At 73.7% G+C, this 57394-nt stretch carries 48 protein-coding genes, 1 pseudogene and 1 riboswitch (1 of these 50 cut by a window edge); of the genes and pseudogenes, 22 read left to right on the plus strand and 27 right to left on the minus strand.

The window, feature by feature from the left end; all coding sequences use genetic code 11:
* Positions 1 to 232: 232 nt before the first annotated feature.
* Positions 233 to 1726 (plus strand): annotated as a pseudogene (gene guaB / locus NFS20_RS17310) (IMP dehydrogenase); the annotation flags it as partial.
* Between the two features lie 71 nt (positions 1727 to 1797).
* Here the strand turns inward: guaB and NFS20_RS17315 are convergent.
* The gene (locus NFS20_RS17315) at positions 1798 to 3411 is read right to left on the minus strand and encodes a flavin monoamine oxidase family protein (protein ID WP_251153059.1); all 1614 of its coding nucleotides are present in this window, start codon (positions 3409 to 3411) and stop codon (positions 1798 to 1800) included.
* Between the two features lie 372 nt (positions 3412 to 3783).
* Between NFS20_RS17315 and NFS20_RS17320 the strand changes: the two genes are divergently transcribed.
* A complete protein-coding gene (locus tag NFS20_RS17320) occupies positions 3784 to 4422 on the plus strand; it encodes a Rid family hydrolase (RefSeq protein WP_251153060.1) in 639 nt (212 codons plus the stop codon).
* A gap of 62 nt (positions 4423 to 4484) precedes the next feature.
* On the opposite strand, the gene NFS20_RS17325 is transcribed toward NFS20_RS17320, so the two are convergent.
* Positions 4485 to 6020 carry a helix-turn-helix domain-containing protein gene (locus NFS20_RS17325; RefSeq protein ID WP_251153061.1) on the minus strand — a complete coding sequence of 512 codons (1536 nt, stop codon included), beginning with the start codon at positions 6018 to 6020 and terminating at the stop codon, positions 4485 to 4487.
* Positions 6021 to 6162: 142 nt separating this feature from the next.
* The gene (locus NFS20_RS17330) at positions 6163 to 6858 is read right to left on the minus strand and encodes an exonuclease domain-containing protein (RefSeq protein WP_251153062.1); all 696 of its coding nucleotides are present in this window, start codon (positions 6856 to 6858) and stop codon (positions 6163 to 6165) included.
* 222 nt (positions 6859 to 7080) lie between these two features.
* Here NFS20_RS17330 and NFS20_RS17335 point away from each other — a divergent pair, with 222 nt between their 5' ends.
* The 4 genes from NFS20_RS17335 to NFS20_RS17350 are packed head-to-tail and all read left to right on the plus strand — an operon-like array spanning position 7081 to position 11496.
* Positions 7081 to 8205 carry a GuaB3 family IMP dehydrogenase-related protein gene (locus tag NFS20_RS17335; RefSeq protein WP_251153063.1) on the plus strand — a complete coding sequence of 375 codons (1125 nt, stop codon included), beginning with the start codon at positions 7081 to 7083 and terminating at the stop codon, positions 8203 to 8205.
* Between the two features lie 8 nt (positions 8206 to 8213).
* Positions 8214 to 8753 carry a GNAT family acetyltransferase gene (locus tag NFS20_RS17340; protein ID WP_251153064.1) on the plus strand — a complete coding sequence of 180 codons (540 nt, stop codon included), beginning with the start codon at positions 8214 to 8216 and terminating at the stop codon, positions 8751 to 8753.
* Between the two features lie 4 nt (positions 8754 to 8757).
* Positions 8758 to 9831 (plus strand): GNAT family N-acetyltransferase, encoded by a 1074-nt coding sequence (locus NFS20_RS17345; protein WP_251153065.1) that lies wholly within the window; start codon positions 8758 to 8760, stop codon positions 9829 to 9831.
* Between the two features lie 9 nt (positions 9832 to 9840).
* Positions 9841 to 11496 (plus strand): succinic semialdehyde dehydrogenase, encoded by a 1656-nt coding sequence (locus NFS20_RS17350; RefSeq protein ID WP_251153066.1) that lies wholly within the window; start codon positions 9841 to 9843, stop codon positions 11494 to 11496.
* Between the two features lie 30 nt (positions 11497 to 11526).
* On the opposite strand, the gene NFS20_RS17355 is transcribed toward NFS20_RS17350, so the two are convergent.
* From NFS20_RS17355 to NFS20_RS17375, 5 genes are all read right to left on the minus strand, one after another.
* Positions 11527 to 12159: a SanA/YdcF family protein gene (locus NFS20_RS17355; RefSeq protein WP_251153067.1), complete on the minus strand. Its 633-nt coding sequence runs from the start codon at positions 12157 to 12159 to the stop codon at positions 11527 to 11529.
* Positions 12160 to 12302: 143 nt separating this feature from the next.
* Positions 12303 to 13277, minus strand: coding sequence for a DUF4031 domain-containing protein (locus NFS20_RS17360; RefSeq protein ID WP_251153068.1), 975 nt, complete (start codon positions 13275 to 13277; stop codon positions 12303 to 12305).
* 67 nt (positions 13278 to 13344) lie between these two features.
* Positions 13345 to 14604, minus strand: a complete 1260-nt coding sequence (locus NFS20_RS17365; protein ID WP_251153069.1) for an acetate/propionate family kinase — start codon at positions 14602 to 14604, stop codon at positions 13345 to 13347.
* On the minus strand, positions 14601 to 16742 hold the full coding sequence (gene pta / locus NFS20_RS17370) for a phosphate acetyltransferase (RefSeq protein ID WP_251153070.1): 2142 nt from the start codon (positions 16740 to 16742) through the stop codon (positions 14601 to 14603). Before pta ends, NFS20_RS17365 begins: the two co-directional genes overlap by 4 nt.
* Positions 16739 to 19231: a phosphoketolase family protein gene (locus tag NFS20_RS17375; RefSeq protein ID WP_251153071.1), complete on the minus strand. Its 2493-nt coding sequence runs from the start codon at positions 19229 to 19231 to the stop codon at positions 16739 to 16741. Before NFS20_RS17375 ends, pta begins: the two co-directional genes overlap by 4 nt.
* A gap of 245 nt (positions 19232 to 19476) precedes the next feature.
* On the opposite strand from NFS20_RS17375, the gene NFS20_RS17380 reads away from it, so the two are divergent.
* Positions 19477 to 20370: an SURF1 family protein gene (locus tag NFS20_RS17380; protein ID WP_251153072.1), complete on the plus strand. Its 894-nt coding sequence runs from the start codon at positions 19477 to 19479 to the stop codon at positions 20368 to 20370.
* 34 nt (positions 20371 to 20404) lie between these two features.
* On the opposite strand, the gene NFS20_RS17385 is transcribed toward NFS20_RS17380, so the two are convergent.
* From NFS20_RS17385 to NFS20_RS17395, 3 genes are all read right to left on the minus strand, one after another.
* Positions 20405 to 21139: a hypothetical protein gene (locus NFS20_RS17385; RefSeq protein WP_251153073.1), complete on the minus strand. Its 735-nt coding sequence runs from the start codon at positions 21137 to 21139 to the stop codon at positions 20405 to 20407.
* A 406-nt stretch (positions 21140 to 21545) separates the two neighbouring features.
* Positions 21546 to 23288 carry an ABC transporter ATP-binding protein gene (locus tag NFS20_RS17390; protein ID WP_251153074.1) on the minus strand — a complete coding sequence of 581 codons (1743 nt, stop codon included), beginning with the start codon at positions 23286 to 23288 and terminating at the stop codon, positions 21546 to 21548.
* A complete protein-coding gene (locus tag NFS20_RS17395) occupies positions 23285 to 25033 on the minus strand; it encodes an ABC transporter transmembrane domain-containing protein (protein ID WP_353050480.1) in 1749 nt (582 codons plus the stop codon). The genes NFS20_RS17390 and NFS20_RS17395 overlap by 4 nt, the downstream gene beginning before the upstream one ends.
* Positions 25034 to 25185: 152 nt before the next feature.
* Between NFS20_RS17395 and NFS20_RS17400 the strand changes: the two genes are divergently transcribed.
* Together NFS20_RS17400 and NFS20_RS17405 are read left to right on the plus strand one after the other, a co-directional pair.
* Complete coding sequence (locus NFS20_RS17400; protein WP_251153075.1) at positions 25186 to 25593, plus strand: DUF3817 domain-containing protein; 408 nt, start codon at positions 25186 to 25188, stop codon at positions 25591 to 25593.
* Positions 25590 to 26996: a ThiF family adenylyltransferase gene (locus NFS20_RS17405; protein WP_251153076.1), complete on the plus strand. Its 1407-nt coding sequence runs from the start codon at positions 25590 to 25592 to the stop codon at positions 26994 to 26996. Before NFS20_RS17400 ends, NFS20_RS17405 begins: the two co-directional genes overlap by 4 nt.
* Positions 26997 to 27069: 73 nt before the next feature.
* Here the strand turns inward: NFS20_RS17405 and NFS20_RS17410 are convergent, their stop codons facing one another.
* The 3 genes from NFS20_RS17410 to thiO all read right to left on the minus strand — a co-directional run bounded on the left by NFS20_RS17410 (position 27070) and on the right by thiO (position 29529).
* The gene (locus tag NFS20_RS17410; protein ID WP_285821148.1) at positions 27070 to 27954 is read right to left on the minus strand and encodes a thiazole synthase; all 885 of its coding nucleotides are present in this window, start codon (positions 27952 to 27954) and stop codon (positions 27070 to 27072) included.
* An 11-nt stretch (positions 27955 to 27965) separates the two neighbouring features.
* Positions 27966 to 28202: a sulfur carrier protein ThiS gene (gene thiS, locus NFS20_RS17415; protein WP_251153077.1), complete on the minus strand. Its 237-nt coding sequence runs from the start codon at positions 28200 to 28202 to the stop codon at positions 27966 to 27968.
* Between the two features lie 4 nt (positions 28203 to 28206).
* Positions 28207 to 29529 carry a glycine oxidase ThiO gene (gene thiO, locus NFS20_RS17420; protein WP_251153078.1) on the minus strand — a complete coding sequence of 441 codons (1323 nt, stop codon included), beginning with the start codon at positions 29527 to 29529 and terminating at the stop codon, positions 28207 to 28209.
* A riboswitch (TPP riboswitch) is annotated at positions 29519 to 29621 on the minus strand. It overlaps the preceding gene by 11 nt.
* Before the next feature lie 44 nt (positions 29622 to 29665).
* Between thiO and thiE the strand changes: the two genes are divergently transcribed.
* Complete coding sequence (thiE, locus tag NFS20_RS17425) at positions 29666 to 30346, plus strand: thiamine phosphate synthase (protein WP_251153079.1); 681 nt, start codon at positions 29666 to 29668, stop codon at positions 30344 to 30346.
* A 42-nt stretch (positions 30347 to 30388) separates the two neighbouring features.
* Entirely contained in the window at positions 30389 to 32002 is a 1614-nt protein-coding gene (gene guaA / locus NFS20_RS17430; protein WP_502800831.1) for a glutamine-hydrolyzing GMP synthase, read from the plus strand.
* 25 nt (positions 32003 to 32027) lie between these two features.
* Here guaA and NFS20_RS17435 read toward each other — a convergent pair whose 3' ends face one another.
* Positions 32028 to 33170, minus strand: coding sequence for a glycosyltransferase family 4 protein (locus NFS20_RS17435; protein ID WP_251153080.1), 1143 nt, complete (start codon positions 33168 to 33170; stop codon positions 32028 to 32030).
* Positions 33171 to 33373: 203 nt separating this feature from the next.
* On the opposite strand from NFS20_RS17435, the gene NFS20_RS22315 reads away from it, so the two are divergent.
* Entirely contained in the window at positions 33374 to 34189 is an 816-nt protein-coding gene (locus NFS20_RS22315) for a superantigen-like protein SSL4 (protein WP_353050481.1), read from the plus strand.
* A gap of 180 nt (positions 34190 to 34369) precedes the next feature.
* Here the strand turns inward: NFS20_RS22315 and NFS20_RS17445 are convergent, their stop codons facing one another.
* From NFS20_RS17445 to NFS20_RS17455, 3 genes are read right to left on the minus strand one after another with little or no spacing between them, the layout of a single operon-like run.
* Positions 34370 to 34930, minus strand: a complete 561-nt coding sequence (locus NFS20_RS17445) for a hypothetical protein (RefSeq protein ID WP_251153081.1) — start codon at positions 34928 to 34930, stop codon at positions 34370 to 34372.
* The gene (locus tag NFS20_RS17450) at positions 34930 to 35577 is read right to left on the minus strand and encodes a LiaF domain-containing protein (protein WP_251153082.1); all 648 of its coding nucleotides are present in this window, start codon (positions 35575 to 35577) and stop codon (positions 34930 to 34932) included. The genes NFS20_RS17445 and NFS20_RS17450 overlap by 1 nt, the downstream gene beginning before the upstream one ends.
* Positions 35556 to 36548: a PspC domain-containing protein gene (locus NFS20_RS17455; RefSeq protein ID WP_251153083.1), complete on the minus strand. Its 993-nt coding sequence runs from the start codon at positions 36546 to 36548 to the stop codon at positions 35556 to 35558. The genes NFS20_RS17450 and NFS20_RS17455 overlap by 22 nt, the downstream gene beginning before the upstream one ends.
* A gap of 136 nt (positions 36549 to 36684) precedes the next feature.
* Here NFS20_RS17455 and NFS20_RS17460 point away from each other — a divergent pair, with 136 nt between their 5' ends.
* A complete protein-coding gene (locus tag NFS20_RS17460) occupies positions 36685 to 38049 on the plus strand; it encodes an ATP-binding protein (protein WP_251153084.1) in 1365 nt (454 codons plus the stop codon).
* A gap of 74 nt (positions 38050 to 38123) precedes the next feature.
* Entirely contained in the window at positions 38124 to 38741 is a 618-nt protein-coding gene (locus NFS20_RS17465; protein WP_251153346.1) for a LuxR C-terminal-related transcriptional regulator, read from the plus strand.
* A 37-nt stretch (positions 38742 to 38778) separates the two neighbouring features.
* On the opposite strand, the gene NFS20_RS17470 is transcribed toward NFS20_RS17465, so the two are convergent.
* The 6 genes from NFS20_RS17470 to NFS20_RS17495 all read right to left on the minus strand — a co-directional run bounded on the left by NFS20_RS17470 (position 38779) and on the right by NFS20_RS17495 (position 46449).
* Positions 38779 to 39294 (minus strand): hypothetical protein, encoded by a 516-nt coding sequence (locus NFS20_RS17470; protein ID WP_251153085.1) that lies wholly within the window; start codon positions 39292 to 39294, stop codon positions 38779 to 38781.
* A 707-nt stretch (positions 39295 to 40001) separates the two neighbouring features.
* Positions 40002 to 41438: a uroporphyrinogen-III C-methyltransferase gene (gene cobA / locus NFS20_RS17475; protein WP_251153086.1), complete on the minus strand. Its 1437-nt coding sequence runs from the start codon at positions 41436 to 41438 to the stop codon at positions 40002 to 40004.
* 7 nt (positions 41439 to 41445) lie between these two features.
* The gene (locus NFS20_RS17480; protein ID WP_251153087.1) at positions 41446 to 42858 is read right to left on the minus strand and encodes a sulfate adenylyltransferase subunit 1; all 1413 of its coding nucleotides are present in this window, start codon (positions 42856 to 42858) and stop codon (positions 41446 to 41448) included.
* Positions 42858 to 43844 carry a sulfate adenylyltransferase subunit CysD gene (gene cysD, locus NFS20_RS17485; protein WP_251153088.1) on the minus strand — a complete coding sequence of 329 codons (987 nt, stop codon included), beginning with the start codon at positions 43842 to 43844 and terminating at the stop codon, positions 42858 to 42860. Before cysD ends, NFS20_RS17480 begins: the two co-directional genes overlap by 1 nt.
* 8 nt (positions 43845 to 43852) lie before the next feature.
* Positions 43853 to 44551: a phosphoadenylyl-sulfate reductase gene (locus NFS20_RS17490; RefSeq protein ID WP_502800838.1), complete on the minus strand. Its 699-nt coding sequence runs from the start codon at positions 44549 to 44551 to the stop codon at positions 43853 to 43855.
* 137 nt (positions 44552 to 44688) lie between these two features.
* Entirely contained in the window at positions 44689 to 46449 is a 1761-nt protein-coding gene (locus tag NFS20_RS17495) for a nitrite/sulfite reductase (protein WP_251153089.1), read from the minus strand.
* Positions 46450 to 46865: 416 nt separating this feature from the next.
* Here NFS20_RS17495 and NFS20_RS17500 point away from each other — a divergent pair, with 416 nt between their 5' ends.
* The 4 genes from NFS20_RS17500 (at position 46866) to NFS20_RS17515 (ending at position 49273) form a co-directional block, all read left to right on the plus strand.
* Complete coding sequence (locus tag NFS20_RS17500) at positions 46866 to 47234, plus strand: hypothetical protein (protein ID WP_251153090.1); 369 nt, start codon at positions 46866 to 46868, stop codon at positions 47232 to 47234.
* Positions 47235 to 47334: 100 nt separating this feature from the next.
* Positions 47335 to 47895 carry a PadR family transcriptional regulator gene (locus NFS20_RS17505; protein WP_251153091.1) on the plus strand — a complete coding sequence of 187 codons (561 nt, stop codon included), beginning with the start codon at positions 47335 to 47337 and terminating at the stop codon, positions 47893 to 47895.
* A complete protein-coding gene (locus NFS20_RS17510; protein WP_251153092.1) occupies positions 47892 to 48698 on the plus strand; it encodes an alpha/beta fold hydrolase in 807 nt (268 codons plus the stop codon). The genes NFS20_RS17505 and NFS20_RS17510 overlap by 4 nt, the downstream gene beginning before the upstream one ends.
* Before the next feature lie 92 nt (positions 48699 to 48790).
* Positions 48791 to 49273, plus strand: coding sequence for a DUF456 domain-containing protein (locus NFS20_RS17515; protein WP_251153093.1), 483 nt, complete (start codon positions 48791 to 48793; stop codon positions 49271 to 49273).
* A gap of 21 nt (positions 49274 to 49294) precedes the next feature.
* Here NFS20_RS17515 and NFS20_RS17520 read toward each other — a convergent pair whose 3' ends face one another.
* Positions 49295 to 49669 carry a VOC family protein gene (locus tag NFS20_RS17520; RefSeq protein ID WP_251153094.1) on the minus strand — a complete coding sequence of 125 codons (375 nt, stop codon included), beginning with the start codon at positions 49667 to 49669 and terminating at the stop codon, positions 49295 to 49297.
* A 172-nt stretch (positions 49670 to 49841) separates the two neighbouring features.
* On the opposite strand from NFS20_RS17520, the gene pcrA reads away from it, so the two are divergent.
* Positions 49842 to 52541 carry a DNA helicase PcrA gene (gene pcrA / locus NFS20_RS17525; protein ID WP_251153095.1) on the plus strand — a complete coding sequence of 900 codons (2700 nt, stop codon included), beginning with the start codon at positions 49842 to 49844 and terminating at the stop codon, positions 52539 to 52541.
* 90 nt (positions 52542 to 52631) lie between these two features.
* Here the strand turns inward: pcrA and NFS20_RS17530 are convergent, their stop codons facing one another.
* The gene (locus NFS20_RS17530; RefSeq protein WP_251153096.1) at positions 52632 to 53207 is read right to left on the minus strand and encodes a Clp protease N-terminal domain-containing protein; all 576 of its coding nucleotides are present in this window, start codon (positions 53205 to 53207) and stop codon (positions 52632 to 52634) included.
* Entirely contained in the window at positions 53204 to 53422 is a 219-nt protein-coding gene (locus tag NFS20_RS17535; protein WP_251153097.1) for a helix-turn-helix domain-containing protein, read from the minus strand. The genes NFS20_RS17530 and NFS20_RS17535 overlap by 4 nt, the downstream gene beginning before the upstream one ends.
* 188 nt (positions 53423 to 53610) lie before the next feature.
* Here NFS20_RS17535 and NFS20_RS17540 point away from each other — a divergent pair, with 188 nt between their 5' ends.
* The 3 genes from NFS20_RS17540 to sucD form a co-directional block, all read left to right on the plus strand.
* On the plus strand, positions 53611 to 55242 hold the full coding sequence (locus NFS20_RS17540) for an OmpA family protein (RefSeq protein ID WP_251153098.1): 1632 nt from the start codon (positions 53611 to 53613) through the stop codon (positions 55240 to 55242).
* A gap of 192 nt (positions 55243 to 55434) precedes the next feature.
* The gene (sucC, locus tag NFS20_RS17545; RefSeq protein ID WP_251153099.1) at positions 55435 to 56613 is read left to right on the plus strand and encodes an ADP-forming succinate--CoA ligase subunit beta; all 1179 of its coding nucleotides are present in this window, start codon (positions 55435 to 55437) and stop codon (positions 56611 to 56613) included.
* 38 nt (positions 56614 to 56651) lie between these two features.
* Positions 56652 to 57394: the 5' portion of a succinate--CoA ligase subunit alpha gene (sucD, locus tag NFS20_RS17550; RefSeq protein ID WP_251153100.1), read on the plus strand. 136 nt of this gene lie beyond the right edge of the window; only the first 743 of its 879 coding nucleotides appear in the window; it begins with the start codon at positions 56652 to 56654; its stop codon lies beyond the right edge, outside the window.

Below are 57394 nucleotides of genomic sequence, written 5' to 3' on the forward strand. Positions count from 1 at the left end.
GCCCTTGTCCCCCGCGCGACGCTCGCGTGCCCGCTGGCGTTCGCCCGTCAGAACGGCTTCTTCGCCTTGGCCGCGGCAGCCGGAGCCTTGGCCGCGGCGGGGGCCGCCGACTCGGTCGACAGCGCCGGGGCGGCCGGGACGGCCGCGCCCGCGTCGGCGGGGGCGGCGGCGCGCGGCCCCCCCCCGCGCGTTTTCCTTTGCTTCTTCTTCCGCCCCCTCGCCCGCGCCCGGGCACGACCCGTTCGGCTTCCTCGGGCTCACCTACGACGACGTGCTGCTGCAGCCCGGCTACTCGGACCTCGCGCCGTCGGACATCGACACGACGACCCGCCTCACGCGCGAGATCTCGATCCGCGTCCCGCTGGTCTCGGCGGCCATGGACACCGTCACGGAGTCCCGCATGGCGATCGCGATGGCACGTCAGGGCGGCATCGGCGTGCTGCACCGCAACCTCTCCATCGAGGACCAGGCCTACCAGGTCGACCTGGTGAAGCGGACGCAGACCGGCATCATCTCCAACCCCGTGACGATCGGGCCGGACGCGACGCTCGAGGAGCTCGACCGGACGGCGGGGGAGTACCGCATCTCCGGCTTCCCGGTCCTCGACGCGCAGCAGCGCCTCGTCGGCATGGTCACCAACCGGGACCTGCGCTTCACGCCCGTCGCCGAGTGGGCGACGACGAAGGTCGACGAGGTCATGACGCGTCAGCCGCTCATCACGGGCCCGTCCGGCATCTCGCGCGAGGACGCGACCGCCCTGCTGCGCAAGCACAAGATCGAGCGGCTCCCCCTCGTCGACGCGGACGGGCACCTCACCGGCCTCATCACGGTGAAGGACTTCGTGAAGTCCGAGCAGTTCCCGAACGCCTCGAAGGACGGTCAGGGACGCCTCCTCGTGGGTGCGGCGATCGGGTACTTCGGCGACGCGTGGCAGCGTGCGACGACCCTCATCGAGGCCGGGGTCGACGTGCTCGTCGCCGACACGGCGCACGGCAACGTCCGCATGCTCATCGACATGGTCCGCCGCCTCAAGACGGACCCCGCGACGCGCGACGTCCAGGTCATCGGCGGCAACGTCGCGACGCGCGAGGGCGCCCAGGCGTTCGTCGACGCCGGTGCGGACGCCGTCAAGGTGGGCGTCGGGCCCGGCTCGATCTGCACCACGCGCATCGTCACGGGCGTCGGCGTCCCGCAGGTCACGGCGGTCTACGAGGCGTCGCTCGCCGCCCGTCCGGCAGGGGTCCCGGTCATCGCCGACGGCGGCATGCGCCACTCGGGCGAGATCGGCAAGGCGATCGTCGCCGGCGCCGAGGCGGTCATGCTCGGCTCGATGCTCGCGGGGACCGAGGAGTCGCCCGGCGAGACGATCCTCGTCCACGGCAAGCAGTACAAGGCCTACCGCGGCATGGGCTCGATGGGCGCGATGTCGTCGCGCGGCAAGAAGTCGTACTCGAAGGACCGGTACTTCCAGGCCGAGATCACGAGCGACGACATGATCGTCCCGGAGGGCATCGAGGGTCAGGTCCCCTACAAGGGCACGCTCCAGGCCGTGTCGCACCAGCTCGTGGGTGGGCTGCACCAGACGATGTTCTACGTCGGCGCGCGCACGGTCCCCGAGCTGCAGGAGAAGGGGCGCTTCATCCGCATCACGTCCGCGTCGCTCAAGGAGAGCCACCCGCACGACGTGCAGATCACCGCCGAGGCGCCGAACTACTCGGGCTTCTGAGGCTCGGGGCGGGACCAGCCCGCCGTCCGCCCCGACGTCGTGAGGGAGCGGACGGCGAGCGGACGGCGACCTCAGGACGTCATGACCCGCGTGTGGAGCGCCTGGACGGCGTACCGGGCGGCCCAGAACGCGCCGTGCTGCCACGCCGAGATCTCGGACATCCAGTCGCCCGCGAAGTAGACGTTCCCGGCTCCCTGCTGGAGCTGCTTGAAGCGCGACGACTGCGTGTTCGGGTACGCCCACGCGCCCTCGATGTAGGGCACCTTGTGCCAGGCGATGGAGAACGAGCTCTCCAGCTCGGTGCGGTACTTCTCGCCGTGGATCTTCACGCCCTGCTCGACGGCCCGGAGCTCGCGCTGCTTCGGAGCCATGTCGCCGTACGTGCGGGCGTTCGTGCCCGTGTTGTAGTAGCCGACCATGAGGCCCTTGCGCTCGCCGTAGCCGTAGGACGGGTACCAGACGTGGGCGAGGTCCATGTCGGTCTCGGTGATGCCGCCGAAGATGCGGTGGTCGTCCTCCCAGAACCGGGACCGGTACTGCAGGCCGATCTTGCCCGCCGGCGCCCCGACGGCGAACTCGCCGAGCGCCGCATCGATGTCCGGGCCCCAGTTGGTGGACCAGCGCCGCATGAGCCCTGCGGGTGCCGAGACGACCGCGAAGTCCGCCTCGACCTGGCGCGCCTTCCCGTTGTGCGCCGTGTACGTCACCTTCACGCCGCCGGGGGTGTTCTCGACGCCCGTGACGGGCGAGTTGAACTGCACGTTCTGCTTGCCGATCGCCCGGACGAAGTAGTCGTAGGTCACGTCCATACCGCCCTTGGGCTGGAACATGAGCATCGACTGCTCCCAGTTGATCTCGAACGGGAAGTACATCCCCATCCGCGAGCCGAGCACCTCGGAGACGCTCCCCGGGCCGGGCAGCGGCGTGCCGTGCTCGTTCCACGCCGACGGGTAGACGGAGTACCCGCGGTTGTCCCCGCCCTGGTACGTGCCGTCGGCCTTCAGGGAGCCCCAGCTGCGCAGGAACGCGCGCAGGTTCTCCTTGTCGGCGGCAGTCAGCTTCTGGTCCAGCGCACCCTGGTCGGTCGCGTAGGTGAGGAGCTCCGACGTGTAGCCGAAGACGTCGGCCTTCGCGGTCCGGTACCGGACGGGGTTCCCGGGGGTCGCGCCGGTGCGCTCGTTGTAGAGGTACGCGTCGGCGTTCGCGTTGGTGAAGACCTCGTAGGGCACGCCCAGCTCGCGGAGGTAGTCCATCGTCACCATCCACTGCGCGATGCGGCCGGCCCCGGCGTTCATGTAGATGTTCTTGTCGAAGCGGGCCGTCTGCTTCACGCCGTTGACGTCGGTCTCCGAGTCCCCGCCGCGGATGGTCAGCGTGCGCCCGCCCGGACGGTGGCGCGCCTCGAGGACCGTGACCTTGTAGCCGGCCTTCTGCAGCTCGTAGGCCGACGCCAGGCCTGCGGGCCCCGCACCGACGACGACGACCTTCTTGGCGGAACGCCCCGTCAGGGTGAAGTCGCTCTTCGTCGGGGCGATCCAGGACTCGGTCCTCGGCTGCGCCGCCGCCGTCGGGGCGAGCCCGACGGCACCCATCGTGGCGAACATGACGCCCGCGCCGGACGTGGCGCCGACCGCCTGGAGGAAGTTGCGGCGGGAGACGCCGGTCGTGCTCTCGTCTGTGACCATGTGGCTCGGACCTCTCGTCGTGAAGCCTGACGGACGGCCCTCCCGGCCCTCGATGCCGGGTGCCGCCGTCAGCACCGTCGCTGACGTTAAGGACGTCACGTCGCCGGCACGGGTCCGGCGCGTTTCGCGTCGGTCAACGACGCACGGACCTCGTAAACGTCTCGTTTCGCACCGTCGGATCAGGCCGTCGTCCCGTCGGTTCCTCGCGCGGGTGCCGGTGTCCTCCGCGGGCCGCCGTGAACCCGCCACGACACGTGGGCGACACGAGGGCGAAACGACCGGTCGTTACGTTCGCGGCTTCCGGCCGAGGCTCTCGGCCCGGACGCGGCGGGCGCCAGGGCGGCGCCCGTCTCTCCCCTCCTGGAGGCACGCATGAAGAACCGTACGAAGGTCGTCCTCGCCGTCGCCCTCACCGCGGCCGTCGCGGTACCCGGCACCGCCGTCGCCGCCGGCAGGCTCTTCGAGCCGAAGCCCACCGAGTCCGTCTCCTTCATCACCGGCGACACCGCGTCCATCGCGGACGGTGTCGCGTTCGGGAAGAACGTCGCCTGGTACAAGTCGTCCGGTCTCGGTCCGTCGGCGTTGAACCGCGCGCCCGGCGCCACCGCGGAGCAGCGGTACATCCCGACCGACGTCTTTCCCGGCGGGACGCTCCCGGCCGGCGTGACGATCACCGAGGCGCAGGGCATCAACGTGCTCATGCGCATCGGCGAGAACCTGGAGAAGGCCGGTCTCTCCTACGACGACGTCGTCTCGATGCGCGTGTTCCTGCAGAACCCGGCCGGTGCGGAGAAGATGGACTTCGCCGGCTGGAACCGCGCGTACCGGCAGTTCTTCGCCAACACGAACCTCGCCACCGGCGCGACGATGGACGTCCAGCTCGGCTCGGCCACGACGAAGCCGATGGTCGTCAACGAGGCGCGGCCGTCGCGCTTCGCGCTCGAGATCGAGAACCTGCCGGTCGACGGCTGGCTCGTGGAGGTCGAGGTCGACGCGGTCTACCCGAAGTGACGACCGCGGCCGGCCTCCCGGGACCCCGGTGAGGCCGGCCGTGGCGGGCGTCAGGTGCGTGCTCAGTCCCGGAAGACCTCGATCTGCGCGCCGAGCTCGCGCAGACGCTCCGTGAGCTGCTCGTAGCCGCGGGCGATGATGTCGACGCCGCGCAGCACCGAGGTGCCCTTGGCCGCGAGCATGGCGAGCAGGATCACGACGGCGGGCCGCAGCGCGGGCGGGCAGCTCACCTCGGCACCGGACCAGCGCGTCGGCCCGGTCACCTGGAGCCGGTGCGCGTCGAGCAGACGGACGTCGGCACCGAGGCGCGTGAGGTCCGTGAGGTGGATCGCCCGGCCCTCGTACACCCAGTCGTGGATGAGGGTCGTGCCGTGCGCTCCCGCCGCGATGACCGCGAAGAACGGCAGGTTGTCGATGTTGAGGCCGGGGAACGGCATGGGGTGGATCTTGTCGATCGGGGCGCGCAGCTCGCTCGGGTGCACCGTGACGTCGACGAGCCGCGTGCGGCCGTTGCGCGACAGGTACTCCGCGGACAGCGTGTACCGCTGACCCATCTCCGCGAGCGTCGCGAGCTCGATCTCCATGAACTCCACGGGGACGCGGGAGACGGTGATCTCCGACCCGGTGACGACCCCGGCGGTGAGCAGGCTCATCGCCTCGACGGGGTCCTCGGAGACCGCGTACTCGACGTCGACGTCGATGCCCGTGCGCCCGTGGACGCGCAGCGTCGTCGTACCGATGCCGTCGATCCGGACCCCCAACAGCTCGAGGTAGAAGCACAGGTCCTGGACCATGTAGTTGGGGCTCGCGTTGCGGATGGTCGTCACGCCGTCGCGGCTCGCGGCGGCCATGAGCGCGTTCTCGGTGACGGTGTCGCCGCGCTCGGTGAGCACGACGGCCAGGTCGCGGCCGTCGGCCGAGGCGACCGTCGCGTGGTAGTTGCCGCCGGTCGCGGTGACCGAGAGGCCGAACGGTCGCAGGGCGATCATGTGCGGCTCGACCGTGCGGGTGCCGAGGTCGCAGCCGCCGGCGTACGGGAGCTCGAAGGTGTCGCGCAGGCCGAGGAGCGGCCCGAGGAACATGATGATCGAGCGCGTGCGCCGCGCGGCCTCGACGTCGATGGACGACAGGTCCAGCGCGGCCGGGGCGACGATCTCGAGGTCGCGCCCGTTCGGCGCCCAGGTCGCCACGACCCCGATGGAGCGCAGCACGTCGACGATCCGGTCGACCTCCACGATCCGTGCGACCCCGCGCAGGGTCGTGCGACCGCGGTTGAGCAGCGAGGCGCACAGGAGCGCCACGGCGCCGTTCTTGGACGAGTTGACCTCGATCGTCCCCGAGAGGGTGTGACCTCCCTGGACGCGCAGGTGCGAGCGCTTCGGGCCCCCGAGGCTGATGATCTCGGAGTCGAGGGCGAGGCCGATGCGGTTGAGCATCTCGAGGCTGACGTTCTGGGCGCCCTGCTCGATGCGGTGCACGGCGCTCTGGCTCGTCCCGAGGCGCTCGGCGAGCTGTGTCTGGGTCAGTCCACGGTTCTGGCGGGCGCCACGGATGAGGGCGCCGACCTGCGTGAGGGGTGCATCGTCGATCATCGTCATGGCGCGACGATAACTCATGGATGAGATATGTGAGAGGTGCGCAGTGATCGCAGCGCGCGAAGTGCGGGAGTTCTCGGTCGACGAGCGCCGCGCGCATTCGTCTCGTGAGATATGCGAAGAGCGTGAAGTCCCAGGTCGGGGCTCAGACGGGCCAGCGACCGTCGGCCCCGGCGCCCACGTAGGGGCGCTCGCGCCGCTCCTCGTCGAGCTCGTCCACCCAGCGGCGGTGCGCGTCCACCTGGTGGTCGTGCAGCGCGTCGAGGGTCGTCGCGGCCAGGTGCGGGTGCGCCACGACGAGCGCGTCGAGCACGGAGAGCGTCGCGAGCGCGTCGACGTCCGCGGTGTGCAGCGTGCCGGTCTCCTGCACCCCGTAGTGCTCGCACAGGTCGGTCAGCCGCCGCTTGCCCTCGCGGCCCGGGTCCGCCGCACGGTCGAGGACGAGGGGATCGAGCACGGGCCGCACGGGACGGCCGAGCCGCTCCGGGAGCGTGCGCAGCCCGTGCCGGGCCAGCTCGACGTCGAGCAGGGTCAGGTCGAAGGCCGCGTTGTAGGCGACGACGGGTACCCCGGCGTGCTGGTGGTGGACGAGCAGCGAGGCGATCTCGTCGAGAGCGACGTTCGGTGCGGCACCGTGCGCGACGACCTGGGCCGTCCCGATGCCGTGGATCGCGGTCGCGTCGGCGGGGATCGCGACGCCGGGATCGATGAGCCACGTGCGGACTCTGGTGCCAGTCGGGCCGCGCAGCACGAGGGCCGCCGTGACGATGCGCTCGACGTCGACGTCGAGCCCGGTGGTCTCCGTGTCGAAGGCCACCAGGGGCCCCGCCGTCCAGCTCATCCGTACCGCCTCCGTGCTCGTGCCTGCGCCTGCCGTCGCCTGCGGTCGTCCGCCGCCGGTCCTGCACCTGGTCGTGCACCCGGCCCTGCACGGCCGGTGGACCGCCGTCGGGCACGACCGGCCGACGGTGGCGCCACCCTCCCAGGTCCCACCCACAGCCCCTCCGCCGACCAGGGCGCGGACCGGCCCTCGTGCCGCCCTGGCCGCCGGTAGGCTGGCCCGGTGAGCAACGAGATCGAGATCGGACGTGGCAAGCGCGGTCGGCGCGCGTTCTCCTTCGACGACGTCGCGGTCGTGCCCTCCCGGCGCACGCGCGACCCGGAGGAGGTCTCGGTGGGGTGGCAGATCGACGCCTACCACTTCGAGCTGCCGATCATCGCCGCCCCCATGGACTCCGTGATGAGCCCCGCGACCGCGGTCGCGCTGGGCAACCACGGCGGCCTCGGCGTCCTGGACCTCGAGGGCCTGTGGACGCGCTACGAGGACCCGGAGTCCCTGCTCGCGGAGATCGCGGAGCTCGAGCCCGTGGCGGCGACCCGGCGCATGCAGGAGATCTACGCCGAGCCGATCAAGGCCGACCTCATCACGCAGCGGCTGAAGGAGATCCGCGCGGCCGGGGTCACGGTCGCGGGCGCGCTGTCGCCGCAGCGCACCCAGGAGCACTACCAGACGGTCGTCGACGCGGGCGTCGACCTCTTCGTCATCCGCGGTACCACGGTCTCCGCGGAGCACGTGTCCGGCGTCGCGGAGCCCCTGAACCTCAAGCGGTTCATCTACGAGCTCGACGTCCCGGTCGTCGTCGGCGGCGCGTCGACGTACACCGCGGCGCTGCACCTCATGCGCACCGGCGCGGCGGGCGTCCTCGTCGGCTTCGGCGGCGGCGCGGCGCACACCACGCGCGTGTCGCTGGGCATCCACGCGCCCATGGCGACGGCCGTGGCCGACGTCGCGGCCGCTCGCCGGGACTACCTCGACGAGTCGGGCGGCCGGTACGTCCACGTCATCGCCGACGGTGGCGTCGGCCGCTCGGGCGACCTCGTGAAGGCCGTCGCGTGCGGTGCCGACGCGGTGATGATCGGCGCGGCGCTCGCGCGCGCCGAGGAGGCTCCCGGCCGCGGCTGGCACTGGGGCCCCGAGGCGCACCACCCGCAGCTCCCGCGCGGCGAGCGGGTGCGCGTCGGCACGGCCGGCACGCTCGAGGAGATCCTGTTCGGGCCGGGTCGCCAGGCCGACGGCACGCTCAACCTCGTGGGCGCGCTGCGCCGGGCGATGGCCACCACCGGGTACTCCGACCTCAAGGAGTTCCAGCGCGTCGAGGTCGTCGTCTCGCCCTACCAGCCCCGCTGAGCCGGGCGATGACGGGACGTGGCGTCGACGCGCCGGCGTCCGTCGGCGGCACGATCGGCCGCGCGGCGTCGTCGAGCATGCTCGAGGTGACCGAGGTCGCCGACCGCGACGTGGACGCCGTCGTCGCGCTGTGGCGCGCGTGCGACCTCACGCGGCCGTGGAACGACCCGTACCGGGACATCGCCGACGCGCGCCTGGGCGAGACGTCGACCGTGCTCGTCGGGCGCGCGGCGTCGGGCACCGTGCCCGACGACGCGGCTGCGGCGGGCGACGCGCCGCGCCCCGGTGACCTGCTCGCCACGGCGATGGTCGGCGTCGACGGTCACCGCGGCTGGATGTACTACCTCGCCGTCGACCCGCGGGTCCAGGGCACGGGCCTCGGCCGGGAGATGGTCGTGGCCGCCGAGGCCTGGCTCGCGGCGGCGGGGGCACGTGCCGTCCGGCTCATGGTCCGGTCCACCAACGACGCGGTGCTGGGGTTCTACGCGCGCCTCGGCTACGTAGACCAGGAGTGCACGGTCCTCGGCCGACGGCTCGGCGACGCGTGACGTCATGAGCGGCGCCGCCTCCGCGTGGGCCCCGTGGAAGCCCACCCGCGACGAGCTCGCGGACCTCGAGGCGGAGCACCGGGCGCGGGTCGGTGCTCTCGACGGTCTCGTCGCCGTGCCCGACCTCCTCCTCGCACCGGGCGCCGGCACCGAGGGGATGCTCGGTGTGCGGCTCGCGGACGGTTCGCGCGCGGCGGGCGTCGTGACCCGGTCTGACGTCGACGCGCGCTCGCCCGCCGCGACGTTCCGCGCGCTGCGAGAGCGCCGCCTGCGGGCGCGCGCCGCGGGACCCGACGTCCCGGGTGCCGTCGCCGCTCTCGTCACCGCGTGGTTCTCCGAGGTGCGCACCGACCACGGCTCCGGCGACGCGGCGCCGACCTGCGGCGCCGTGGACGTCGTGCCCGGCGAGGTCGTGCCAGGCGCGGTGCCCGCCGACGACGGGCTTGCCGTCGTCTGGCCGAGCCGCGACGTCGAGGCCGTCGCGGCGCTCGCGGCGTCCGGGCTGCGCCCCGTCGCGCACCTCGCGGCGCGCAGGGACGCCCGTCCCGGCGGCGCCGCGGTCAGCCTGCCGCCCGGTGTCGTGCTGCGCGACGCGGTCGCCGCCGACGTCGAGGCCGTCGTGGAGCACCAGCTGGCCGAGCTCGCGCTCGACGCGCTCGTCGGCTCGGCCCGCGTGCGCGAGGACGCGCGCGCGACGCTCGGCCCCCAGGTCGCGGCCGCCGTCGCGCGCCCGGACACGACCGTGCTCGTCGCCGAGCCGGTGCGGCCCGCCGGGGGCGCGCACGGGGTGGTCGCGGTCGAGCCGCCGCGCCTCTCGGGGCTCGTCGCGGGCGCGGTGACGCGTGCCCCTGCCGCCTACGTCGTGCTCCTGCACGTCGACGACGCACTGCGGGGGCGGGGGCTCGGGTCGGCGCTCGTCGAGGCCGCCCTCGCACGGGTGCGGCAGGGGAGCGGTGCGGAGACGACCGTGCTGCTGCACCACGGCGTGCTCAACCCGCTGTCCGCCCCGTTCTGGGCCCGGCACGGCTTCCGGCCGGTGCTCACGACGTGGGAGCTTCCTGTCGGCGCGACGACGTAGCCTGTCTCCATGACCAGCTCCTCGGGCCCCTCGAACCCTTCGTCCGGTCCCGTCCCCGGCGACGACGCCGCGCTCGACGGTCTGCTCGACCCGGAGAACCCTGCGGCGACGTACTTCCTCGAGCCGGACGTCGTCGCCCCGCTCGTCGCCCGGATCGTGTCGAGCAGCGCAGCGGGAGCGCACCGCTCCGTCCTGCCGTTCACCGGCGCGCCCCTCGCGTCGTTCCCCACCTCGTCGCCCGACGACGTCGAGCTCGCCGTCGAGCGCGCACGGACCGCGCAGCGCGCCTGGGCCCGGGTCCCCGTGGGAGAGCGCGCCCGTGTCCTGCGGCGGTTCGGCGAGCTCGTGCTCGCCGAGCAGTCCGACGGCCTCGACCTCGTCCAGATGGAGTCGGGGAAGTCACGACGCAGCGCGTACGAGGAGATCGGCGACGTCGCGATCGTCACGCGCCACTACGCCGTGCGCGGCCCGCGCTACCTCGCAGACCGGCGCGCGCCGGGGATGCTGCCCGTGCTCACGGGCACGCGCGTGCACCGGCGGCCGGTGGGGGTCGTCGGCGTCATCGCGCCCTGGAACTACCCGCTCACGCTCGCCTTCGCCGAGGCGGTGCCCGCGCTGCTCGCGGGCAACGGCGTCGTCCTGAAGCCCGACCCGCAGACGACGCTCACGGCGCTGTGGGGCGCGGAGCTCCTCGAGCGCGCCGGGCTGCCGGCCGACCTGTTCCTCGTCGTCGCCGGCGGCGGGGACGTCGGGGCGGCCCTGACGGACCACGTGGACCACATCGCGTTCACGGGCTCGACGGCGACCGGTCGGAAGGTCGCCGCGCGCGCGGGCGAGCGGCTCATCGGCGCGACGCTCGAGCTCGGCGGCAAGAACCCGCTCTACGTCGCCGCGGACGCCCACGTCCCGACGGCGGCGCGCGCGGCCGTGCGTGCCTGCTTCGGCAGCTCCGGCCAGCTGTGCGTCTCGATCGAGCGCCTCGTCCTGCACGAGGCCGTCGCGGACGCCTTCCTCGACGAGTTCGTGCCCCTCGTGCGCGCCATGCGGCTCGGCGCCGGTCTCGACTACTCCGCGGACATGGGGTCGCTCACCTCCCAGGCACAGCTCGACCGGGTGGTGGAGCACGTCGACGACGCCCTGGCGCGCGGCGCCCGCGTGCTCGCGGGCGGCGTTCACCGCGCGGACATCGGGCCGTTCTTCTACGCCCCCACCGTTCTCGACCGCGTGCCCGACGACGCCCGCTGCGCCCGCGAGGAGACGTTCGGGCCGGTGGTTTCGGTCGTCCGCGTGGCGAGCGACGAGGAAGCGGTGCGCGTCATGAACGACTCCGAGTACGGCCTGAACGCGAGCGTGTGGACCCGTGACGTGGTCCGTGGTCGGCGGATCGCCGCGCAGGTCGAGGCGGGCACGGTGAACGTCAACGACGGGTACTCGGCGACGTTCGGCTCGGTGGGTGCGCCGATGGGCGGGTTCAAGGCCTCCGGGCTGGGGCGACGGCACGGGCGGGAGGGGATCGAGGCGCTCACGGAGGCGCAGACGATCTCCGTCCAGCGCGGCGCGAACCAGGGTCTGAGCCTCGACACGCTCTACGAGCTCGGCGGCGAGCTGCCGAGCCGGGTGCTCACGACGGCGCTCGACGTCATGCGGCGGCTGCGCCTGCCCTGACCCGACCGGTCGCGACCCGTCGAGGGGGGCTCAGCGCACGACCGCGTCGAGCAGGGCCTTGACCGCAGCCGGGACCTCGCGCACGCGGTAGAGCACGGCCTTCCAGGGCTCGACGCTCGCAGCGCTCACCCCGACGCCGACCGCGTCGAGCCCCGCGACCCGGCACGAGAAGAGCGCACGGGGCAGGTGGTAGCCCTGGGTGACGACCACGGCGTCCGCGAAGCCGAACTCGTCGACGGCGCGCGTGCACGTCGCGTGCGTGTCGTACCCACCGCGGTCCAGCAGGATCGCGTCGTCGGGCACACCACGGTCGAGGAGCCAGGCGCGCATCGAGGCCGGTTCGTCGTAGTCGTCGTGCGCGTCCCCGCTCACGAGGATCACGGGCGCGACGCCGCGGGCGTGCAGGTCGGCCGCGGCGTCGAGCCGACGCCGCAGGTACGTCGACGGCGAGCCGTCGGGCCGCAGCCCGGCGCCCAGCACGACGACGGCGTCGCTCGCCGGGACGTCGTCCGGAGCAGCCACGTGGGAACGGCCGACACCCTGGACGACGAGGAACGGCAGGACCGCGACGACGGCGAGCCCGGCCGCGCCCAGCACCAGGGTCCGGCGGCGCGGGCGACGGGCTCGGGGACGGCGGGGCGCTCTCGCGGACGTCTCGGTCACGCGCCGACCCTAGCCGCAGGGAGCGGACCGGCGTCCGGAGAGTCCGGCGACGACACGCTGCCCCCGAGCTGCGACTCAGACCGGAGCCGTGGGCCGTGGGCCGTGAGGTGTGAGGGGCTCGCGCCGGGCCGTGCGGAGGCCGGTCAGCGTCCGAGGTCGATGAGTTCTGCGACGAGGTTCGCCCGCGCCCGTTCCTCCCAGCGCTCGGTGGCGAACGTCGTCCGGTAGAGCGGTCCAGCATCCAGCAGCGAGCGCAGGACCGCGGCGCGCCCCGACCGGAACACGTCGTCGGGTACATGGGCGTACTCGGCGCGTACCTGGCGCGCGTAGCGCGCGTAGCGGTCGGGTGCGGCGGCGAGGATCGCGAGGTCGGCGTCGGAGACGAGGGCTCCGGTGGCGTCGCCCGCCGCCGGGTCGTGGTGCGTGGTGAGCAGCACGAGCCGCGCGACCTCGGCGGCCGCCGCCGTGCCGACGTGCGGCGCGAGCGCGGTCGTCGCGAGCCCGGCCGAGCGCTCCTCGTCCCGACCCGCCTCGCCGTCGTGCACGGCGTCGTGGAACCAGATCGCGAGCTGCGTGACCGAGGCGGCCGGTTCCACGGCGGGAGCGGTCGGCCCGGACCCGGCCACGCGGGGTGAGCGTGCGACGTCGGACTCCCGGGCTGCGCGCGCGACGTCGGGCACGCCCGCCGGACGGCCCTCCAGCAGCGCGAGCGAGTCGAGCGCGTGCACGAGGTGCTCGGGCCCGTGATAGACCCGGTGCGGCTCGTGCCAGCGCTCGACGAGGTCGACCCCGACGGCGCGCGCTCCCGGCAGCAGCGCGTCCCACCGCGCGAGGAGTGCGTCGGCCTTGGCCGCGCGGCGCGCCCGCCCGGGGACGCGCAGCCCCGAGGAGCCCAGCCGACGCGCGAGCTCCCGCCCGTCGACGGGCACGGCACCGGCCGCCACAGCCTCCTCGTAGCGCTCCGCCGCGACGTCGTAGTGGTCGAGGTCGAACGCCCGCCGGCTGAGCCCGATCGCCTCGGCGAGCGCGTGCAGCTCGTCCAGCGAACGGTCGGACACGAGGTGGCTGAACAGCGTCCCGTGCGCGGGCCACGCAGGCGGGTCGACGTAGACGGTCACCCACCGAGCATGCCATCCGCCCGTCCCGCCGCGCCCTGGAGTCTCGACCCGGCGCGGACCAGCAGCGTCAGGAACCGGGACGTGCGCCCTCGACCACCTCGACGCACTGACGCGCGATGGCGAGCTCCTCCATGGTCGGGATCACCATGACGAGCGTCGACGTCCAGTCGGGCGAGATGACGCGCGGCTCGCCGGAGTCGACGGCGTTGCGGTCCGCGTCGACCGACAGACCGAGCGGCTCGAGGCCGTCCACGACGGCGGCGCGCACAGCGGCGTCGTGCTCGCCCACGCCCGCGGTGAACGCCACGACGTCCACGCGGCCGAGGACCGCGTGGTACGCCCCGACGTACTTGCGCAGCCGGTGGATGTAGACGTCGAACGCCTTCTGCGCGTCCTCGTCGCCCGCGTCGATGAGGCGCCGCAGCTCGCGGAAGTCGTTCACGCCGGACAGGCCCTTGACGCCGGAGCGCTTGTTGAACAGGTCGTCGATCTCGTCGATGCTCATGCCGGCGTTGCGCGCGAGGTGGAACACGACGGCCGCGTCGATGTCGCCCGTGCGCGTGCCCATGACCAGACCCTCGAGCGGCGTCATGCCCATCGAGGTGTCGACCGCGACGCCGCCGCGCACCGCCGACGCCGACGCCCCGTTGCCGAGGTGCAGCACGATGGTGTTGAGCGACTCCATGCGGCGGCCGAGGACGCGCGCGACCTTGCCGGCGACGTACTGGTGGCTCGTGCCGTGGAACCCGTAGCGCCGCACACCGTGCTCCGCGGCGACCTCGCGGTCGAGCGCGTAGGTGGACGCGGCGTCGGGCAGCGACGTGAAGAACGCGGTGTCGAACACGGCGACGTGCGGGACGTCGGGCAGCAGGTCGCGCGCGACACGGATGCCCGTGACGTTCGGCGGGTTGTGCAGCGGCGCGAGGGGCGAGAGCTCGTCGATCTGGCGCACCACCTCGTCGTCGACGAGGACGGGCTGCGAGAAGATCGCCCCGCCGTGCACGACGCGGTGGCCGACGGCGTACACGTCGGCGTCCGCGAGGTTCGGCCCGACCTCGTCGAACAGCCCGAGGGCGATGCGCAGGGCCTCGCCGTGGTCGGGGACCTCCTGCTCGCGCGTCGTCGTGTTCCCGGCGAACCGGTGCTTGACGATGCCCTTCTCCTCGCCGATGCGCTCGATCGTGCCGGCGGCGATCGCCTCGCCGCCGACCGGGTTGACGAGCTGGTACTTGAGCGACGACGAGCCGGAGTTCATGACGAGCACCGACCCGTGCGCCCCGTACGCGCTGTAGGGGTTGGGGCGCTCGCCCTCGGGCAGGATCGTCATGAGGTGGCTCCGGCGGTGGTCGTGTCGGGGGAGATGGCGGGGGCGTCCGGCTGCGAGGACGTCTGCGCCTGGATCGCGGTGATGGCGACCGTGTTGACGATGTCCTGCACGAGGGCGCCGCGCGACAGGTCGTTCACGGGCTTGTTGAGGCCCTGGAGCACCGGCCCGACGGCGACCGCGCCGGCCGAGCGCTGCACGGCCTTATAGGTGTTGTTGCCCGTGTTGAGGTCCGGGAAGATGAACACCGTCGCGCGGCCGGCGACGTCGGAGCCGGGCATCTTCGACGCCGCGACGGACGCGTCGACCGCGGCGTCGTACTGGATCGGTCCCTCGACGAAGAGGTCGGGGCGGCGCTCGCGCACGAGCGACGTCCCGCGACGCACCTTGTCGACGTCGGCGCCCGAGCCGGACTCGCCCGTCGAGTACGAGAGCATCGCGACGCGCTGCTCCACGCCGAACTGGGCCGCGGTCGCCGCGGACGAGATCGCGATGTCCGCGAGCTGCTCGGCCGTGGGGTCGGGGATGACGGCGCAGTCGCCGTAGACGAGCACGCGGTCCTCGAGGCACATGAGGAACACCGACGACACGACGGACACGCCCGGCTGCGTCTTGATGATCTCGAACGACGGCTTGATGGTGTGCGCCGTCGTGTGCTTCGCACCCGACACCATGCCGTCGGCGAGGCCGAGGTGGACCATCATCGTGCCGAAGTAGGAGACGTCCTGGACGCGCTCGCGCGCCTCGTCGAGCGACACGCCCCGGTGCGCGCGCAGGCGCGCGTACTCGGTCGCGAACAGCTCGACGTGCTCCGGGTCGTGGGGGCTGAGGACCGTCGCGGCGTCGATGTCGAGGCCGAGCTCGGCCGCTCGTGCGCGCACCTTCTGCTCGTCGCCGAGGATCGTGAGGTCGGCGACCTGGCGACCCAGGAGGGTCGACGCGGCGCGCAGGATGCGGTCGTCGTCGCCCTCGGGCAGCACGACGTGCTTGCGGTCGGCGCGCGCCCGCGAGAGCAGCTCGTACTCGAACATGAGCGGCGTGACGACCTCGGGTCGCGGGACGTCGAGGCCCGCGAGGAGGGCCGCGCCGTCGACGTTCTGCTCGAACAGCGCGAGCGCCGTGTCGACCTTGCGCTGCGACTCCTTGGTGACGCGCCCGCGGGCCTGCGCGGCGGCGCTCGCGGAGCGGAACGTGCCGAGGTCGGTGCGGATGATCGGCAGGCTGGGGTCGAGGTCCGCGACGAGTCGCGCGGTCGACTCCGGCGGGAAGAACCCGCCGTTGAGGATGACGCCCGCGAGCGAGGGGAAGCCTGACGCCGCGTGCGCGGCGAGCAGCCCGATGAGGATGTCGACGCGGTCGCCGGGCGTGATGACGACGGCGCCCTCGGTGAGCCGGTCGAGCAGGTGCTCGAACGACATCGCGCCGACGAGCAGGTCCGTCGCCTCGCGCGCGAGCAGCGCCTCCTCGCCGAACGCGAGCCGTCCGCCGACGGCCTCCATGAGGGTGCGGACGGTCGGGGCGTCGAGGAAGGGGTCCTCGGGCACCGCCCACCCGGGCACGCCGTCGGTCCCCGGCGCCGCGAGGAGTGCCCGCACGGCGTCGAGGTCCTCGGGTGCCACACGGTTCGCGACGACGCCGATCGGCTGCGCGTGCTGGGAGCGCAGCTCGGCGACGCTCACCTCGATGAGGTTCCCCACGGCGTCGGGCTGCCGGGCCTTGCCCGAGACCACGAGGAGCACGGGCGCGCCGAGGTTCGCCGCGACGCGCGCGTTGAAGGACAGCTCGGTGGGTCCGGCGACGTCCGTGTAGTCCGTCCCGACGACGACCACGAAGTCGCAGACGCTCGCCACCTCGTGGTAGCGCGTCACGATCCGGGAGAGCGCTGCCTCCGGGTCGGCGTGCACGTCCTCGTACGTCACGCCGATCGCCTGCTCGGCGGTCAGGTCGACGCCGTCGTGCGCGAGCAGGAGCTCGAGCACGTAGTCCTGCACGTCGGGCCCCGCGGCCCGGGTGACCGGCCGGAAGACCCCGACCCGCTGGACCTTGCGGGCCAGCAGGTCGAGGACCCCGAGCGCGATCGTGGACTTGCCGGTCTCGCCCTCGGGCGAGGTGATGTAGATGCTGCGAGCGGGAACGCTCACTCGTTGTCTCCTCCTGTGTCCTGCACGGCGCCGCTGTACTGCGGGCCGCCCTCCTCGGTGCCGGTCTCGCCGACGTCGGGCCAGACCCAGTCGCGCACCTCGGGGATGTCCTCGCCGTGCTCGCGCGTCCACTGCCGGGCGGCGAGGCGCGCGTCGACCATCTCCTGGCGCAGGCCCGCGTAGCGCGAGCGCAGCTCGGGGACCCGGTCGATGACGTCGACGACGAGGTGGTACCGGTCGATGTCGTTGAGCATCGCCATGTCGAAGGGCGTGGTCGTGGTGCCCTCCTCCTTGTACCCGCGCACGTGGATGTTGCCGTGGTTCGTGCGGCGGTAGGTGAGGCGGTGGATGAGCCACGGGTAGCCGTGGTAGTTGAAGATGACCGGCTTGTCGGCGGTGAACAGCGTGTCGAAGTCCTTGTCCGACAGGCCGTGCGGGTGCTCGTTCTCGTCCTGGAGGCGCATGAGGTCGACGACGTTCACGACGCGGACCTTCAGGTGCGGCAGCCGCTCGCGGAGGATGTGCGCGGCGGCGAGCACCTCGAGGGTGGGGACGTCGCCCGCGCACCCGAGCACGACGTCCGGGTCCTCGCCCTCGACCTCGGTCCCGGCCCACTCCCAGATGCCGAGGCCGCGTGTGCAGTGCGCGATCGCGTCGGGCATCGAGAGGAACTGCGGCGCCGGCTGCTTGCCCGCGACCACGACGTTCACGTACTGGCGCGAGCGCAGGCAGTGGTCGTAGGTCGACAGCAGCGTGTTGGCGTCCGGCGGCAGGTACACCCGGACGATCTCGGCCTTCTTGTTGACCACGTGGTCGATGAAGCCCGGGTCCTGGTGCGAGAAGCCGTTGTGGTCCTGGCGCCACACGTGGCTCGACAGCAGGTAGTTGAGGCTCGCGATCGGCCGACGCCACGGGATGTGGTTGGTGACCTTGAGCCACTTCGCGTGCTGGTTGAACATCGAGTCGACGATGTGGATGAACGCCTCGTAGCTGGTGAACAGGCCGTGCCGCCCGGTGAGCAGGTAGCCCTCGAGCCACCCCTGGCACTGGTGCTCCGACAGCATCTCCATGACCCGGCCGGCGCGCGCCATGTGCTCGTCGACGTCGGGGCCGTAGAAGTCGGCGTTCCACTGCTTGTCCGTCACCTCGTACACGGGCTGCAGACGGTTCGACGCCGTCTCGTCAGGCCCGAAGATGCGGAAGTTGTCGGGGTTGAGCCGCACGACGTCGGTGAGCCACTGCCCGAGCACGCGCGTCGCCTCGGCGACGGACGAACCGGGGCCCGACACGTCGACGGCGTAGTCGCGGAAGTCGGGCAGGCGGAGGTCCTTGAGGAGGAGGCCGCCGTTGGTGTGCGGGTTGTCGCTCATGCGGAGGGTGCCCTCCGGGGCGAGGGCGGCGATCTCGTCGCGCAGGCGGCCGTCGTCGTCGAACAGCTCGTCGGCCCGGTACGACTCGAGCCAGCCCTTGAGGACCTGGAGGTGCTCGGGCGTGTCCCGGGCGCTCGCGAGCGGCACCTGGTGCGCGCGCCACGAGTCCTCGGTCTTCTTGCCGTCGATCTCCGGCGGGCACGTCCAGCCCTTGGGGGTGCGGAAGACGATCATCGGCCACGCGGGGCGCTCGTCGTTCCCGGCCTCCGCGTCGGCCTTGATCTGCGCGATGTGGTTGAGCACCTCGTCGAGGAGCTTCGCGAAGCGCTGGTGCACCTCGAAGTGGTCCTCGCCGTCGAAGCCGCCGACGAAGAAGTACGGCGTGTGGCCGTAGCCGATCATGAGGTCGCGCAGCTCGTCGTCGCTGATCCGCGCGAGCACCGTCGGGTTGGCGATCTTGTACCCGTTGAGGTGCAGGATCGGCAGGACGACGCCGTCGTTGCGCGCGTTGACGAACTTGTTGGAGTGCCAGCTCGTCGCGAGCGGTCCCGTCTCCGCCTCGCCGTCGCCGACGACGGCCGCGACGAGCAGGTCGGGGTTGTCGAACGCCGCGCCGTAGGCGTGCGAGAGGGCGTAGCCCAGCTCCCCGCCCTCGTGGATCGAGCCGGGGGTCTCCGGGGCCACGTGGCTCGGGATGCCGCCCGGGAACGAGAACTGCCGGAAGAGGCGGCGCAGGCCCTCGGTGTCCTGCGTGACGTCCGAGTAGGTCTCGGAGTACGTGCCCTCGAGGTAGGCGTTCGCGACGAGGCCCGGCCCGCCGTGCCCCGGCCCCGCGACGTAGATCGTCGACTGCCTGCGCTCCGCGATCGCGCGGTTGAGGTGCGCGTAGAGGAAGTTGAGGCCGGGCGTGGTCCCCCAGTGCCCGAGGAGGCGCGGCTTCACGTCGTCGCGTGACAACGGGGTGCGCAGCAGAGGGTTGGCCAGGAGGTAGATCTGGCCGACGGACAGGTAGTTCGCGGCGCGCCACCACGAGTCGACACGACGCAGCGTCTCCTCGTCGAGCGGGGCGACCTCGGCGGGACGCCAGGCGGTGGACTCGGTGGCGGTGGTCGTGCTCATCTCACGCTCCAGCAGGGGGAAGGGTTCGCGAACGACTACGGCTTCATACAACCCCATCCACCCTGGCCCTGCACGAGGTTCGCCGCACGGTCGAGGTGTGACGTTCGCCCGAAAGGGTAGAAAGGGTCGAAGGTCCCGGTGGTACCGGTACGCAGGGTCGGACCGGGCGCCTCGCCCGGTGTGACGTCCGTCGGACGGGCGCCACCGATTCCGGCCGGTGACCTGTGCGCGGATACGGTGGTGCCGTGCCCGAGACCGCTCCCCGCCGTTCGCTCTGGGCGGTCGCCCGTCAGCCGCGGATGATCGGCCTGCTCGTCGTGTTCCTCGTCGCGGCGGCGGTGTGCGCACGCCTCGGCGTGTGGCAGCTCGACCGCGCGCAGCAGCGCGCCGAGCTCGCCGCCCAGCAGGAGGCGGCCGAGGTGGCCGCCGAGGGTCCGGAAGGGCTCGGGGTGCTGCTCCCGCCGCAGTCCACCTTCCCGGGCGAGCTCGTCGGGCGCCAGGCGTGGGTCGAGGGCGAGTACGACGCCTCGGAGCAGCTGCTCGTCGCCGGTCGCGCGCTCGACGGCGAGGTGGGCTACCTCGTGCTGACGCCGCTGCACGTCACGGACGACGGCACGGGCGGCGACTCGTGGGCGGACCTCTCCGGAGAGCCGGTGCTGCCGGTGGTGCGCGGGTGGGTCGCGACGCCCGACGACGCGGCCGCGCTCGAGGTGCCCGACGGCGAGGTGCGTCTCACGGGCTACCTGCAGGCGTCGGAGGCCGCGGGCGAGGAGGTGCTGCCGGACGGGCAGACCGACTCGATCTCCACGGGATCCCTCGTCAACGCGTGGGGCGGGCCGATGTACTCCGGCTACCTCGTGCTCATCTCGTCCGACCCGCCCCAGGCGTCGCCCGACGACGGCGGACCCGCCCTCCTGCCGCGCCCGACGATCGAGGGCGGCACGGGCCTCAACCTGCAGAACCTCTTCTACGCGCTGCAGTGGTGGGTGTTCGGCGGGTTCGCCGTCCTGCTGTGGCTGCGGCTCGTGCGCGACGAGGCCACCGGTGTGCGCCGCGGGTCGCGGGGCGACGACGACGGGATCGCCGGGCTGCCGGGTGACCGCCAGATCGACCCGAGCGCTCCGACGTCGACCCTCTGAAGGTCGATCTCGCGACGTCCGGGTCGATCTCGCGTCACAGACGCCGTCGCATCGCCTCTCGGACGCGTCGGACGAGCACCTCCGGGACGGCGAGATCCGCCCACACCACCCGGAGCACGACCCAGCCGGCCTCGACGAGGGCGTCGTGCCTCCGCTTCTCGCGCCACAGCCGCTCGCCGGCGTCGCCGAACTCTCCGCCGGTGTACTTCACGGCGCCGTCGAACTCGATCGCGACCTTCAGCTCCGGCCAGGCGAGGTCGAGCCAGCGGCGCCCGAGGCGGGTGTCGACCGCGAATCCTGGCGTCGGCGCCGGAAGGTCGGCTTCGTGGACGATCCAGCGGACGATCGACTCACCAGGCGACTCGGCGCGGGCGTCGGCCAGAGCGACGACCGATCGCGCGCGGCGTACGCCTCTCGCGCCGGCCGCCTCCTCGAGGATCGCCTGGATGACGCCGATGTCGGCGCCGGCCCGCAGCCCCGAGTCGGCCACCACCAGCGCCTGCGCTCCCGCGATGCTGCGCGCGCAGTCGACGACGGTGCGTTCCAGCGTCGTGACGGGCAGGCCGAGCACCTCCGTACGGTCGCGCTGAGGAAGCGTGGTCCAGTGTCGGCGCAGGCGGCGCTCGCGGACCTGTGCCCCCTTCGGGGCGCGCAGCTGTGTCACGTGCACGACGTCGGCGAGCTGCCAGGTCCAGCAACCGTGCAGCAGCGCGGCGCTGGTATGGCTGAACCAGTAGGTCGTCGTGAGTCGCTCGGCAACCGCCGCCACCTGCCGCAGCACTTGTTCGCGGCGAGATTCCGCGGGACCACGATCTGCGGCTGCGGGCAGCGGCAGGTAGACCCCGCGGCGGACGCGTTCGAGCGAACCGCTGTCCGTCCTGCGAGCGAGCTCGGCGCGTCGCTCCTCGGTGAAGCGGACGGTGAGCGGGAGGACGGGACCAGTTGCCGCGCACTCGTCACCGGGACGCCGGGCGGACGGGACACGTGGGTGGGCGGGCGTCGTCGGTGTCTCCACGGGACAGAGCCTGCTGCGTGCCCACCAGCCGGAGACACCCCCACGAAGAGATCTGTGGACGGCCAGACGCGAGATCGACCCGAGTGCTCCGAGGTCGACCCTCTGACGGTCGACTTCGGGACGCTCGGGTCGATCTCGCGAGCGGAGGGTGTCGTGAGCGCTACTCCTGCTGCCAGGAGTGCCACAGCCGGGCGTAGTCGCCCCCGGCCGCCACCAGCTCGTCGTGCGGGCCGATCTCGCTGATCCGTCCGCCGTCGACGACGGCGACGCGGTCGGCGTCGTGCGCGGTGTGCAGCCGGTGCGCGATCGCGACGACGGTCCGGCCCTCGAGCACCGCGTTGAGCGACCGCTCGAGGTGACGAGCGGCGCGCGGGTCGAGCAGCGACGTCGCCTCGTCGAGGACGAGCGTGTGCGGGTCCAGGAGCACGAGGCGCGCGAGCGCGACCTGCTGCGCCTGCGCCGGGGACAGCGCGTGCCCGCCCGAGCCGACCTCCGTGGCGAGACCGTCCGGCAGCGACTCGACCCACCCGCGGGCGTCGACCGCGTCGAGCGCGGCGACCAGCGCGTCGTCGGTCGCGTCCACGTCCGCGAGGCGAAGGTTCTCCGCGAGCGTGCCGACGAACACGTGGTGCTCCTGCGTGACGAGCGCGACGTGCCGGCGCAGGTCTTCCAGCGGGAGCTCGACGAGCGGCACGCCGCCCACGGTCACCGAGCCGCCGGTGGGCGGGTGGATGCCCGCGAGCATGCGCCCGAGCGTGGACTTGCCCGCGCCCGACGGCCCGACGACGGCGAGGCGCTCGCCGACCCGGAGGTCGAGGTCGATCCCGTGCAGCACGTCGTGGCCCTCGCGGTACGCGTACCGCACGCCCCGCCCGACCACGTGCTCGTCGGCCGGGACCGCGGTGCCGGCCTCGCGGTCCGGGGAGACGAGCCCGACGCCGATGACGCGTGCGAGCGACACCGCCGCGACCTGCAGCTCGTCGAGCCAGAACACGAGGTCGAACACCGGGCCGCCCATCTGGAACCCGAAGGCCGCGACGGTCGTCACCGTGCCGACCGTGGCATGCCCCTGCGACACGAGCCAGCCGCCCCACAGCAGCACGACGATCGGCGCGAGCGCGACCGCGGCGTCGATCGACGGGATGAGGCGCATGCGCAGACGCAGCGTGTAGTCCTCGGCGGCGAACGCCTCGCGCAGGTCGGAGTCGATGCGGCGGCGCAGCCGGCCGCCGAGGTGCAGGGCGTCGACCGTGCGCGCCCCCTCGACCGTCTCGGTGATCGTGCCGTTGAGCGTCGCGTACGCCGCCGACTCGCGCAGGTAGCCCGGGGTGGCACGGGCGAGGTACCAGCGGGTCGCGACGACGACGATCGGCACGCCGACCAGCAGGCCGAGCGCGACGAGCGGCGCGGCGAGGAAGGCCGCGACGAGGGTGAGGGTGATCGTCACGACGCACACCAGGACGCGCGGGATGCCGAACCGGATCGCGTGCTGGAGCTTGTTCACGTCGTTGGTCGTCCGCGCCACGAGGTCGCCGGTCCCCGCGCTCTCGACCGTCGAGAGCGGCAGGCGCGTGACGGTGTCCATGAACTCCTCGCGGAGGTCCGCGAAGACCTCCTCGCCGAAGATCATCGACACGCGCTGCGCGAACCGCACGACGACGGCCTGCACGAGCACTGCCGCGAGGCCGACGAGCACGAGCTGGTCGACCTGCGCGACCGTCGTGCCGGCCACGACCTCGTCGACGATCCGGCCGAGCAGGAACGGTCCGGCGAGGCCCGCGACGGCGGCGAGCGTGTGCAGCACGGCGACGCGCGTGAGGGCGCCGCGGTGCCGGCGGAACAGCGCGGCCGTGGTGCGGCGGACCTGCGCGCCGTCGGCGATCGGCAGCTTCCGGTCGCTCATCGGGCACTCCCAGCGGTCTCGTGGTCGTCGGTGCGGCTCGTCGCCAGGTCGGTCGGGCCCGGCTCGTCGTCGGTCATGCTGCGGCCCACGACGGCGCGGTACGCGGCTCCCGCCGCGTCGTGCCGGGCGAGCAGCTCGGCGTGGGTGCCCTGCGCGACGACGCGACCGGCGTCGTCGAGCAGGTGCACCGCGTCGAGGTGGTCGAGCACGAGCGGGCTCGCGGTGACCACGAGCGTGGTGCGCCCACGCCGGGCCTCGGCGACGCGCTCGGCGATCCGCGCCTCGGTGTGCGCGTCGACCGCGCTGGTCGGCTCCACGAGGACGAGGATCTCCGGTTCGGTGAGCAGCGCCCGGGCGAGCGCGACGCGCTGACGCTGCCCGCCGGACAACGACCGGCCCTTCTCCGGCAGGTCGCCGGCGAGGCCGCCGGGCACCGAGTCGAGGACGTCCTGGGCGTCGGCCGTGAGGACTGCCTGCAGCAGCACGGCCTCGACCGACCGCCCGCGCGCGTCGAGCTCCTCGCCGAGGACGCCGGAGAACAGGTGGCTCGTCGCCTCGGCGACGACGACCCGGTGCCGCAGGTGCTCGGTGTCGAGGTCGGCGAGCAGGACCCCGCCGAGGCGCACGGGCGTGGTGGCCTCGGCGTCGTCGTCGAACCGGCCGAGGCGCGTCGCGACGCGCGCCGACGTGTCCGGGTCCGCCGAGACGAGACCCACGACCCGACCCGGCTCGAGGACGAGACCGCTCGCCTCGTCGGTGAGAGGGGCGCCCGGCGCTGGCGCCGGCACCGGCGTGGCGGAGGGGCGCGTCGCCGCCTCGATGCGCAGGACGTCCTGGATCTTGCCCGCGGAGATCAGCCCGCGGATCGTCATCTGCAGCATCTGCGTGGCCATCTGCACGGGCCAGGCGAGGAAGGCCGCGTAGGAGTAGTAGGTGACGAGCTGGCCGGGCGTGATCTCGCCAGCGACCGCGGCGCGCGCTCCCAGCCACACCACCGCGACGGCGAGCAGGCCCGGCAGCAGCACCTGGAGCCCGTCGAGGAACGACTGCACCACGGCCACGCGGACGCCTTCGCGCCGCACGACCTGCGACTGCGCGGCGTAGCGCCCGGCGAAGACCTCCTCGCCGCCGATGCCGCGCAGGATGCGCAGGCCCGAGACCGTGTCGGCCCCGAGCGACGTGAGACGGCCCGTCGCCTCGCGCTGCGCGGCCTGCCGGGACTGCAACGGCTTGACCAGGAGCGCGAGGATCGCCGCGACCACGGGGATGCCGAGCGCGATGACGAGCCCGATCGTGAGGTTCTGGGACAGCAGCACGATCGTCACCGCGACGTAGGCGAGCACGCCGCCGAGGAACCGGCCCGCCATGGCGAAGATCTCGCCGGTGCGCAGGGCGTCGTTGGCGACGGCGGCGACCACCTCGCCCGTCGGGAGCTTGCGCGTGATCGCGTGGCCCGAGCGGGACGCCTTGTACCCGACGACCTGCGAGAAGGCGAAGGCGGACCGGAGCCAGTTCTCGACGTCGTACCGGTGGCTCAGCGCGCCCGCTCCCACCATGACGACCGCGACGGCGAGGAGCGCCCCGATGCCGAGGAAGAGGTCACGGCCGAACCCGCTCGTGAGGCCGTCGTCCACGACACGACCGAAGAGGAAGGGCGTGGCGGCCTGGCCGAGCATGGTGAGCGCACCGACGAGCAGCGCCATCGCGAGGATGCCGCGCTGGCGCCACGCCTGCCACGCCAGCATGCGCGCGGGCGTGGTGAGCGGAGGGTCCCGGGGTCGGGGAGGGGGAGGGGTCGCACGGTGTTCTACCCTAGGTTCGGCGTCCGACACGGAGCCACGGAATAAGCCGTCGCGCCACCACGCGGCGCGGAGCACGACGTGAGGACACTCCCGGCATGACCACCCAGGACCCCGCCACCAGCACCGCCGCGCCGAGCAGCGAGGCCGCGCGGACGGCCATCAGGAAGGCGCGCGGCGCCCTCGCGCGGTACCGGGTCCTCGCGATCGTCACCGGTGTGATGCTGCTGGTCCTGAGCGTCGAGATGCTCATGAAGTACGTCTTCGGCGTGAGCGACGACATCATGCGGTACCTCCTGTGGATCCCCTTCGCGCACGGCTGGATCTACGTCGTCTACCTCGTGACGGTCCTCGACCTGTGGACCAAGATGCGGTGGGGCTGGGGCCGCCTCGCGACGATGGTCTTCGCGGGCGTCGTCCCGGTCATGTCGTTCATCCTCGAGAAGAAGGTGCACGCGGAGGCCGAGGCGAAGCTCGCCGGCCTGGAGGAGCGGTACGCCGCGTGAGCACGTCGGCACCGCACGCGGCCCGGCCGGCCCCGCTCGTCGAGCCCGGTCGTGAGCTGACGACCGCCGAGCTCGAGCGCTACGCGCGCCACCTGTCGCTGCCGGGCGTCGGTCCCGAGGGACAGCGGCGGCTCGCCGCGGCCCGGGTCCTCGTCGTCGGGGCCGGCGGCCTCGGGAGCCCGGCCCTGCTCTACCTGGCCGCCGCGGGCGTCGGCACGATCGGGATCGTCGACGACGACGTCGTCGACACGTCCAACCTCCAGCGTCAGGTGATCCACGGCGGCCCGGACGTGGGACGCCGCAAGGTCGACTCCGCGCGCGAGACGATCGCTGACGTCAACCCGCACGTGCGCGTGGTCGAGCACACGGTGCGACTCGACGCCGGCAACGCGCTCGACGTGCTGCGCGGCTACGACGTCGTCCTCGACGGCGCCGACAACTTCCCGACGCGCTACCTCGTCTCGGACGCCGCCGAGGTGCTCGGCCTGCCCGTCGTGTGGGGCTCGATCTACCGCTTCCAGGGCCAGGTCAGCGTGTTCTGGGGTCGCCCTCGGTACGTCTCGCCCGTGCCCGACGACGGCGCCCCCACGGGGGGTCGCCTCCCCGTGGGCGCCGGCCCGGCCGGGGCGACCGGACCGGGCGACGCCGATGCCCGCGGCGCGACGTACCGCGACGTCTTCCCCGTGCCACCGCCGCCCGGCGCGGCACCCGACTGCGCGACGGGCGGGGTGCTCGGCGCGATGTGCGGCACGGTCGGCTCGGTCATGGCGACGGAGGCGATCAAGCTCGTCACCGGCGCGGGCACGACGCTGCTCGGCCGGCTCGCGGTGTACGACGCGCTCGACCTCACGTGGCGCCAGCTCACGGTGCGGCCGGACCCGACGCGCGCGCCGGTCACCGCGCTGCTCGCCGGCGACGACGCCTACGCCGCGTTCTGCGGCCTCGCCCCTGCCGTGCGAGCCGGGGGGTCGGGGGAGCACGCGGCGCCGGACCCGGCGGACGTGCCGGTCGAGGTGAGCGCGCACGAGGCGGCGACCCTCCTGGCGCCCGCGGAGGGGCGACGGCCGGCGTACCTGCTCGACGTGCGCGAGGACTGGGAGGCGCAGGTGCGCCCGGTCCCGGGCGCGCGGCTCGTCCCCAGCGGCACCTTCCTCGGCGGTCTGCCGGGGGCACCGGACGACGCCGCGCGCGCCGCTCTCGCGGAACTCCCGACGGACCGGCCCGTCGTCGTCGTGTGCGCGATGGGTGCGCGGTCTGCTCGCGTCGCCGACGTCGCGTGCGCCGTGGGCGTCGACGCGTGCTCCGTCGTCGGCGGCGTCCCGGCACTGCTCCCCGAGCTCGCGACGACACCGCCCTCCGCGACGACACCGCCCTCCGCGACGACACCGCCCCCCGCGAGGTAGAAGCCGCCGTCGCGAGATAGAGCTCCGCGTGCTCTATCTCGCGACCGCCCGTTCTATCTCGCGGGCGCAGGCGTCACAGGGCGAGGTCGAGCCGGCCCTGCGGGGACGAGCTCGCGAGCGCGCCCTCGCGGCGCGGGATGCGCCCGGCACCGGCGGCCAAGCGCCCCGACTCGACCGCGAGCCGCATCGCGTGCGCCATGCGCACGGGGTCGGCCGCGCGTGTGACCGCGGTCGCGAGCAGCACGCCGTCGCACCCGAGCTCCATCGCGAGCGCGGCGTCCGACGCCGTCCCGATCCCTGCGTCGAGGATCACCGGCACGCGCGCGGACGTCGCGATCGCCTCGATGTTGCGCGGGTTGAGGACGCCCAGCCCGGTGCCGATGGGCGCGCCGAGCGGCATGACCGCCGCGCAGCCGACGTCCTCGAGCCGCCGCGCGAGGATCGGGTCGTCGTTCGTGTACGGCAGCACGACGAACCCGTCGCGCACGAGCTGCTCCGCCGCCTCGACGAGGCCGATCGGGTCGGGCAGGAGCGTCACGTCGTCGGCGATCACCTCGAGCTTGACCCACTCGGTCCCGCACGCCTCGCGCGCGAGGTGCGCCGTGAGCACGGCCTCGCGGACCGAGAAGCAGCCCGCCGTGTTGGGCAGGGCCCTGATGCCGAGGCGGTCGAGCAGGCCCCAGATCCCGGCGTCGGTCGACCCCTCGCCGCCCGCGCGGACCGCGACGCGCCGCATCGCGACGGTCGTCAGCGCCGTGCCCGACGCGACGAGCGCGTCCTCCAGCGTGAGCAGGTTCGCCGCGCCGCCGGTGCCCATGACGAGGCGCGAGCCGATCGCCTCGCCGGCGACGACCAGGGGGTCGTCGTCCGGCGTGCGGAGCGGTGGCGTGCGGTCCGACGGCGGGGCGTCCGTCGATCGGGTCGGGGCGGCCGTGCGCGTGGTCTCGGTGGCAGGCATGCTCAGCTCCTTCAGCCGCCCTGGACGGCGGTGACGATCTCGACGCGGTCGCCAGGCGCGACCACGGTGCTGGACCACGCGCCGCGCGGCACGACGGCGTCGTTGATCGCGACGGCGACGCCCTGCGGCGACCCGTCGGTCACGTACGCCGGGACGAGTGCGGCGACGAGGTCCTCGACGCCTGTGGTCGCGTCGAGCGCGTACTGCTCGCCGTTGACGAGCGCGGTCGGTGCGGTGGTCTGGGGCACGGGGTCATCTCCGGGTCGAAGGGACGGTCATCTGCGGGTCGCGGCAGTCGGTGGTGCCGCCGGCGCCACCGACCGGGTGGTCGGTGAAGCGGTCGGGACGGGCCGCGGCGAGGGCCGTGGCGTCGTCGGCGGCGAGCGGCTCACCCGTGAGGCCCGCGACGACGGCCTCCGCCGTGAGCGGCGCGAGCAGGACGCCGTTGCGGCCGTGGCCCGCGGCGACGTGCAGCCCCGGGACGTGCGTGGCGCCGACGAGCGGCAGGTTGTCCGGCGTGGCGGGTCGTGCGCGGGGCGTGACGTCGACGAGCGCCGCCTCGTCGATCCCCGGCAGCAGCGCGCGGGCGTCCCGCAGCAGGGCGAAGACACCGCCCGCGGTCGCGCGACGGTCGTCCGGGTTCTCCTCGGTCGTCGCTCCGACCACGACCTCGCGGTGCCCGGCGCACGGGCCGTCGCGGACCGGGTCCCGCGGGACGACGTACACCGGGCGTCCCTGCACGACGCCGCGCACGACGTGCTCGAGCGCGAGCTCCGGCCCTGCGTCGAGCCGCAGCGTCTGGCCCTTCACGGGGCGTGTCGGCACGCGGACCTCGGGGACGTCGGCGAGCAGCGCGCCGGTCTGCCAGCCCGCCGCGAGCACCACGGCACCGGCGCGGTGGAGGTGCCCCGCGTCGTCGTGCACGCCGACCGCGCGACCGGACGCGTCCCGCGCGACTCTCGTCGCGGACCGCGGCACGACGACGGCGCCCGCCCCGGTCCGCGACGCCGTCAGGAGCGCCGCGTGCGTCGCGCGCGGGTCGACGGCGTTGTCGTGCGGTGCCCACGCGGCGCCAGCCACGCGCGGCCCGAGGTGCGGCTCGCGACGTCGCGCGTCGGCGAGCGTGAGCGCGTGCGAGTCGAGGCCGTGCGCGGCGTGCAGGGCGAGCACGCGGCGAACGAGGGCGAGGTCGTCGGAGTCGTACGCGACGGTGAGCGTCCCGGCCGTGCGCAGCCCGACGTCCGCGCCGGTCGCGTGCTCGAGGTCGGCGGCGAACCCGGGCCAGGCGCGCGCTGCCGCCAGGTGGAGCGCGAGGGCCTCGTCCTCGCCGAAGTCGGCCTCCGTGACGGGCGCGAGCATCCCCGCCGCGGCGTGCGTCGCGCCGTCGCCGGGCGAGGGGTCGAGCACCGTGACGGTCAGACCGGCGCGCGCCGCGCGCCACGCCACGGCGAGCCCCACGATCCCGCCGCCCACCACGACGACGTCGCGCGCGCCGTCGGGCACGTCGGCGTCCGCGGGCAGGACCGCTGACAGGCCGGTGGACTGGACCGCGTTCGGGACGGCAGGGGGGTGCATGTGCGCTCCCTTCGCTGGCATGACCCAGATCAGGTTCGACGGTCGGCTCCTACGCCCTCTCAGCCCCGTGCGGGGCTCCCGTGCTCTCGGCCACAGTACCGGCCGCGGCGACGCACCCGCCCCTACACTCCGACGGATGAGCACCGAGACCTCCGTCACGTGGGGCACCGCGGCGCGCGACCGCCTCGCCGCCGCCCGGCTGTACCTGTGCACCGACGCCCGCGAGGAGCGCGGCGACCTCGAGGACCTCCTGCACGCGGCGCTCGCGGGCGGGGTCGACGTCGTCCAGCTCCGCGACAAGACGCTCGACGTCGCGCGCGAGCTCGAGCTCCAGGAGCTCGTGGCGCGGGTGGCGGGGGAGCACGGCGCGCTGTGGGCGGTCAACGACCGGGCCGACGTCGCCGGGCTGACGGGCGCGCCCGTCGTGCACATGGGCCAGCGCGACCTGCCGGTCGGGGCGGTCCGTTCCCTGCTCGGCCCCGCCCCGGTGATCGGCCGCTCGACCCACTCGACCGAGCAGGCCGCCGCCGCGGAGGCCGACCCCGACGTCGACTACTTCTGCGTCGGCCCGCTGTGGGCGACGCCGACGAAGCCCGGGCGGGCCGCCGTCGGGCTGGACCTGCTGCGCGACGTCGCCGCGTCCGCACCGACGACGCCGTGGTTCGCGATCGGCGGGATCGACGCCGGGCGTCTCGACGCGGTGCTCGACGCCGGTGCGACGCGGATCGTGGTCGTCCGGGCGATCACGGAGGCCGCGGACCCCGAGACCGCGGCGCGGGCGCTGCGCGATCGTCTCGAGGAGCGCGCGGGCGTCTGACGCGGTGCCGGACGGGCGCCGCGCGGCGACTATCCTGGACCGGTGACGTCTCCCGCCACCACCCCTGACACCCCCACCACGGCGCAGGTCGCCTCGACCCCGCGCCCCGTGCTCGTCGTCGACTTCGGCGCCCAGTACGCGCAGCTCATCGCGCGCCGCGTGCGCGAGGCCAAGGTGTACTCCGAGATCGTGCCGCACACCTTCACGGTCGAGCAGATGCTCGCGAAGGACCCGGCCGCGATCATCCTGTCCGGGGGGCCGTCGTCGGTCTACGCGGCAGGCGCGCCGTTCGTCGACCCGGCGCTGTTCGAGGCCGGCGTCCCGGTCATGGGCATCTGCTACGGCTTCCAGGCGATGGCCGCGGCGCTCGGCGGCGACGTCGCGCAGACCGGGCAGCGCGAGTACGGCGGCACCGAGGTCGAGGTCTGCTCGGCCGGTGTGCTGCTCGCCGAGACGCCCGAGAACCAGACCACGTGGATGAGCCACGGTGACGCCGTGCACCGCGCGCCCGAGGGCTTCGAGGTCCTCGCGACGTCGTCGGGCTCGCCCGTCGCCGCGTTCGAGGACCGCGAGCGGCGCCTGTTCGGCGTCCAGTGGCACCCCGAGGTCAAGCACTCCGCGCACGGCCAGACCGTGCTCGAGCACTTCCTGTACGACGGCGCGGGCCTCGCCCCCGACTGGACGCCCGGCAACGTCATCGCGGACCAGGTGGCGGCGATCCGCGCGCAGGTCGGCGACGCGCGCGTGATCTGCGGCCTGTCCGGCGGCGTCGACTCGTCCGTCGCGGCGGCGCTCGTGCAGAGGGCCGTCGGCGACCAGCTCACGTGCGTGTTCGTCGACCACGGCCTGCTCCGGGCGGGCGAGGCCGAGCAGGTCGAGCGCGACTTCGTCGCGTCGACGGGCGTCAACCTCGTCGTCGTCGACGCGAAGCAGCGCTTCCTCACCGCGCTCGCGGGCCACAGCGACCCCGAGACCAAGCGCAAGATCATCGGCCGCGAGTTCATCCGGGTGTTCGAGGACGCCGCGCGCGACATCGTCGCCGACGCCGGCGCGCACGGCGAAGAGGTCAAGTTCCTCGTCCAGGGCACGCTCTACCCCGACGTCGTCGAGTCCGGCGGCGGCGAGGGCGCGGCGAACATCAAGAGCCACCACAACGTCGGCGGCCTGCCCGACGACCTGCAGTTCTCGCTCGTCGAGCCGCTGCGCACGCTGTTCAAGGACGAGGTCCGCGCCGTGGGGCTCGAGCTCGGCGTGCCCGAGGAGATCGTCTGGCGCCAGCCGTTCCCCGGTCCCGGGCTCGGCATCCGCATCGTCGGCGAGGTCACGGCCGAGCGTCTCGAGACCCTGCGCGCCGCCGACAAGATCGCGCGCGAGGAGCTCACGAGGGCCGGCCTCGACCGCGAGATCTGGCAGTGCCCCGTCGTGCTGCTCGCGGACGTGCGGTCGGTCGGCGTCCAGGGCGACGGCCGCACCTACGGCCACCCGATCGTCCTGCGCCCCGTGTCGTCGGAGGACGCCATGACGGCGGACTGGACGCGCCTGCCCTACGACGTGCTGTCGGTGATCTCCACGCGCATCACGAACGAGGTGAACGAGGTCAACCGGGTCGTGCTCGACGTCACGAGCAAGCCGCCGGGCACCATCGAGTGGGAGTGATCCCGGCGGCGTCCAGCCGTTCGGCCTACGCCCGTGCCGCGATCCTCGCGGCGCGGGCGTAGGCGTTCTCCACGTCGGCGAGGACGCGAGGCCAGCCCGCTGACGACGGCACGTCGCGGTTGTGGGCGACGACCCGGTCGAGCAGGCCGTCCTCGGTGACGAGGCGGACGAGCGCGTCGGCGAGGCCCGCGTCGTCGCGGGCGAGGAGGGCGTCCACGCCGTCGGTGAGACGCTCGGCCACGCCCGACTGCGAGCGCGTCACGACGACGAGCCCCGCCGCCTGACCCTCGAGGGCCGCGATGCCGAACGCCTCCTCGACCGCGGGGGCGGCGAACACGTCGGCGCGCGCGTAGAGCCGCTTGAGCTCGGTCGCGGTGAGCCGGCCCGGGAGCGAGACGATGTCGTGCAGGTCGTGCTGCGCGACGAACCGCCGGGCGGCGTCCAGCTCCGGGCCGTCGCCCGCGACCGTGGCGTGGAGTGCGCCGTCGGGAACCCGGGACGCGGCGTCGCGCACGACCTGGAGCAGCGGGAGGACGCGCTTGCGCGGCGCGAAGCGTGTCGCCGCGACGACGTGGACGGCGGCCCCTTCCATGCGCTCGCCCCGCTCGGTGCGGGGGACGCGCCACGCGTCGAGGTCGAGACCGTTGTGCAGGACGGCGACCTCGCCGTGGTCGCCGACGATGCGGCGCAGCGGCGCCGCCGTCAGCTCGCTCACGGCGGACCACAGGACGGGCCAGCGCGACCACCGCACGACGCGGTCGAGCGCGGCGAACGCTCGCTCGGCGCCGCCCCAGACCGAGTGGACGGTCAGCACGGCGGGCAGCCCCGCCCGGACGACCGCGCGCAGCGACGCCTGGGTGGATGGGGTCAGCACGCCCATGTGGAGATGCACGACGTCGGGTCGGGCCTCGCGCAGCAGGCGCGCCACGTGGTGGGGGGCCCGGGGATGGACCGGGTAGCCACCCGGGACCCGCGCCGCGAGTCGGTGCACCGTGACGCCCTCGTCGACCTCGGTGGTGATCCCGTGCGAGCCCGGCCGCTCGGGCGTCGTGCAGACCACCGCGACGTCGTGCCCCGCCGCGGCCTGCTGCTGCGCGAGCCGCGCCACCTGGGTCTCGATGCCGCCGAGGAGCGGCAGGTAGCAGTCGGTGACGTGGGTGATGCGCACCCGGGAATCCTCCCACCCGGCGCGCCGCGCCCACGACACGCGGACCGACCTGCGGCGACACACGCCGCCTGCGCGAGCGCCACGCCCTTCCGGTCGCTACGGTGGTCTCGAATGGGTGGTTCGACCGTCCCGCGGCGGCCACGCCTCGCGGGCGGGGGCGCGCCGGACGGGCCAGGTGGGTCCTGACGAAGGAGAAGCGCCACATGTCCAGCACGGTCACCGTCACACCGGCACGAGGGGTCCGGGGCATCGGGCTCGTCTCGATCATCGCCGGCATCGTCCTCATCCTTGCGGGTATCGGCACCTGGATCGTCGTGTCGAACCAGCTGTCGGCCGAGGAGATCACCGTCTCCGACGACGCGTCGTTCATGGCGGGGCGGCACGTGAACGGACCGCTCACCGCGTACGCGCAGGCCGAGGTCATCAACAAGCACGCCCTGGAGGCGAGCGGCGGGCAGACGTACGCCGAGCTCGACCAGGACGACCCGACGCGCCAGACGGTCATGACGGCGTCGTTCCTCAGGGCCTCGCTCTTCACGTCCGTCGTCGCGTTCGGCGTCGCCGCTCTCGTCGTCGGCCTCGGCATCCTGTTCCTGCTGCTGGGCCTCGCCCTGCGCAAGCTCGCCGGCGGCCCGAGCGTCGCCGTCGAGACCCCGGCGGCGTACACCTCGGGAGGCGACCTGTCCGGCGTCGGGCGGCACGTCGACCCGGCGTCCACCCCTGCGGCTCCCGTCGCGCCGACCGCACCGCCGGTCACGCCGACGACGCCCGTGGCTCCTGGCCGCACCTCGGCCCTCTCGACACCCGCCGCCGAGGCACGGGCGGCAGCGGCGAGCACCGCCGAGCCGACCGGCGCACCCGGGACAGGCACGCCGTCGGCCCCGGGGGCGAGCCCGAAGGCGGCGCCCCAGGACCCCACACCGCCGTCGGCCACGCACCCGACGACCACGGACCCGGCGCAGCCCCGGCCCCGGTCCCAGACCCCGCCGGACGAGCGCCCGGGGACGCCCACGAGCTGACCCGGCGCGCCGGGTGCGCGCGGACCCGCCGCGCGCCCGGTCGAGACGTCCGTCCGGACGCCGGAGACCCGCTCCCGCTGAGTCGCGCCGGGGGGAGCATGCGGACCGGTCGTCGCTCGGACGAGCCGAGGGGTCGTGACGATGGTCGTCACGACCCCTCGGCCTTCGAGCACCCGGGTGTCAGCTCTGCCCGCGCCGCCGGACGCTCGTCACGACGGACCCGACCACGAGGGTCACGCCCGCGACCACGAGCACCACGATCGCCGCGAGGCCCAGGTCGACGTCGGCGCCCAGCGCGGCGGCGAGGACCGCTGCGCCGAGGGCGAAGAGCACGAAGCCCCAGACGATCGTCGCGACACGTGGGCCACGCGAGGGCTCGCGGCCTGCGGCCGTGCCCGGTTCCACGGCCGGCGGGGCAGTGCTCCCGGGCACGGGCGTCTCGTTCCCGGCCCGCGCCGTGGTCGTCCACGGCTCGTCGGCGGGCGATGTCCCGGCCGCCGCTCCCGCACCTACCGCTGAGGTCGCCGCCGTGGACGTCGCCGCCGTGGACGTCGCCGCCGTGGACGTCGCCTCCGTGGACGTCGCCGCCGTGGGCGGCAGCGCCAGGGTGTCGTCCGCGAGCGCGGGGGGCAGCACCTGCGTGTCGTCCGTCGACGTGGGGAGCGGCGCCGTCGCGTCGCCGTCGAACAGCTCGTCGTGGAGCGGGCGCGTCCCGCCCGATACGTCCTTCTCGTCGCTCATCAGTTCTCCTCGATCGTGACCTGGCCGGCGCCGACGACGACGTCGAGGACCAGCAGCGGGTCCTCGCCTGCCTCGACCTCGGCGTTCTCGAACGTGACCGGTCGTGTGCTCACGCCGCCGATCTCGCGGTCCTCGCCGTCGACACGCCACCGCGCGCTGCCCGCGAGGACCTGGACGTCCGCGCGGACGGGGACGTCGTCCGGCACGATCACCGTCACGTCGCCGGCGCCCAGCTCGACCGGCACCTCGACCGGTGACGTGCCCGACGCGTCGGACAGGTCGAGCTGGGACAGGTCGATCGTCGGGTCGCCCCACCGCACGGCGAAGCCCGCCTCGGCGACGTCCTGCTGCGTCACGGTGTAGGTCCCGTCGGACACGGTCCGCGCGTCGCCGTCGCCGAGGACCAGCCGGGTCGAGTCGTCCTGCCAGACCGCCGTCGGCACGCCGACGACGAGACCGAGCACGGCCAGCCAACCGAGTGCGCCGCTGGTGCGACCCCGCAGACCGCTCACGACGATCGCGAGACCTGCGAGCACGACCGATCCGCCGATCCACGTGAGGAACACGGGCCACGCCAGGTCACCCTGGCGCTCGACCACGAGCAGGAGCGCGCCGAGCAGGAGGCTCAGGCCGACGACGATCCCCACCGCCGCGGAGCCGGGACCTCGCGGTCGGCGCGGCTTCGGAGGGCGGGGCGTCGGCGGCACGGGCGGGACAGGGGGCGGGCGGACGTGCCCGCGGCCCAGGCCGGCGCCGCCGAGGTGCTCGCTGCGGGGGCAGCGGCGTACGGGCTCGCGTGCGCCGTCCAGGTGGCGTCGGAGGCCGCGTCCGCCGTCCGTACGTCCCCACCGGAGGTCGCCAGGTGGGGAGGCACCGGGGCCGGGGAGCCCCAGGGGGCGTCGGCCGGGCCGCGCCCGGGAGCGGCGGCACCGGGGACGGGTCCCGGCGTCGTCGGACCCTCGGGGCCGTTCCCGCCGGACCAGCCGGGACCGCCCTGCGGTCCGGACCAGCCGTTGCCGCCTCGCGTGCCGTCACGCCGCAGGACGGAGACCGCCACCACCGCCACCACGACGATCGCCGCGACCCAGAACAGGCCCGTGAGCCAGCCGAGGTGCAGGTAGTCCCACCAGGACCACCAGCCGCCGCCCCACGAGAGGCCGACGACGACCGACGCGATCGCACCGAGCATCGCGACGTCGAAGTTCCCGCGGACGGCCTCCTGCAGGTGGATCCGCCCGTCCCGTCGCTCGGGCAGGAGCGCCCACGCCGCGCCGTACAGGACGAGGCCGGCGCCGGAGAGGAAGAACGTGACGAAGAGGATGCCGCGCACCAGCAGCGGGTCGATGCCGAAGCGCTCCGCGACGCCTGCCGCCACGCCGCCGACCCAGCGGTCGTCCGACCGGGCGATGCCGATGCGGCGCACGCCGTCGAAGAACCCGTCGGCGCCCGTGCCGGGCGCTCTGCTCGGCGCAGGGGGCGCTGTCGGCGGCACCTCGGTGCCGGGTCCGGCCGTCGGTGCCGGTCCACCGGTCGTCGCCGGGCCGCCGTCGGGACCGGGCCCGGCCGACGGGCGGGAGCTGCCGCCGGGCGGCTCAGGAGGGAGGGGCGTTGTGCTCATGCCTCCATGCTGGCCGCCCGGGGCGTACCGGGGTATCGGGAGGCACCCTGAGCCGACCCTGAAACAGCGCCCGTCCGCACCCTGGTTCGGCCCCCGGACGACGCCCAGGGGGTCCGCGACGTGTGACGATCGGGGGGTGACACCTCGAACCGGCGCTCCCGCCGCCGCCCGCACCGGGTACGCGGTGCTGCCCCTGCGCCGCCCCGAGCGCGGTCGCTGGGTAGGTGGCGTGTGCGCCGGGATCGCCGCGCACCTCGGCGTCCCCGTCGGGCCGGTGCGGCTCGTGATGGGCCTGCTCGGGCTCGCGGGAGGCGCCGGCCTCGCGCTGTACGTCTTCTGGTGGCTCACCATCCCTGCCGGCGACCCCCGCACGGCGCGCGACGAGCAGCGACCGGCGTCGCTCTCGCGCCTCGCGCCGCGCCTGCAAGGCCGGGTCTCGCGGTTGCCGGTCCGGGACGTCGCGATCGGCGTCGTGCTGCTCGGCGGCGCGGCGCTCCTCGTCGCGCTGCGCGCGGGCATCGACATCGAGGTGTCGTGGGTCATCCCGGTGCTCATCGCGCTCGCGGGCGCGGCGCTCGCGTGGAGCCAGCTCGACGCCGCGGAGCGCGGACGGCTCGTGAGCCGTGCGGGCGGGCGCACGCCGGCCGGTGTCGTGCGCATCGCGGGCGGGGTGGTCCTCGTGCTGGTGGGCATCGTGCTGCTCGTCGGGCAGGACGCCCGGCCGTCGTCGATCGTGCGGGCCGCGGTCGCGTCCGTCGCGGTGCTCGGCGGCGTGGCGATCGTGCTCGCCCCGTGGTGGTTGCGGCTCGTGCGCGAGCTCGGCGACGAGCGTGCCGCCCGTGCCCGCGAGGCCGAGCGCGCCGACATCGCGGCACACCTGCACGACTCCGTGCTCCAGACGCTCGCGCTGATCCGTGCCCGGGCGTCCGACGCCGACACCGTCGCCCGCCTCGCGCGCGCCCAGGAGCGTGAGCTGCGCGAGTGGCTCTACGACGACCGGCCGTCGCCGGGGACGTCCCTCGCGGCCGAGCTGCGCGGGCTCGTCGCCGAGGTCGAGGACGAGCGCGTGGGGCGCCGCGCCGAGGCGCTCGGCGGCTCCGCCGAGGGGACCGACGCCGGACCGGTCGTGGTGGACCTCGTCGTCGTCGGCGACTGCGTCCCCACGCAGGAGACCGCCGCGCTGCTCCAGGCGACGCGAGAGGCGCTCGTCAACGCCGTCGCGCACGGGGCACCGCCCTACTCCGTGTACCTCGAGGTGAGCGCGTCGGCCGCCGAGGTGTTCGTGCGCGACCGTGGCAACGGGTTCCGCATGGCCGACGTCGCGCCCGACCGGTTCGGGGTGCGCGAGTCGATCCTCGGCCGGGTCCAGCGGCGCGGCGGCACGGCGGAGATCATCAGTCGTCCCGACTGGGGGACGGAAGTACGGTTGCGGGTGCCGCGCGGGGCTGCCCCGGAGCCCGCCGGCGCACCTGCGCAGGAGAGCCTCGAGGAGACGACGTGACGACGATCCCCAGCCCGGCCGCCTCGGGCGACGGGACCCGCCCGGTGCCCGTCGTCCTGGTCGACGACCACCACATGTTCCGCGCCGGCGTCCGCGCGAGCCTCGACCCCGCGCTCGTCGAGGTCGTCGGCGAGGCGGACTCCGTGGACTCGGCCGTCGAGCGCGTGCACGCGCTGCGACCGCCCGTCGTGCTGCTCGACGTGCACCTGCCCGGCGGGAACGGTGGCGGTGGTGCCGAGGTGATCCAGCGGTGCGCCGACGTGCTGGCCGACGTGCGCTTCCTCGCGCTGTCGGTGTCCGACGCCGCGGAGGACGTCGTCGCGGTGATCCGCGCCGGCGCGCGGGGCTACGTGACGAAGGCGATCTCCGGCCCGGACCTCTCGGCGGCCGTCGCCCAGGTCGCGGGCGGCGACGCGGTGTTCTCGCCGCGCCTCGCCGGGTTCGTGCTCGACGCGTTCGGCACGGGGGCGGGCGACGTCGCCGTGCGCGACGACGAGCTCGACCGGCTCTCGGCGCGCGAGCAGGAGGTCATGCGGCTCATCGCGCGTGGCTACACGTACCGGGAGGTCGCGTCGGAGCTGTTCATCTCCATCAAGACCGTCGAGACCCACGTCTCGGCGGTGCTCCGCAAGCTCCAGCTCTCGTCGCGCCACGAGCTGACGCGCTGGGCCGCGCAGCGCCGCCTCCTCTAGAGGACTGTGGCCGACGCGCTGGCGAGGGGTGAGCGTGTCAGCTGGAAACTATGGCGTTGGTGATGATCTCGGGCTCCCCGTCGTCTGGCTGCCACACCATCTCGATGTCGTCGGCAACTATCAGCCAGCGGCCTGTGTCTTGCTCCCGGCACCACTCGACCTCGTGGACGAGGTGCCCAGCCTCGTCGAGACGCAGCTCGTCGTATCGCCAGTCCGCGTGCCCGCTCTCCACAGCGAACCCGTCGAGCGTGTACGAGTGCACGGTCGGGTATCGCAGCACGATGTATCCGTCGTCGTAGGCGCCGCGAAGCGTGAGATCCAGGGACACCTGACGGTTGTGCCAGTGCTGCTCACCAGGCCCAGGCCGTTCGATGATCGACATGGTCTCCAGACGGCTGTCGTGCGGACCGCGGTGATCGTAAGAGGCGTAGTACCAGTCCGACAGGATGAGGCGAAGCGCGCCGCCTGGGAACCGACCTTCGTTGTCAGCGACGTATCGGTCGTAGGCGGCGAAGCCCTCGGCGGTGCGGCCATCCGACTGAAGCAAGTACATGCGGAGCAGTGTGCCAGTTCGCCGCGCGGCCTCTCGGGCGACCGTCGAACAAGTCTTGAGACCGGACACAGTCCCGACTACTTGTCCTTGCCAACTGGTCTGCGACCGATCCGTGCCACGTGATACGCGAACGCGACAAGGATGAGCGAGGACGGCGCCGCGGTTTACCCGCGTTCGACGGCAGCTACGGCTCGATCCGCTCCCACTGCTCGTCCGACAAGACCTGGAACCGACTCACGGCCGCGAGTCTGCCGCCCGCCTGACCTAAGAGTTGGGAGATGCGCCCTAGGCGAGCTGTGGACCGAGCGCGGTCGGCGCGGCTCGGGACCGGACCCCGCGGCCCTCGGCCCGGAATGGTCGCCGGCTCGGGGGCGGGCGGTCGCGGCGTAGTCTTCCGGCCGTGACGTCGAGGCCCGGGACGACGCGCACCGGCCGGCGCGTCGTGGGGGACACGGAGGCCGCCTGGCGAGCGGCGTGGAAGACCACCTTGGTGGGACTGGTGGTGACGGCCATGCCGGCACTCATCCCCGGAGAGTGGGCACTCGCTCAGGCGACGCGAGCGACGCGTTCGCGCGGGGGCTTCGAGTACGGAGACCCGTTCCCCTGGTGGTTCGTGGTCGTGGTCGTCGTCGTCGGATGGCTCATGCTCCTCGCCATCGGGCAACGATGGGCGCTGTACCGAGCGCTCAGGGCCGACGACCGCCGGGTCACGGCGCTGAACCGAGCGCGCGCTGCCGGTCACCTGGAGCGGGTCGGCGAGGAGACTGGACCGAGACGCCCGTCCAGGCGGGGGAGAGGCGCACGACGTCGCCCACGACCGTGACGGCGGGCGGGCGGACGCCGGCCTCGCGCGCGCGGTCGGCGATCGTCGCGAGCGTGCCGACGGTGGTGCGCTGGCGCGGGCCGTAGCCGTCCTCGACGACGGCCACAGGGGTCTCGGGCGAGTGGCCCTGCGCGACGAGCGCGTCCGCGGTCTCCGCGAGACGGGACACGCCCATGAGCAGCACGACCGTGTGGTCGGTCGCGGCCGGGACCTTGCCCACGTCCTCGTGGCCCGTGAGCACGGTGAACCCGCGCGACACGCCGCGGTGCGTCACCGGGATCCCTGCAGCGGCGGGGACGGACACCGCGCTCGTCACGCCCGGCACGACCTCGACGGGGATGCCGTGTTCGCGGCACGCGTCGAGCTCCTCGCCGCCACGGCCGAACACGTAGGGGTCGCCGCCCTTGAGCCGCACGACGCGACGCCCGACGAGTGCGTGGTGCACGAGGATCGCGTTGATCTCCGACTGCGGCACCGGGTGGTGGCCCGGGGTCTTGCCGACGTCGACCACGACCACGTCGTCGGCCAGCTCGTCGAGCAGGCCGCGCGGACCGAGCCGGTCCGCGACGACGACGTCCGCCTCCGCGAGCAGACGCCGGCCGCGCACCGAGATGAGCCCGAGGTCGCCCGGACCGCCCCCGACGAGCGCGACGGAGCCGACCGGGCGCACGAGCGGCGTCGTGACCGGGCCCGCGTTCGCGAGGAGCGCGTCGGCCGTGTCGGCGCTCGCAGCACCGACCGGTGCAGGGACGCTCCCGCGCACGCCCCGCAGCGGCAGCTCGCCGGTGTCGAGGAGCGCCGCGACGGCGTCTCGGACGCGCTGCGCCCGACGCGGGTCGCGCCCGGCGTTCACCGCGACGCTCACCTCGGCGTCCGAGCCCTCGGGACCGAGCGGGCCGGGGACGCGCGTGCGCGCGACGGCCGGGACCCACGCCGTCCCTGCCTCGGCGTCGCCCGCGGTGACGCAGAAGACCCGGTCGGCCTCGGCGTCGGCGGCGACGAGCGCGTCGACCTCGCGGTCGCCCGTCGCGGTGTGGACGAGCCACGCGCCGTCGAGGTCGCCGGTGAGGTAGTCGCGGCGCACCCACCGCACGTGCTGCTCCTCGACGAGGGCGCCCAGGTCCTCGCACACGAACGGCGCCACGACCTGGACGCTCGCACCGGCCGCCACCAGACCCCGCGCCCGGCGCGCGGCGACCGGACCGCCCCCGACCACCACGGTCAGCCGACCCGCGACGCGCAGGCCGAGCGGGTACGTCTCGTGGTGCGACGCAGCAGCGTCGTCACGGTCGTCGGCGCCGGTGGCGCGGGTCCTGGTCATCGTGCCCTCAGATCGTGTACGCGCCGGGGCGCTCGGCCGGCCGGCGGGCCGCCGCGAGCGCGTCGCCGACCATGCCGGCGGCGAGGGTGCCGCCGTCCTGGGCGTCGACCAGGAGGAACGCGCCCGTGCGGCGCGCGACGACGTACTCCTCGGCGGCGATCGGGGACGCGAGGCGCAGCGTCACGCGGCCGATGTCGTTGAGCTCGAGCCGCTCGGCGGGCTCCAGCTCGGCGGAGTCGAGGTCGAGGCGCCCGACGACGTCGCGCACCACGGCCTGCACCGTGCGGGTCGTGTGCTTGAGGAGCACGCGCGACCCGGGGAGGAGCGGGCGGTCGGCGAGCCACGCGACCGTGCCCTCGACGTCCTGGCTGACCTCGGGCGCCTCGTCCGCGGCGGCGATCAGGTCGCCGCGGGCGACGTCGACGTCGTCGGTCAGGCGGATCGTCACGGACTGCGGTGCGAACGCCTCCGTCAGCTCCTCGCCGCTCGCGAGCGAGTCGGCCGTGTCGATCCCCGCGACCGTCGTGCGGCGGCCCGAGGGCAGCACCACGACCTCGTCGCCCACCCGCACGACGCCGGACGCGACCTGGCCCGCGTACCCGCGGTAGTCGCGGTACCGGTCGGCGTCCTCGGCTGCGGCCAGCCCTGTCTGCGGGCGGATGACCACCTGCACGGGGAACCGGAAGGACTCCGTGTCCGGGTCGTCGCCCGTGGGGAGGGACTCGAGCAGCTCGAGCAGGCTCGGGCCGTCGTACCAGGGGGTGTTCGGGCTGCCGTGGTCCACGACGTTGTCGCCGACGAGCGCGGACACCGGCAGGGTGTGCACGTCGGCGACGCCGAGCGCAGCCGCCGCCGCGCGGATGTCGGCGGCGAGCTCGTCGTAGCGCTCGCGCGAGTAGTCGACGAGGTCGATCTTGTTCACCGCGACCACGACGTGCGGCACGCGCAGCAGGCTCGTCACCGCGAGGTGGCGGCGCGTCTGCTCGAGCAGGCCCTTGCGCGCGTCGATGAGCAGCACGACCACGTCGGCCGTCGACGCGCCCGTGACCGTGTTGCGCGTGTACTGCACGTGCCCGGGGCAGTCCGCGAGGATGAACGAGCGCCGGGCCGTGGCGAAGTACCGGTACGCGACGTCGATCGTGATGCCCTGCTCGCGCTCGGCACGCAGGCCGTCGGTGAGCAGCGCGAGGTCGGCCGTCTCGAGGCCGCGGTCGCGCGACACGCGCTCGACGGCGTCGAGCTGGTCCGCGAGGACGGACTTGGAGTCGTAGAGCAGGCGGCCGACGAGCGTCGACTTGCCGTCGTCGACCGAGCCCGCGGTCGCGAGGCGCAGCAGCGTCCCGCGCCGGTCGTCGTCGAGCGCACGGTCAGCCGATGTGGCCGCCGCGGCGTCGTCTGTCCATGTGGTGTGGGCGCCCATCAGAAGTACCCCTCCTTCTTGCGGTCTTCCATGGCGGCCTCGGAGAGGCGGTCGTCGGCGCGGGTCGCGCCACGCTCGGTGATGCGCGTGGCCGCCACCTCGGCGATGACGTCCTCGACGCCCGTCGCGTCCGAGCGCACGGCCCCGGTGCACGACATGTCGCCGACGGTCCGGTACCGCACGGTCTCGGTGCGGAGCGACGCGGTCTCGGCGTCCGTCCGGGGGAGCGAGTACGGCCCGACGGCGAGCAGCATGCCGTCGCGGTCGAACACCTCGCGCTCGTGCGCGTAGTAGAGCTCCGGCAGCTGGATGTTCTCGCGCGCGATGTAGCGCCACACGTCGAGCTCGGTCCAGTTCGACAGGGGGAACACGCGCACGTGCTCGCCCGGCCGGTGGCGGCCGTTGTAGAGGTTCCACAGCTCGGGACGCTGGTTGCGCGGGTCCCACTGGCCGAACTCGTCGCGCAGCGAGAAGACACGCTCCTTCGCGCGCGCCTTCTCCTCGTCGCGCCGCCCGCCCCCGAACACGGCGTCGAACTTGTGGCCCGTGATCGCGTCGAGCAGCGGCTGCGTCTGCAGCGGGTTGCGCGTGCCGTCGGCGCGCTCGCGCAGGCGGCCGTCGTCGAGGTAGTCCTGCACGCTCGCGACCTCCAGCCGCAGGCGCAGGCGCTCGGCCGTCGCGTCGCGGTACTCGAGGACCTCGGGGAAGTTGTGGCCCGTGTCGACGTGCAGCACGGGGAACGGCACCGGGCCGGGCGCGAACGCCTTGACCGCGAGGTGCAGCATCACCACGGAGTCCTTGCCGCCGCTGAACAGCAGCACGGGGCGCTCGAACTCGGCCACCACCTCGCGGATGATGTGGATGCCCTCGCTCTCCAGCGCGTCGAGCTGGGTGAGCCGCCGACCCACGGGGAGCGCGGCGTCGGGCGCGACCTCCGTGTGCGCAGCGTCTGTCGTCGGGCCGGTCGTCAGGTCGATGGTCGTCATGCCCGTCCTCATACGTGGAGTCCGCACTCTGTCTTGTCGAGCCCCGCCCAGCGGCCGGCCCTCGGGTCCTCGCCCGGCGCGACGCGCCGGGTGCACGGCAGGCAGCCGATCGAGGGGTATCCGTCGTTCAGCAGGGGGTTGAGGATCACCTGGTGCTTCGCGGCGTAGGCGAGCAGGTCGTCGAACGACCATGCCGCGAGCGGGTTGATCTTCACGAGCCCGTTCTTCTCGTCGAACGTGACGAGGGGTGTGCTCGTCCGGGTCGGCGCCTCGTCGCGGCGGACCCCGGTCACCCAGACCTCGTACCCCGCGAGCGTGCGGTGCAGCGGCTCGACCTTGCGCATCTGGCAGCACAGGGCCGGGTCGCGCCCGAACAGGTCCTTGCCGTGCGCGGCGTCCTGCTCGGCCACCGTGAGCTCGGGCTTCACGTCGACGATCGTCACGTCCATCTGCTGCTCGACGGCGTCGCGCGTGCCCACCGTCTCGGCGAAGTGGTAGCCCGTGTCGAGGAACAGCACGTCGACCCACGGGACCTGCTGCGCCACGACGTGCGGCAGCACGGCGTCGGCCATCGAGCACGCGACGGCGACCGACGTGCCGAACTCGCGCGCGGCCCAGGCGATGACCTGCTCGGCCGTCGCCTCGTCGTCGGCGCCGATGCCCGAGCCCGCGAGCTCGGCCGCGCCGCGCCGCGCGATCTCGCGCAGCTCGTCGAGCGAGCGCTTCTCGCGCCCGTGCTCGACCCGCTCCGCGTGGTGCGCCGCCTTCGACGCCTCGCGCTGCTCGGCCTTCGCCCGGGCGGCCGCGCGCAGCGCGGCCAGCGGGTCCGTGGTCGTCTGCTCGCTCACTGGAGTGCCTCCTCGTCGGCCCGGTGCGCCCACTCGGCGAAGGTCTCGGTCCCGTCCTTGTCGGACTCGTAGCGGCGTACGACGCGCTCGACGTAGTCCGGCAGGTCGGTCGCGGTGACCTTGAGCCCGCGCACGGTCCGGCCCATGCCCGCGGTCTCGCGGTCGTCCGAGGCCAGCCCGCCGCCCAGGTGGACCTGGAAGCCGGGGACCTGCTCGCCGTCGTCGTCCAGGACGAGCTGGCCCTTGAGCCCGATGTCCGCGGTCTGGATGCGCGCGCACGAGTTGGGGCACCCGTTGACGTGCAACGACAGCGGCTTCATGCCGGACAGGTCGCCGAGGCGCTTCTCGAGCGCGTCGATCGTCGCGGTCGCGGTGTCCTTGGTGTCGACGATCGCGAGCTTGCAGTACTCGATCCCGGTGCACGCGATGGTGCTGCGGCGGAACGGGCTCGGGTTCGCGTCGAGGCCGTTGGCCTTGAGCGTGCTCACGACCTGCTCGACGCTCTCGTCCGGGACGTCCAGCACGAGCAGCTTCTGGTGGGGCGTGAGCCGCACGCGGCGCGAGCCGACCGACTCGGCGAGGTCGGCGACGTTCGCGAGGATCGTGCCGGACACGCGGCCCACGTAGGGCGCCGCGCCGACGTAGTTGAGCCCGTCCTTCTGCTTGTGCACGCCCACGTGGTCGCCGGGGACCGGCGGCTTCGGCGCGGGCGGGCCGTCGGGGAGGCGGTACCCGAGGTACTCCGTCTCGAGGACCTCGCGGAACTTCTCCGGCCCCCAGTCGGCGAGGAGGAACTTCAGGCGCGCCTTGTTGCGCAGCCGGCGGTAGCCGTAGTCGCGGAAGATCTGCACGACGCCGTGCCACACGTCGGGCACCTGCTCCTCCGTGCAGAACGCGCCGAGGCGCTCGCCGAGGCGCGGGTTGGCCGAGAGCCCGCCGCCGACCCACACGTCGAATCCGACGCCGAGCTCGGGGTGGCGGTGCGCGACGAACGCGACGTCGTTGATCTCGTGCACGACGTCCTGGCTCGGGTGGCCCGTGAGCGCGGTCTTGAACTTGCGCGGGAGGTTCGCCAGCTCGGGGACACCGATGTACTTCTGGGTGATCCCGGCGATCGCGGGGCCGATGTCGATGAGCTCGTCCGCGGCGATACCCGCGACCGGGCTGCCGAGGACGACGCGCGGGACGTCGCCGCACGCCTCCGTCGTCTGCAGGCCCACCGACTCGAGCCGGCGCCAGATCTCCGGGACGTTCTCGACCTCGACCCAGTGGAGCTGGATGTTCTGCCGGTCGGTGATGTCGGCGGAGTCGCGGCCGAAGTCCTTCGAGATGTCCGCGATGACGCGCAGCTGCTCGGTGGTGAGCGCCCCGCCGTCGACGCGGACCCGGAGCATGAAGTACTTGTCCTCGAGCTCGTGCGGCTCGAGCGTCGCCGTCTTGCCGCCGTCGATCCCGGGCTTGCGCTGCGTGTACAGGCCCCACCAGCGGAAGCGCCCGTGCAGGTCGTCGCCGGTGATGGAGTCGAAGCCGTCGCGGGCGTAGATCGTCTCGATGCGCTCGCGGACGGAGAGCCCGCCGTCCTCCTGCTTCCACTTCTCGTTCGCGTTGAGCGGCTCGGTGCCGTCCACCTTCCACTGCCCGTTGGGGCGCGCGGCGCGTGCCGGTCGGGCCGGGCGCTCGCCCGCGGCGCGGGCCGGGCGCTCGGGCCCGGCCGTCGCGTCGCCGGTGGTGTCAGGCGCAGTCGTGGCCTGCGTCATCGGTGTTCCTCGTGTCCTCGTTCGGGGGCGGGGACGCGCGACGGCGAGAGCTCAGCGAGGGTGCGAGATGCTGAGGACCGACGGCGCGCGCCGGTTCTCAGGGGGGAGCGAGCCAGGGCTCGCGCTGAGTCGGGCGCGGTTCAGCGACAACAGCTGAGACACGTGAGCGCGCACGCCGGCATCCCGTGACGCGAGGTCACGAGGAGGGTGCGGGTTGCCGTGGTCATGGGCAGAACAGTAACCCCGGTCACGCGCCGTGGACACCCCTCGTCCGCATGGTGGGAAACCGAGAAGAGTAGACCGAATCAGTCGAGTTTTTCAAGGTTCGCCCTGTCGCGCGTCGTGCGAGGCGGGCCGGGCGCACCTCACCTTGTGCAAATTTTCACGACACGCGTGTCAGCAAATATGCTGGCCCCATGGAGTACCTCTACAACGTCTTCGTCGCGCTGCACTTCGTCGGATGGGCCATCGTCCTCGGCGGCTACCTCGCCTCGCTCCGCTCGCCCGGGCTGTACAAGGGCGTCTTCCACGGCGCGCTCACCGCGCTCGTCGCCGGCGTCGCCATGGTCGGGATCGGGGAGACGTCGTTCTGGTCGGAGGATGAAGCCCCCGTCATGGCCAAGATCGGCGTCAAGCTCGTCGTCGCCCTCGTGATCGCCGTCCTCGCGTTCGTCGCCAAGCGTCAGGCGGCCAAGGCGTCCGACGGCGCCGTCGCCCCGGGCGTGAAGCACGCCATCGGCGGTCTCACGCTCGTCAACATCCTCGTCGCGGTCTTCTGGAACTGACGCTCGCGTCCCGACCGGGCCCGCCGACGGACGATCCGTCGGCGGGCCCTCGTCATGCCCGGCCGTTGACGGACAACTATGTGCATGGTCCACTAGTCGCATGGTCCTCCGACATCTCGTGCTGGGGCTGCTCACGATCCAGCCCATGACCGGCTACGACCTCAAGCGCGCGTTCGACTCCTCCGTGAACCACTTCTGGGCGGCCGACCGCTCGCAGCTGTACCGCACGCTGGCGGCGCTCGTCGACGACGGGCTCGCGGAGGTCGAGGTCGTGCCGCAGGAGAGCTACCCCGACCGCAAGGTCCACCGGATCACCGCGAGCGGACGTGCGGCCCTGCGCGACTGGCTCGCGTCGCCCCTCGAGCCGGAGGACTCCCGGGAGCCGTTCCTCGGCAGGCTCTTCTTCGCCGACCAGCTCGACGAGGACGGCGTCGCGACGCTCCTCGCCTCCCGTCGCGCGCAGGCGGAGGAGGCGATCGCCGTCCTGACGGCCGAGGAGGCGAGGATAGCTGCGGTCATGGCGGAGGGCGGGGCTCTCGCGTCCCGCGTCCGCGGCTCCCGGGGCCTCGCGCTCCGGATCGCGACCCTGCGCCACGGGCTCGCGCACGCACGCGCGGAGATCGCATGGCTCGACGAGACCGAGCACGAGGGGATCTCGTGACCGCGCCGGGCGCCGTCGGGCACCACCCCGCCGCGCGTGCGGGCGGGCCGGGCGCGGACCGCGCGTCCGTCGTCCTGCTCCACGGCGGGAACGTCGCGTCGTGGATGTGGGAGCCGCAGGTGGAGCACCTCGACGACCTCGACCTGTGGACGCCCGACCTGCTCGGCTTCGGCAGCCGCGCGACCGAGGTCCCGGCGTCGCTCGACGCGGTCGTCGACGACGTGGCCGCGACCGTCTCGGCGATCCCGGCCGGGCGATCGGTGCACGTCGTCGGGCTGTCGCTCGGCGGCATCGTCGCGCTGCGGCTCGCGGCGCGGCACCCGGGCCTCGTCGCCTCGGTCCTGGCGTCCGGCGCGGTGGTCGACGGCGTGCCCGGCCTCGCCGGCGCTGTCGGCCGCGCTCAGCTGCGCGTGTGGGACCGCACCTGGTACTGGCGGGGGCAGACGCGCGCCATGGGCATCCCGGCGGACGCGCGGGACCTCTTCGTGCGATCGGGGCTCGCGATCCGCCGCGAGACGATGGAGCGGTTGCTGCCCGACGTCTACGGCGGGCGCTGGCCGGACGGGCTGGCGGAGTCCGGCGCCCGCGTGCTCGCGGTCGCGGGCGGCCGGGACCTGCGCGCCGCCCGCAGGGCCCTGGCGACGATCGAGCGGCGCCTGCCGGAGGCCGTCGTGCGCCTCGCGCCCGGCATGCACCACCAGTGGAGCGCGGAGGACCCGGAGCTGTTCAGCGCGATGATCCGCGCGTGGGTGGTCGACGGCGCCGCGCACCCCGCGCTCGTGCCGCTCGCTCCCCGCGCGTGAGCGCCGGCGACCGGACGTGAGCGCCGGCCGGTGCTCCGGCCGGCTCGGGGGCGAATGGTCACCGCTCGGTCGCCCGTGCCAGAGTTGCGCGCGTGAGCGTGGGTGGAGAGGTGCTGGTCGGGCTGGCGATCCTCGTCGGGCTCGTGGGGATCGTCGTGCAGGTCCTGCCCGGGAACGTGCTCGTGCTCGGGGCCGTCCTCGTGTGGGCGATCGTCACCGGGGGTGCGGCGGCGTGGGTGGTCTTCGCTGTCGCCGCCGTGTTCGTCGTCGCCGCGGAGGTCGCCCAGTACGTCCTCGCCGGTCGGCACATGCGACGGGCCGAGGTGCCGTGGTCGACGCTCGTGTGGGGCGGGATCGCGGGCGTCGTCGGGTTCTTCGTCATCCCGGTGGTCGGGCTGTTCGTCGGCTTCGTGCTCGCGGTCTTCGTCGCCGAGCTGCTGCGCCGGCGCGACCGCCGCGCCGCCTGGCGCGCGACGGTCGCCGCGATGCAGGCCACCGGGATCACGATCGTCGTCCAGCTGCTCGGCGGCCTGCTCGCCGCCGCGGTGTGGGGCGTCGGGCTGGCGCTCACCTGAGCCGGACCCGGGGCGCCGGGTTCAGCCGGGCGTCTGCGTGACGTAGATCGTGTTCGCGTCGGGGTCGCGGAACGAGAACATCGGCGGGACGCCCTCCCAGAGCAGGAGCTCGTCGACGTCCGCCCCCGCACCGGCGAGGAGTGCGTGGTCGCCCGCGGCGTCCGCCGTGGCGAGCCGGATCCCGGTGTCGACTCCCGACGGCAGACCGTCGCCCGCCGCGACGAGGGCGACGGACGTCGCGGCGCCGGGCGGGGCGACCTCGATCCATCGGAGGCCCTCCTGGAGCTCGGCGTCCAGGCGGAGCTCGAAGCCGAGCGTGCCGGTGTAGAACGCGAGCGCGCGGTCCTGGTCCGCGACCGGGATCGCGACGGTGTGCACGCCTGTGAGGCTGGTCATGACTCTTCTCCTCGGAGGGTCGGACGGTGAGCCTGCAGCGCCGCGCTCGCACGGCCACCGGTACCGACGGCCCGGGTGGGTCGAACTCATCGATCGGGGCCGTCACCCGGTCGGGCGGGCACGGCGGGGGTGGGCGCCGGGTGTTGGTCGTGGCGCCTACGCTGGGAGGGCTATGGCTTCACTCTTCGAGAATCTCCCGCTGCCCGGCCTCGACACGCTGTTCGACGGCCCGCGCGTCGACCACGGCGGCGAGTCCCGCCTCCCGCGGACGACCCCGCGCTGGACCGACGACCCGGCCGTGCCCGACGGCGGGGGGTCACCCGTGCCGGGCCCGGGGCGGGCCGGCAACCCCGACGACCCCGCGTCGTCGGGCCCGGTGCCCGGTGCCGCGGAGGGAACGGGGGAGCGGCGCGGACGGTACGCGCACATCGACCCCGACGCGCTGCTCGACGGCATGAACCCCCAGCAGCGCGAGGCGGTCGTGCACGCCGGTGGGCCGCTGCTCATCGTGGCCGGCGCCGGGTCCGGCAAGACGCGCGTCCTCACGCACCGCATCGCGTTCCTCCTCGCGACGGGTCGCGCCCGCTCCGGGCAGATCCTCGCGATCACGTTCACCAACAAGGCCGCGGCCGAGATGCGCGAGCGCGTCGAGACGCTCGTCGGGCCGGCCGCGCGGAACATGTGGGTCTCCACGTTCCACTCCGCGTGCACGCGCATCCTGCGGCGCGAGGCGAAGACGCTCGGGCTGCGGTCGAGCTTCTCCATCTACGACGCCGCGGACTCCCAGCGGCTCATCACGCTCGTCACGCGCGAGCTCGACCTCGACCCGAAGAAGTACCCCGCGCGGTCGCTCGCGAACAAGATCTCCGACCTGAAGAACGAGCTCATCGACCCGGAGACGTACGCGCGCGAGTCCGGCGCCCACGCGACAGCCGACGGTCTCGGTGCCCGCGGTGCGAACGTGCCCGAGTTCGACCAGGTCCTCGCCGACGTCTACACCCGCTACCAGGCGCGTCTCGTCGCGGCGAGCGCGCTCGACTTCGACGACATCATCATGACCACGGTCAACCTGCTCCAGGCGTTCCCGGCCGTGGCCGAGCACTACCGCCGCCGGTTCCGCCACGTGCTCGTCGACGAGTACCAGGACACCAACCACGCGCAGTACGTCCTCGTGCGCGAGCTCGCGGGCGTGGGCGAGGACTCGGCCGCGACGGACCCTGCGACGAGCGGCACGGGCGAGGCCCAGGTGCCCGCCCTGGACCCTGCCGAGCTCACCGTCGTCGGCGACGCCGACCAGTCGATCTACGCCTTCCGCGGCGCGACGATCCGCAACATCCTCGAGTTCGAGGCCGACTACCCCGACGCGCGCACGATCCTGCTCGAGCAGAACTACCGCTCGACGCAGAACATCCTCTCCGCGGCCAACGCCGTCATCTCGCGCAACCCCGACCGCAAGCCCAAGCGTCTGTGGACCGACTCCGGCGCCGGCGCGAAGGTCATCGGCTACGTCGCGGACAACGAGCACGAGGAGGCGCGGTTCGTCGCCGAGGAGATCGACCGCCTCGGCGACACCGACGGCGTGCGGCCCGGCGACGTCGCCGTGTTCTACCGCACCAACGCCCAGTCCCGCGCGCTCGAGGAGGTGCTCATCCGCGTCGGCCTGCCGTACAAGGTCGTCGGCGGCACGCGCTTCTACGAGCGACGCGAGGTCAAGGACGCCGTCGCGTACCTGCGGGCCATCGACAACCTCGACGACGACGTCAACCTGCGCCGCGTCCTCAACACCCCCAAGCGCGGCCTCGGCGACCGGGCCGAGGGCGCCGTCGCGGCGCTCGCGGACCGCGAGCGGATCTCGTTCGGCGCCGCGCTCGACCGGATCGACGAGATCCCGGGCCTGACCAACCGCACGCTCAACCCGCTGCGCGGCTTCGTCGAGCTGATGGCCGGGCTGCGCGAGCTCGCCGACTCCGGCGCGACGCCGTCAGACGTGCTCGGGGCCGTCCTCGACCGCACGGGCTACCTCGCCGAGCTGCGCGCGAGCGACGACCCGCAGGACGCGACGCGCGTCGAGAACCTCGCCGAGCTGCACGCGGTCGCGACCGAGTTCACCGAGCTCGAGCCCGAGGGCACGCTGTCCGACTTCCTCGAGCGCGTCTCGCTCGTCGCCGACGCCGACCAGATCCCCGCCGACGACGTCGCGGACGGCGACGAGGGCACGGCCGAGGAGAAGGTCGACCCCGGGGTCGTCACGCTCATGACCCTGCACACCGCCAAGGGCCTCGAGTTCCCCGTCGTGTTCCTCACCGGCATGGAGGACGGGACGTTCCCGCACATGCGGTCCCTGCACGACGACGCCGAGCTCTCCGAGGAGCGCCGCCTCGCCTACGTGGGCATCACCCGCGCGCGCGAGCGGCTCTACGTCTCGCGCTCGGCCGTCCGGTCCGCGTGGGGCATGGCGAACGAGTTCCCGCCGAGCCGGTTCCTCGAGGAGATCCCGGAGGAGCTGTGGGACTGGCGGCGCCGGGAGTCGTCGATGGCCACGCTGCGCGCCGGGGGTTCCGTGTGGGGTCGTGGGTCCGGCTCCGGGTCGTGGTCCGGGGGTCGGTCCGGGTACGGGTCGCGGTCCGGGTCGCCCGGCCGCGCGTCCCGGGGGAGCGCGTCCGGGGGTGCGACGTTCGGGTCGGCGACGCCGCGGCAGGACACCGACATCCCGAACCTGTCGCTGGGGGACAAGGTGACTCACGACGCCTACGGGCTCGGGACGGTCGTGGCGCTCGAGGGGGCCGGGCCGAACGCCGTCGCGAAGATCGACTTCGGGGCGGACGGGACGAAGCGGTTGTTGCTGCGCTACTCGCCGGTCACGAAGCTCTGAGCGCCTGCCCGGGTCTTCGGCGACGCGGGCCGCGGAGGGTGCCCGGTCGGGTCGACACCCGGCGGCGAGAGCGACGCGCTGGCGACGTCGTCAGGACGCGGCGCGGCCGCGGTCGCCCGACGACCCCTGTCCGGTGAGCACCGCACGCAGGGCGGCGGGGTCGGAGCCCCTCTCCGCGAGGGCAGCGACGAGGGTGCGACAGGCAGACGTGTCCTCGTCGTGCAGGAGCGCGAGCAGCACGTGCCCCGAGTCGATCGCGGGTGCGCGCAGGGCGAGCGCCTCGCGCAGCGAGCGCTCGAGCACCTTCGCGGCCTCGTTCGTGAACGTGAGGTGCCCCCGGCGCCGTCTCCGGCCCGCACGCTCGAGCGCGCCCGTGCCGAAGGCGGCGTCGGTCCTGGCGCGCACGGCGTCGAGGTCGATGCCCAGCGCGGCGAGCGCGTCGCCGTCGAAGGCGTCCGCAGACTCGGTCGCCGTGGCCAGGCGGTCCAGCGCCGGTGCCGTCAGTCCGACCGCGTCGAGCCCGCGGACGGCCGCGCCGTCTTCCTGCTCGGACACGGCGAGCAGCAGGTGCACCGCCTCGATCGACCCTGCACCGCGACGCCGCGCGACCTCCTGCGCACCGATGACGGCCGCGCGGGCGTCGGACGAGAAGCGTTCGAACATCATGACCTCCGGTTGCGGGGTGTGCCGTGCTTCTTGTGGACGGCCTGCCGGCTCACGCCGAGACGCTCGGCGATCTCCTGCCACGACCAGCCGAGCGCCCGGGCGTTCTCCACCTGCAGCACCTCGAGCCGCTCGGCGAGGGTGCGGAGCGAGCGCACGGCGCGCAGTCCCACGTCCGGGTCCGTGCTGCTGGCGGCGTCCATGTCGACGGGATCCATGCCGTCAATCTAGGTTGACGCACACGAGGTGTCAACTTGCGTTGACGCCCGTTCCGCGCCGCGGACGCCGACGGCGCGTCCGTCGCTCACCGCTAAGGTCGTCCGGGCCGTACGCGGCCGGGGTTGCCGGACGGGCCGGCACGAGAGCCGCGGGCGGCACGAGAGCCGCGGGACGACGAGGGGAACCCATGACGAGCACCGACCACGGACGTGACGACCGCGCACGAGGCGACCAGGGACGGGTCGTCCCGGCCCGACGAGGGTTGCGCCGCGCGCACGTGGCGGTGGCCGCCGCGCTGGCGGCGGCGTTCCTCGCCGCCTGCTCGCAGGGCGCCGCCGAGGCTCCTGCCGAGCCGTCGGCCACGGAGCGCCCCGTGCTCTCGACCGATCCCGCACCCGTCGTCGTGCCCGTGAACCTGTACGGGGCCGAGGCGGACGTGCGGGTCGGTCCCGTCGCCGTGCACGGCGATCTCGCCGTCCTGCGAGTCGAGGTCGAGGGCACCGCCGGCGAGAGCACGGTCATGCTGGGCTACGAGCTCGCCAACCGCACGCTGAGCCAGGACGAGTCGTTCTCCGGCGTCCGGCTCGTCGACCTCGACACGGGCGTCGTCCGGGAGGCCGCGCACACCGCCTCCGGTGAGCCCGTCGGCCTCCTCGAGGGCGGCTGGCAGCTCGGTGCCGGGAAGGAGCCGAGCGTGGGCTACGTCGCGTTCGACCCGCCGACCACCGCGACCACGTCCGTCCTGGTCCCGTCCGTCGGGCTGGTCGAGGACGTGCCGGTGGTCGAGGCCGACGACGCAGGCGGGCTGACCGTCGCCCCGACCGAGCTGGACGGGGGGCAGGGCGCCGACGTCGTCGCGCCCGTCGCGTTCCTCGAGTCCTACAGCACACAGGCCTCCGGCGCCGTCCGCACGCGTCAGGACGAGGAGACGGTGACGATGGCCGTCGACTCGGACGTCCTCTTCGCGGTCGACTCCGCCGACCTCGGCGCGGGTGCCGACGACGCCCTGGGTGTCGTCGCCGAGCAGGTGGCGCTCGCCGAGGGCGGCGAGCTCGTCGTCGTCGGCCACACCGACGACGTGGGCGACGAGGCGGCGAACCAGGAGCTCTCCGAGCGTCGCGCACAGGCCGTCGCGGACCGTCTGTCGACGCTCGCCGACCTCGGTGCCCTCGACGTCCTCGTCGAGGGCCGGGGCGAGAGCGACCCGGTCGCCGAGCAGGCCTCGGAGGAGGCCCGTGCGCTCAACCGGCGCGTGACCGTCGAGTTCACGCCCGAGGCGCCCGAGCCCAGCGCGCTCCCCGAGGAACCGCAGCCCGGGGCCGCTCCCGCCGCCTCGGGCCCGACCGTCGACGGGCTCGGTGCGGCCACCCTCGACCACCCGGACGGTCTCGGCGCGACGCACCGGCTCGACGTCGAGCTCGTCGACGTGCGCCGCGTGGGCGGCTACCTCGTGGGGGACCTCAGGGTCAGCAACGTCGGCACCGAGCACGCCTCGCTGGTGTCGGTGCTCGGGTCGACGTACGACGGGCGCGGCGACCTCACCGGCAACCACCTCGGTGCCGGCAACGTCACGCTCCTCGACGGCGGCACGCGCGTCTACCCGGCGGACTACCTCGTCGACCCCACGCTGTACACGGACGTGGTGCGCAACCCGCTCGCCGAGGCCATCGTGGGCTCTCTCGACCCGGGCCTCGGCACCGCGGTCACCGTCGTGTGGCCCGACACGGGTGCGGACGTCGTGGTGGTCGACGTGCCGGACGCCACCGCGACCGACGGCAGCTCGCCCGTGCGGTTCGACGAGGTCCCCGTCACGGGCTGACCGGACGAGCGGTGCGCGCTGGCCCGGCCCGCGGCCCGCCCGACGTGACCAACGGAACAGCGGCGGTCGAGCACCGTTCGCCTGGCCCGGATAGGTGCCGTCGCCCGCGAGGGCTACCCTGTACGGGGATGTCTTGATGTCGAGACATCGGTCATGCCGCACACGGCGCATCAGACGGAAGGACGCAGCAGGGTGGACCTGTTCGAATACCAGGCGCGTGACATCTTCGAGAAGCACGGCGTGCCCGTGCTGGGCGGCGTCGTCGCGACGACCCCCGACGAGGCCCGGGCGGGCGCCGAGCAGCTCGGCGGGGGCACCGTGGTCGTCAAGGCCCAGGTGAAGACCGGCGGCCGCGGCAAGGCGGGCGGCGTCAAGCTCGCCCACTCGCCCGAGGAGGCGGCCGAGAAGGCGTCCGAGATCCTCGGCATGGACATCAAGGGCCACACGGTCCACCGCGTGATGATCGCCGCGGGCGCGCGCATCGCGGAGGAGTACTACTTCTCCGTCCTGCTCGACCGGTCGAACCGCTCCTACCTCGCGATGGCGAGCGTCGAGGGCGGCATGGAGATCGAGCAGCTCGCGGTCGAGCGTCCCGAGGCGCTCGCGCGCGTCGCCGTCGACCCGACAGTCGGGATCGACGCGGCGAAGGCCGCGGAGATCGTCGAGGCGGCCGGTTTCGCCGCAGACGTCAAGGAGGCGGTCGCCGAGACGATCCAGAAGCTCTGGACGGTCTACCAGGCCGAGGACGCGACGCTCGTCGAGGTCAACCCGCTCGTCAAGACCGAGGACGGCCAGGTCGTCGCGCTCGACGGCAAGGTCACGCTCGACGAGAACGCCGGGTTCCGCCACGCGGACCACGCCGCGCTCGAGGACAAGGCCGCGGCGGACCCGCTCGAGGCGAAGGCCAAGGAGAACGACCTCAACTACGTCAAGCTCGACGGCGAGGTCGGCATCATCGGCAACGGCGCAGGGCTCGTCATGAGCACGCTCGACGTCGTCGCGTACGCCGGCGAGGCGCACGGCGGCGTGAAGCCCGCCAACTTCCTCGACATCGGCGGCGGCGCGTCCGCGGCCGTCATGGCCGCGGGTCTCGACGTCATCCTCAACGACCCGCAGGTCAAGAGCGTGCTCGTCAACGTCTTCGGCGGCATCACCGCGTGCGACGAGGTCGCCAACGGCATCGTCCAGGCGCTCGCCATCCTCGGCGACGAGGCGAACAAGCCGCTCGTCGTCCGCCTCGACGGCAACAACGTCGAGGAGGGACGTCGCATCCTCGCGGAGGCGAACCACCCGCTCGTGACGCTGGCCGAGACGATGGACGGCGGCGCGGACCGGGCTGCTGAGCTCGCCGCCGCCTCCACCGCCGCCTGAGCCCGCCCGAGACGACCCGAGAGAGAACAGACACAGACATGGCAATCTTCATCAACGAGGACTCCAAGGTCATCGTCCAGGGCATGACCGGCTCGGAGGGCATGAAGCACACGACGCGCATGCTCGCGTCGGGCACGAACGTCGTCGGCGGCGTGAACCCCCGCAAGGCGGGCCAGAGCGTCGAGTTCCCCGGTGACGTGACCGTCCCGGTGTTCGGCTCCGTCGCGGAGGCGATGAAGCAGACCGGCGCGGACGTGTCGGTCATCTTCGTGCCGCCGGCGTTCACGAAGGCCGCCGTCGTCGAGGCGATCGACGCGCGCATGCCGCTCACGGTGATCATCACCGAGGGCGTCCCCGTCGCGGACTCCGCCGAGTTCTTCACGCTCGCGCAGCAGGCCGGCGTGCGCCTCATCGGCCCGAACTGCCCCGGCATCATCAGCCCCGGGAAGTCGAACGTCGGCATCATCCCGGCGAACATCACGGGCCCCGGCAAGATCGGCCTCGTGTCCAAGTCGGGCACGCTGACCTACCAGATGATGTACGAGCTGCGGGACTTCGGCTTCTCGACGGCCATCGGCATCGGTGGCGACCCGATCATCGGCACCACGCACATCGACGCGCTCGCCGCGTTCGAGGCGGACCCGGAGACCGAGGCGATCGTCATGATCGGCGAGATCGGCGGCGACGCCGAGGAGCGTGCCGCGGCCTTCATCCAGGCGAACGTCACGAAGCCGGTCGTCGGCTACGTCGCGGGCTTCACGGCCCCCGAGGGCAAGACGAT

This window comes from Cellulosimicrobium sp. Marseille-Q4280 (genome assembly GCF_943181405.1).
Taxonomy (GTDB): Bacteria; Actinomycetota; Actinomycetes; order Actinomycetales; family Cellulomonadaceae; genus Cellulosimicrobium.

Bases quoted from the DNA above. Each gene is read 5' to 3' on its own strand.
- NFS20_RS17315 (WP_251153059.1), bottom strand. From the start codon at position 3,411: ATGGTCACAGACGAGAGCACGACCGGCGTCTCCCGCCGCAACTTCCTC.
- NFS20_RS17320 (WP_251153060.1), top strand. From the start codon at position 3,784: ATGAAGAACCGTACGAAGGTCGTCCTCGCCGTCGCCCTCACCGCGGCC.
- NFS20_RS17325 (WP_251153061.1), bottom strand. From the start codon at position 6,020: ATGACGATGATCGACGATGCACCCCTCACGCAGGTCGGCGCCCTCATC.
- NFS20_RS17330 (WP_251153062.1), bottom strand. From the start codon at position 6,858: ATGAGCTGGACGGCGGGGCCCCTGGTGGCCTTCGACACGGAGACCACC.
- NFS20_RS17340 (WP_251153064.1), top strand. From the start codon at position 8,214: ATGACGGGACGTGGCGTCGACGCGCCGGCGTCCGTCGGCGGCACGATC.
- NFS20_RS17345 (WP_251153065.1), top strand. From the start codon at position 8,758: ATGAGCGGCGCCGCCTCCGCGTGGGCCCCGTGGAAGCCCACCCGCGAC.
- NFS20_RS17350 (WP_251153066.1), top strand. From the start codon at position 9,841: ATGACCAGCTCCTCGGGCCCCTCGAACCCTTCGTCCGGTCCCGTCCCC.
- NFS20_RS17365 (WP_251153069.1), bottom strand. From the start codon at position 14,604: ATGACGATCCTGCCCGAGGGCGAGCGCCCCAACCCCTACAGCGCGTAC.
- NFS20_RS17375 (WP_251153071.1), bottom strand. From the start codon at position 19,231: ATGAGCACGACCACCGCCACCGAGTCCACCGCCTGGCGTCCCGCCGAG.
- NFS20_RS17390 (WP_251153074.1), bottom strand. From the start codon at position 23,288: ATGAGCGACCGGAAGCTGCCGATCGCCGACGGCGCGCAGGTCCGCCGC.
- NFS20_RS17395 (WP_353050480.1), bottom strand. From the start codon at position 25,033: ATGCTGGCGTGGCAGGCGTGGCGCCAGCGCGGCATCCTCGCGATGGCG.
- NFS20_RS17400 (WP_251153075.1), top strand. From the start codon at position 25,186: ATGACCACCCAGGACCCCGCCACCAGCACCGCCGCGCCGAGCAGCGAG.
- NFS20_RS17410 (WP_285821148.1), bottom strand. From the start codon at position 27,954: ATGCCTGCCACCGAGACCACGCGCACGGCCGCCCCGACCCGATCGACG.
- thiO (WP_251153078.1), bottom strand. From the start codon at position 29,529: ATGCACCCCCCTGCCGTCCCGAACGCGGTCCAGTCCACCGGCCTGTCA.
- thiE (WP_251153079.1), top strand. From the start codon at position 29,666: ATGAGCACCGAGACCTCCGTCACGTGGGGCACCGCGGCGCGCGACCGC.
- NFS20_RS22315 (WP_353050481.1), top strand. From the start codon at position 33,374: ATGTCCAGCACGGTCACCGTCACACCGGCACGAGGGGTCCGGGGCATC.
- NFS20_RS17445 (WP_251153081.1), bottom strand. From the start codon at position 34,930: ATGAGCGACGAGAAGGACGTATCGGGCGGGACGCGCCCGCTCCACGAC.
- NFS20_RS17455 (WP_251153083.1), bottom strand. From the start codon at position 36,548: ATGAGCACAACGCCCCTCCCTCCTGAGCCGCCCGGCGGCAGCTCCCGC.
- NFS20_RS17465 (WP_251153346.1), top strand. From the start codon at position 38,124: ATGTTCCGCGCCGGCGTCCGCGCGAGCCTCGACCCCGCGCTCGTCGAG.
- NFS20_RS17470 (WP_251153085.1), bottom strand. From the start codon at position 39,294: ATGTACTTGCTTCAGTCGGATGGCCGCACCGCCGAGGGCTTCGCCGCC.
- cobA (WP_251153086.1), bottom strand. From the start codon at position 41,438: ATGACCAGGACCCGCGCCACCGGCGCCGACGACCGTGACGACGCTGCT.
- NFS20_RS17480 (WP_251153087.1), bottom strand. From the start codon at position 42,858: ATGGGCGCCCACACCACATGGACAGACGACGCCGCGGCGGCCACATCG.
- cysD (WP_251153088.1), bottom strand. From the start codon at position 43,844: ATGACGACCATCGACCTGACGACCGGCCCGACGACAGACGCTGCGCAC.
- NFS20_RS17495 (WP_251153089.1), bottom strand. From the start codon at position 46,449: ATGACGCAGGCCACGACTGCGCCTGACACCACCGGCGACGCGACGGCC.
- NFS20_RS17500 (WP_251153090.1), top strand. From the start codon at position 46,866: ATGGAGTACCTCTACAACGTCTTCGTCGCGCTGCACTTCGTCGGATGG.
- NFS20_RS17505 (WP_251153091.1), top strand. From the start codon at position 47,335: ATGGTCCTCCGACATCTCGTGCTGGGGCTGCTCACGATCCAGCCCATG.
- NFS20_RS17520 (WP_251153094.1), bottom strand. From the start codon at position 49,669: ATGACCAGCCTCACAGGCGTGCACACCGTCGCGATCCCGGTCGCGGAC.
- pcrA (WP_251153095.1), top strand. From the start codon at position 49,842: ATGGCTTCACTCTTCGAGAATCTCCCGCTGCCCGGCCTCGACACGCTG.
- NFS20_RS17530 (WP_251153096.1), bottom strand. From the start codon at position 53,207: ATGATGTTCGAACGCTTCTCGTCCGACGCCCGCGCGGCCGTCATCGGT.
- NFS20_RS17535 (WP_251153097.1), bottom strand. From the start codon at position 53,422: ATGGATCCCGTCGACATGGACGCCGCCAGCAGCACGGACCCGGACGTG.
- NFS20_RS17540 (WP_251153098.1), top strand. From the start codon at position 53,611: ATGACGAGCACCGACCACGGACGTGACGACCGCGCACGAGGCGACCAG.